General features: G+C 71.8%; 46 protein-coding genes and 1 pseudogene (2 of these 47 cut by a window edge). 19 read left to right on the top strand and 28 right to left on the bottom strand.

What is annotated here, in order from left to right:
* Both P3T29_RS15035 and P3T29_RS15040 read right to left on the bottom strand, forming a co-directional pair.
* Positions 1 to 1178, bottom strand: partial view of a DEAD/DEAH box helicase gene (locus tag P3T29_RS15035; RefSeq protein ID WP_280716933.1) — the 5' portion only. It extends 406 nt beyond the left edge of the window; 1178 of the gene's 1584 nt are visible here — the first part of the coding sequence; it begins with the start codon at positions 1176 to 1178; its stop codon lies beyond the left edge, outside the window.
* Between the two features lie 317 nt (positions 1179 to 1495).
* Positions 1496 to 1699 (bottom strand): cold-shock protein, encoded by a 204-nt coding sequence (locus P3T29_RS15040; RefSeq protein WP_031068443.1) that lies wholly within the window; start codon positions 1697 to 1699, stop codon positions 1496 to 1498.
* Between the two features lie 257 nt (positions 1700 to 1956).
* On the opposite strand from P3T29_RS15040, the gene P3T29_RS15045 reads away from it, so the two are divergent.
* Positions 1957 to 2490 carry a GNAT family N-acetyltransferase gene (locus P3T29_RS15045; RefSeq protein ID WP_280716934.1) on the top strand — a complete coding sequence of 178 codons (534 nt, stop codon included), beginning with the start codon at positions 1957 to 1959 and terminating at the stop codon, positions 2488 to 2490.
* Positions 2491 to 2645: 155 nt separating this feature from the next.
* Here P3T29_RS15045 and P3T29_RS15050 read toward each other — a convergent pair whose 3' ends face one another.
* From P3T29_RS15050 to P3T29_RS15060, 3 genes are all read right to left on the bottom strand, one after another.
* Entirely contained in the window at positions 2646 to 3047 is a 402-nt protein-coding gene (locus tag P3T29_RS15050; RefSeq protein WP_280716935.1) for a transglycosylase family protein, read from the bottom strand.
* 547 nt (positions 3048 to 3594) lie between these two features.
* Positions 3595 to 4146, bottom strand: a complete 552-nt coding sequence (locus P3T29_RS15055; RefSeq protein ID WP_280716936.1) for a YceI family protein — start codon at positions 4144 to 4146, stop codon at positions 3595 to 3597.
* Between the two features lie 191 nt (positions 4147 to 4337).
* On the bottom strand, positions 4338 to 5039 hold the full coding sequence (locus P3T29_RS15060; RefSeq protein WP_280716937.1) for an ABC transporter ATP-binding protein: 702 nt from the start codon (positions 5037 to 5039) through the stop codon (positions 4338 to 4340).
* A gap of 343 nt (positions 5040 to 5382) precedes the next feature.
* On the opposite strand from P3T29_RS15060, the gene P3T29_RS15065 reads away from it, so the two are divergent.
* Both P3T29_RS15065 and P3T29_RS15070 read left to right on the top strand, forming a co-directional pair.
* Positions 5383 to 5517, top strand: coding sequence for a hypothetical protein (locus P3T29_RS15065; RefSeq protein ID WP_280716938.1), 135 nt, complete (start codon positions 5383 to 5385; stop codon positions 5515 to 5517).
* The gene (locus P3T29_RS15070) at positions 5514 to 8309 is read left to right on the top strand and encodes a hypothetical protein (RefSeq protein WP_280716939.1); all 2796 of its coding nucleotides are present in this window, start codon (positions 5514 to 5516) and stop codon (positions 8307 to 8309) included. Before P3T29_RS15065 ends, P3T29_RS15070 begins: the two co-directional genes overlap by 4 nt.
* Before the next feature lie 191 nt (positions 8310 to 8500).
* Here P3T29_RS15070 and P3T29_RS15075 read toward each other — a convergent pair whose 3' ends face one another.
* Positions 8501 to 9202, bottom strand: a complete 702-nt coding sequence (locus tag P3T29_RS15075) for an ABC transporter ATP-binding protein (protein WP_280716940.1) — start codon at positions 9200 to 9202, stop codon at positions 8501 to 8503.
* Positions 9203 to 9460: 258 nt separating this feature from the next.
* On the opposite strand from P3T29_RS15075, the gene P3T29_RS15080 reads away from it, so the two are divergent.
* The 3 genes from P3T29_RS15080 to P3T29_RS15090 all read left to right on the top strand — a co-directional run bounded on the left by P3T29_RS15080 (position 9461) and on the right by P3T29_RS15090 (position 16580).
* Positions 9461 to 12739 (top strand): FtsX-like permease family protein, encoded by a 3279-nt coding sequence (locus P3T29_RS15080; protein ID WP_280716941.1) that lies wholly within the window; start codon positions 9461 to 9463, stop codon positions 12737 to 12739.
* Entirely contained in the window at positions 12736 to 15537 is a 2802-nt protein-coding gene (locus tag P3T29_RS15085) for a hypothetical protein (protein ID WP_280716942.1), read from the top strand. The genes P3T29_RS15080 and P3T29_RS15085 overlap by 4 nt, the downstream gene beginning before the upstream one ends.
* A gap of 119 nt (positions 15538 to 15656) precedes the next feature.
* Positions 15657 to 16580 (top strand): ABC transporter ATP-binding protein, encoded by a 924-nt coding sequence (locus P3T29_RS15090; RefSeq protein ID WP_280717005.1) that lies wholly within the window; start codon positions 15657 to 15659, stop codon positions 16578 to 16580.
* A 77-nt stretch (positions 16581 to 16657) separates the two neighbouring features.
* Here the strand turns inward: P3T29_RS15090 and P3T29_RS15095 are convergent, their stop codons facing one another.
* The 8 genes from P3T29_RS15095 to P3T29_RS15130 form a co-directional block, all read right to left on the bottom strand.
* Complete coding sequence (locus tag P3T29_RS15095; protein WP_280716943.1) at positions 16658 to 18085, bottom strand: saccharopine dehydrogenase C-terminal domain-containing protein; 1428 nt, start codon at positions 18083 to 18085, stop codon at positions 16658 to 16660.
* Between the two features lie 62 nt (positions 18086 to 18147).
* Entirely contained in the window at positions 18148 to 19002 is an 855-nt protein-coding gene (locus P3T29_RS15100; protein WP_280716944.1) for a hypothetical protein, read from the bottom strand.
* A 93-nt stretch (positions 19003 to 19095) separates the two neighbouring features.
* Entirely contained in the window at positions 19096 to 20142 is a 1047-nt protein-coding gene (locus tag P3T29_RS15105; RefSeq protein WP_280716945.1) for an agmatine deiminase family protein, read from the bottom strand.
* Positions 20139 to 21047, bottom strand: a complete 909-nt coding sequence (locus tag P3T29_RS15110; protein WP_280716946.1) for an aminoacyl--tRNA ligase-related protein — start codon at positions 21045 to 21047, stop codon at positions 20139 to 20141. Before P3T29_RS15110 ends, P3T29_RS15105 begins: the two co-directional genes overlap by 4 nt.
* Positions 21040 to 21300: a phosphopantetheine-binding protein gene (locus P3T29_RS15115; RefSeq protein WP_280716947.1), complete on the bottom strand. Its 261-nt coding sequence runs from the start codon at positions 21298 to 21300 to the stop codon at positions 21040 to 21042. The genes P3T29_RS15110 and P3T29_RS15115 overlap by 8 nt, the downstream gene beginning before the upstream one ends.
* A 1-nt stretch (position 21301) precedes the next feature.
* Positions 21302 to 22162, bottom strand: a complete 861-nt coding sequence (locus tag P3T29_RS15120; RefSeq protein ID WP_280716948.1) for a diiron oxygenase — start codon at positions 22160 to 22162, stop codon at positions 21302 to 21304.
* 50 nt (positions 22163 to 22212) lie between these two features.
* Positions 22213 to 23559, bottom strand: coding sequence for a condensation domain-containing protein (locus P3T29_RS15125; RefSeq protein WP_280716949.1), 1347 nt, complete (start codon positions 23557 to 23559; stop codon positions 22213 to 22215).
* The gene (locus P3T29_RS15130; protein WP_280716950.1) at positions 23556 to 24638 is read right to left on the bottom strand and encodes a beta-eliminating lyase-related protein; all 1083 of its coding nucleotides are present in this window, start codon (positions 24636 to 24638) and stop codon (positions 23556 to 23558) included. Before P3T29_RS15130 ends, P3T29_RS15125 begins: the two co-directional genes overlap by 4 nt.
* A 320-nt stretch (positions 24639 to 24958) precedes the next feature.
* Between P3T29_RS15130 and P3T29_RS15135 the strand changes: the two genes are divergently transcribed.
* Positions 24959 to 26161, top strand: coding sequence for an MFS transporter (locus P3T29_RS15135; protein ID WP_280716951.1), 1203 nt, complete (start codon positions 24959 to 24961; stop codon positions 26159 to 26161).
* A gap of 140 nt (positions 26162 to 26301) precedes the next feature.
* Positions 26302 to 27201: an arginase family protein gene (locus P3T29_RS15140; protein ID WP_280716952.1), complete on the top strand. Its 900-nt coding sequence runs from the start codon at positions 26302 to 26304 to the stop codon at positions 27199 to 27201.
* Positions 27202 to 27338: 137 nt separating this feature from the next.
* Here the strand turns inward: P3T29_RS15140 and P3T29_RS15145 are convergent, their stop codons facing one another.
* The 4 genes and pseudogenes from P3T29_RS15145 to P3T29_RS15160 all read right to left on the bottom strand — a co-directional run.
* A complete protein-coding gene (locus P3T29_RS15145; RefSeq protein WP_280716953.1) occupies positions 27339 to 29384 on the bottom strand; it encodes a phospholipase C, phosphocholine-specific in 2046 nt (681 codons plus the stop codon).
* 229 nt (positions 29385 to 29613) lie between these two features.
* Positions 29614 to 30111 (bottom strand): SigE family RNA polymerase sigma factor, encoded by a 498-nt coding sequence (locus P3T29_RS15150; RefSeq protein ID WP_280716954.1) that lies wholly within the window; start codon positions 30109 to 30111, stop codon positions 29614 to 29616.
* A 90-nt stretch (positions 30112 to 30201) separates the two neighbouring features.
* Entirely contained in the window at positions 30202 to 31014 is an 813-nt protein-coding gene (locus P3T29_RS15155; RefSeq protein ID WP_280716955.1) for a hypothetical protein, read from the bottom strand.
* Positions 31015 to 31644: 630 nt separating this feature from the next.
* Positions 31645 to 33585: pseudogene (locus tag P3T29_RS15160) on the bottom strand (APC family permease); the annotation flags it as partial.
* 628 nt (positions 33586 to 34213) lie between these two features.
* On the opposite strand from P3T29_RS15160, the gene P3T29_RS15165 reads away from it, so the two are divergent.
* The gene (locus P3T29_RS15165; protein WP_280716956.1) at positions 34214 to 35893 is read left to right on the top strand and encodes an LCP family protein; all 1680 of its coding nucleotides are present in this window, start codon (positions 34214 to 34216) and stop codon (positions 35891 to 35893) included.
* A gap of 105 nt (positions 35894 to 35998) precedes the next feature.
* On the opposite strand, the gene P3T29_RS15170 is transcribed toward P3T29_RS15165, so the two are convergent.
* The 3 genes from P3T29_RS15170 to P3T29_RS15180 form a co-directional block, all read right to left on the bottom strand.
* Positions 35999 to 36601, bottom strand: a complete 603-nt coding sequence (locus tag P3T29_RS15170) for a hypothetical protein (protein ID WP_280716957.1) — start codon at positions 36599 to 36601, stop codon at positions 35999 to 36001.
* A 208-nt stretch (positions 36602 to 36809) separates the two neighbouring features.
* A complete protein-coding gene (locus P3T29_RS15175) occupies positions 36810 to 37817 on the bottom strand; it encodes a hypothetical protein (RefSeq protein WP_280716958.1) in 1008 nt (335 codons plus the stop codon).
* 348 nt (positions 37818 to 38165) lie between these two features.
* Complete coding sequence (locus tag P3T29_RS15180; RefSeq protein WP_280716959.1) at positions 38166 to 40520, bottom strand: glycosyltransferase family 39 protein; 2355 nt, start codon at positions 40518 to 40520, stop codon at positions 38166 to 38168.
* 229 nt (positions 40521 to 40749) lie between these two features.
* Between P3T29_RS15180 and P3T29_RS15185 the strand changes: the two genes are divergently transcribed.
* A complete protein-coding gene (locus P3T29_RS15185) occupies positions 40750 to 42051 on the top strand; it encodes a DUF4190 domain-containing protein (protein WP_280716960.1) in 1302 nt (433 codons plus the stop codon).
* Between the two features lie 81 nt (positions 42052 to 42132).
* On the top strand, positions 42133 to 43479 hold the full coding sequence (locus P3T29_RS15190; RefSeq protein WP_280716961.1) for a serine hydrolase domain-containing protein: 1347 nt from the start codon (positions 42133 to 42135) through the stop codon (positions 43477 to 43479).
* 96 nt (positions 43480 to 43575) lie between these two features.
* Here P3T29_RS15190 and P3T29_RS15195 read toward each other — a convergent pair whose 3' ends face one another.
* The 4 genes from P3T29_RS15195 to P3T29_RS15210 all read right to left on the bottom strand — a co-directional run bounded on the left by P3T29_RS15195 (position 43576) and on the right by P3T29_RS15210 (position 47572).
* Complete coding sequence (locus tag P3T29_RS15195) at positions 43576 to 44037, bottom strand: hypothetical protein (protein ID WP_280716962.1); 462 nt, start codon at positions 44035 to 44037, stop codon at positions 43576 to 43578.
* 224 nt (positions 44038 to 44261) lie between these two features.
* Complete coding sequence (locus tag P3T29_RS15200; RefSeq protein WP_348532833.1) at positions 44262 to 45578, bottom strand: FAD-dependent monooxygenase; 1317 nt, start codon at positions 45576 to 45578, stop codon at positions 44262 to 44264.
* A gap of 67 nt (positions 45579 to 45645) precedes the next feature.
* On the bottom strand, positions 45646 to 47145 hold the full coding sequence (locus tag P3T29_RS15205) for a glutamate synthase subunit beta (RefSeq protein ID WP_280716963.1): 1500 nt from the start codon (positions 47143 to 47145) through the stop codon (positions 45646 to 45648).
* 214 nt (positions 47146 to 47359) lie between these two features.
* A complete protein-coding gene (locus tag P3T29_RS15210) occupies positions 47360 to 47572 on the bottom strand; it encodes a hypothetical protein (RefSeq protein WP_280716964.1) in 213 nt (70 codons plus the stop codon).
* A 233-nt stretch (positions 47573 to 47805) separates the two neighbouring features.
* On the opposite strand from P3T29_RS15210, the gene P3T29_RS15215 reads away from it, so the two are divergent.
* The 6 genes from P3T29_RS15215 to P3T29_RS15240 all read left to right on the top strand — a co-directional run bounded on the left by P3T29_RS15215 (position 47806) and on the right by P3T29_RS15240 (position 55244).
* The gene (locus P3T29_RS15215) at positions 47806 to 48222 is read left to right on the top strand and encodes a YchJ family metal-binding protein (protein WP_280716965.1); all 417 of its coding nucleotides are present in this window, start codon (positions 47806 to 47808) and stop codon (positions 48220 to 48222) included.
* A 1-nt stretch (position 48223) separates the two neighbouring features.
* Entirely contained in the window at positions 48224 to 48598 is a 375-nt protein-coding gene (locus P3T29_RS15220) for a S4 domain-containing protein (RefSeq protein WP_280716966.1), read from the top strand.
* 108 nt (positions 48599 to 48706) lie between these two features.
* The gene (locus P3T29_RS15225; RefSeq protein ID WP_280716967.1) at positions 48707 to 49171 is read left to right on the top strand and encodes a MarR family transcriptional regulator; all 465 of its coding nucleotides are present in this window, start codon (positions 48707 to 48709) and stop codon (positions 49169 to 49171) included.
* Between the two features lie 26 nt (positions 49172 to 49197).
* Positions 49198 to 50094, top strand: coding sequence for an ATP-binding cassette domain-containing protein (locus tag P3T29_RS15230; RefSeq protein ID WP_280716968.1), 897 nt, complete (start codon positions 49198 to 49200; stop codon positions 50092 to 50094).
* The gene (locus P3T29_RS15235) at positions 50054 to 50929 is read left to right on the top strand and encodes an ABC transporter permease (RefSeq protein WP_280716969.1); all 876 of its coding nucleotides are present in this window, start codon (positions 50054 to 50056) and stop codon (positions 50927 to 50929) included. The genes P3T29_RS15230 and P3T29_RS15235 overlap by 41 nt, the downstream gene beginning before the upstream one ends.
* Positions 50930 to 51170: 241 nt before the next feature.
* The gene (locus tag P3T29_RS15240) at positions 51171 to 55244 is read left to right on the top strand and encodes a Pls/PosA family non-ribosomal peptide synthetase (RefSeq protein WP_280716970.1); all 4074 of its coding nucleotides are present in this window, start codon (positions 51171 to 51173) and stop codon (positions 55242 to 55244) included.
* Between the two features lie 288 nt (positions 55245 to 55532).
* On the opposite strand, the gene P3T29_RS15245 is transcribed toward P3T29_RS15240, so the two are convergent.
* The gene (locus P3T29_RS15245) at positions 55533 to 56102 is read right to left on the bottom strand and encodes an isoprenylcysteine carboxylmethyltransferase family protein (protein WP_280716971.1); all 570 of its coding nucleotides are present in this window, start codon (positions 56100 to 56102) and stop codon (positions 55533 to 55535) included.
* A gap of 79 nt (positions 56103 to 56181) precedes the next feature.
* On the opposite strand from P3T29_RS15245, the gene P3T29_RS15250 reads away from it, so the two are divergent.
* Positions 56182 to 56316: a hypothetical protein gene (locus tag P3T29_RS15250; RefSeq protein WP_280716972.1), complete on the top strand. Its 135-nt coding sequence runs from the start codon at positions 56182 to 56184 to the stop codon at positions 56314 to 56316.
* 158 nt (positions 56317 to 56474) lie between these two features.
* Positions 56475 to 57005 (top strand): YbhB/YbcL family Raf kinase inhibitor-like protein, encoded by a 531-nt coding sequence (locus P3T29_RS15255; RefSeq protein WP_280716973.1) that lies wholly within the window; start codon positions 56475 to 56477, stop codon positions 57003 to 57005.
* Positions 57006 to 57082: 77 nt separating this feature from the next.
* On the opposite strand, the gene P3T29_RS15260 is transcribed toward P3T29_RS15255, so the two are convergent.
* Both P3T29_RS15260 and P3T29_RS15265 read right to left on the bottom strand, forming a co-directional pair.
* Positions 57083 to 57247, bottom strand: a complete 165-nt coding sequence (locus tag P3T29_RS15260; protein WP_280716974.1) for a hypothetical protein — start codon at positions 57245 to 57247, stop codon at positions 57083 to 57085.
* A 191-nt stretch (positions 57248 to 57438) separates the two neighbouring features.
* Positions 57439 to 57671: the end of an NAD(P)-dependent oxidoreductase gene (locus P3T29_RS15265; RefSeq protein WP_280716975.1), read on the bottom strand. Its footprint extends 688 nt past the window's final position; 233 of the gene's 921 nt are visible here — the last part of the coding sequence; the start codon falls outside the window, past its right edge; its stop codon occupies positions 57439 to 57441.

The raw sequence follows: 57671 nt of genomic DNA on the forward strand, positions 1-57671 counted from the left end.
TCGAGACCGTCGATGTGGATGCCACGGGCGGCGACGTTGGTGGCGATCAGCGCGGTGACCTGTCCCTGGCGGAACTGCTCCAGGGTGCGGGTGCGCTGCGGCTGGGACTTGCCGCCGTGCAGCGCGGCCGCCTTGACACCGTTGGCCAGCAGGTCCAGCACCAGGCGGTCGGCGCCGTGCTTGGTGTCGGTGAACATGATCACGCCACCCTCGCGAGAGGCGATGTGGGCGACCACCGAGTTCTTGTCATGGCCCTGCACGTGCAGCAGGTGGTGCTCCATGGTGCTGACGGTCGCGGCCGACGGGTCCACCGAGTGGGTGACCGGGTCCTCGAGGAACCGGCGAACCAGGCGGTCGACGTTACGGTCCAGCGTGGCGGAGAAGAGCATCGTCTGCCCGCCCTCGGCGACCTGCTGGAGCAGCTCGGTGACCTGCGGCATGAAGCCCATGTCGGCCATCTGGTCGGCCTCGTCCAGCACCGTCACGGCCACGCCGTCCAGCTGGCAGTCGCCGCGCTGGATCAGGTCCTTGAGCCGCCCGGGGGTGGCCACCACGACCTCCGCGCCACGGTTCAGCGCCATCGCCTGACGGCCGATCGGCATCCCGCCGACGACGGTCGCCATCCGCAGCCGGACCGCGTGGGCGTACGGGGTGAGCGCCTCGGTGACCTGCTGCGCGAGCTCGCGGGTCGGGACGAGGACCAGGGCCAGCGGGCGGCGCGGCTCCGCGCGCTGACCGGCGGTGCGGGCCAGCAGCGCGAGGCCGAAGGCGATGGTCTTGCCGGAGCCGGTACGACCGCGCCCGAGGACGTCGCGGCCGGCCAGCGAGTTCGGCAGGGTGGCGGCCTGGATCGGGAACGGCGAGGTGACGCCCTGGCGGGTCAGCGTGGCGAGCAGCGCCGCCGGCATCTCCAGCTCCTCGAACGACTCGACGGCCGGCAGCGCGGGGGTGATGCTGACCGGGAGCGCGAACTCGCCCTGCACCGAGCTGCCCTGACGGCCACTCGGGCCGGAGGACGAGCGGCCGCCACCCGAGGGGCGCGAGCCGTAACCACCGCCACCTGCGGGGCGCGCGCCGCCGTAACCGCCGCCACCCCCGGCGGAGCGGCCACCGGCGGCAGCGCCGGAGCGGGAGCGGGAGTTGGCGTTCTGGTAGGACGAACGACTGGAACGAGTCATGCGAGAACCTTCCTCAGGGCGGCACGTCACGAGGAACGCTCCGCGGCACAGGGCAGGGCGGAGATCGCACGAACGAGCCAGAGATGTGAAGCGGTGCGTGGACGGGTGAACCGTGCGGCACGCCACCTACGGTCGGCGCTCACCGAAGGACGGTGGCGGAAACCTCGAACCGTGAACAGTCACAGCGGGCGCTCCCCGGATCGCGGCGCGGTGCGTCTCGCGTGGGGGTTGATCGCCGATGGCTGAGCCAGGGGCCCGCGCCGTGCGGATGGCACGGCGCGGGCTCCTACTGCGGGCAGATGCCGGCGCAGGTGAAACTAGAGCGGACGAATGTTCTCCGCCTGCGGGCCCTTCTGGCCCTGCGTGACGTCGAACTCGACCTTCTGGCCCTCGAGCAGCTCACGGAAGCCGTTGGCGTTGATGTTCGAGTAGTGGGCGAAGACGTCAGGGCCGCCGCCGTCCTGCTCGATGAAGCCGAAGCCCTTTTCCGCGTTGAACCACTTCACAGTGCCATTAGCCATAAAAAAATTCTCCTTCAAGGGGCTGACCGGCCGCCGCGCTGCGCGGGGCCGCGTCGCCGCGATGATGACCCACCCGGGGAAGAGCCGGGGAAACAGAAATGCGCCTGCGGTCACAACCAGCAGGCGCACACACGAGTTCATGGGAACCAAAACTGCAACTTGGACGACTGTAGCAGGGCAGCGGCCTCAGCGGGACCCCCATTTGCCCCCACCTACCGATTACCACTGCGGCCCCCGCGTTCGAGAGGATGGACGACATGACCGAAATCCACACCCCCCGCCTCCTCCTCCGCCGCTGGACCGACTACGACCTCGCCCCCATGGCGGACATCAACGCGGACCCCGAGGTGATGCGCTGGATCGGCGACGGCTCGGTCCGCGACCTGGACCAGACGGCGGAGGCCATCGAGCGCTGGGAGGAGGAGTGGGACGAGGAGGGCTTCGGCTTCTTCGCCATCGAGTTGCTCGCCTCGGGCGAGCTGGCCGGTTTCGCGGGCCTGTCCGTGTCGGAGCCCCTGCCGGGGCTGCCGTCCGAGGTGGAGATCGGCTGGCGGCTCGGCCGGCAGTTCTGGGGCCAGGGCTACGCGTCCGAGGCCGCCCACGCCGCGCTGGAGTTCGCGCTGGAGGATCGCGGCCTCGACCGCGTCATCAGCATCGCCCGGGTGGGCAACGACGCCTCCGAGAACGTGATGCGCAAGCTGGGCATGGTCCCCGTGCACGAGACGACGCACCCGGTGTACGGCTACGCGCTGCGCGTCCACGCCATCGATCTCACCGAGTACCACTCCTGAGCCTCCTCTCTCCCGGCCGACGGCTGCGGGAGAGGGCCGGGCGCAGAAATGCCACCCTCGGCGCCGCCGCGCTGGTTCGACAGCGCGGCTCGGGGCCGGGGGTGGCGCTTGTTCTGGGGCAGGCCGTGGGCCTCAGTGCCTGTGAGCCTCGCCGGTTATCGGGTGAGGCCGGCCTTGACGGAGCAGACCGGCCAGGCGCCGGGGCCCTGGGCGGCGAGGACCTTCTCGCCGACCGCGATCTGCTGGGCCTTGGTGGCCTGGTTGGCCTGCGCGGCGTACTGGGTACCGCCGAAGGCGGCCCAGGTGCTGGGGGTGAACTGCAGGCCGCCGTAGAAACCGTTGCCGGAGTTGACGGCCCAGTTGCCCGTGCTCTCGCACTGGGCGACCTTGTCCCAGGTGGTGACGGGGGCGGCGGAGGAGGCAGTGGCCGTGACGAGACCCGCGACCGGCAGGACGACGAGGGCGCCGCCGAGGATGGCCGTACGCAGGCGGTTGCGCTTGCGGGTGGCGCTGCTGGTGGTGGCGGTGGCGGAGGTGGTCTCGTGACGGAAGGTCATGCGGGTCCTCTCGGATGTGCCGGGTGGGCAGCCGGAACCAGGCCCGTGGGGGCCTTGTTCATGTGGGGTGGGCGGCGGGCTCGTTCGCTCTGTCGTAGCCGTTCGGTGCTCGCTGCTCTGGTTTCGAAGTTACGGGCGGCTCTCGGCGGCTTCAAGGGTTTGCGGGGAAGTCGCAGGTCAGGGCAGCGTTACCGGTGGTAAATCGGGGTTTCGGGCACCGAGAACACCGCGATCCGGGCCGCTCCGGGCACCCGGATGTGGCGCCGGTCACCGCGGGCGGGGCGTGGCGTCGGCCACATTGTCGACACAGGGTGAGCGGGCCCGGACCCGGAGGTCACGTCGGTACGGGCCGCCGGGGGCGCGCGGATGGCCCAGGTCACATCCGCACGGGCGGGCGGGGCGGCCCGAGGAGCAACGGGGCTCGACAAGGGCCGAAGGCGGCCGCAGACAGCGTCGGGCGCGCCGGTCTCCGGCCACGGCCGGAGCAGCGATCGGGGTGAGCGGCTACGGCCGTGGCGGAGAAGAGGGGGAACGGTGGGCGGCGGGCTCAGTCCTGCTTGATCGCCGACACGTCGAATTCGAGCACGACCTTGTCGCCGACCAGCACCCCGCCGCCCTCCAGGGCCGCATTCCAGGTGATGCCGAAGTCCTTGCGGCTGATGGCCACACTGCCCTCGAGGCCGACCCGCAGGTTGCCGTACGGGTCGCGGGCATTGCCCGTGTACTCGACGTCGATGGTCACCGAGCGGGTGGTCTCCTTGATCGTCAAGTCCCCGTGTACCCGGAACTCGCCTTCGCCCCGCTGCTCCACGCCGGTCGAGACGAAGGTGATCAGTGGGTAGTTCGGGGCGTCGAGGAAGTCGTTGGTCCGCAGGTGGCCGTCCCGCTGCTCGTTGCCGGTGTCGATACTGTCCGCCTTGATCGACACGGTGGCCGACGACCGCGCCGGGTCCGCGCCGTCGAGCTGCGCGGTGCCCTCGAACTCCTTGAACGCACCACGGACCTTGGTCACCATCGCGTGGCGGGCCACAAAGCCGATCCGGGTGTGCGCGGGGTCCAGGACGTAAGAGCCGGTCAGCTGGGTGAGTGGCGTCGTCATGATCGTTCTCCTCGACGTGGCGGGCGTGGTCACTGTGGACCTGGTCGCTGTGGACGTGGTCACTGCGGGCGTGGTCACTGCGGGCGTGGTCGCCGCCACGTCACGCTAGACACCGGAACCCCCGTACGGCCGCAGCCGCGCTCTCCGGCTCACCCGTACGGACGACCGGTGGACGGCCCCGATTCGCCCGCCTACTCGGCGATCCGGCCGTCGCGCAGCTCGATCACCCGGTCGGCCAGCTCCATCAGGCTCGGGTCGTGGGTGGCGACCAGAGCGGTGACGCCCTCGCTGCGGACCACCGCGCGCAGCAGTTCCATGACCGAGCGGCCGGTCTCCGAGTCGAGCTGGCCGGTCGGCTCGTCGGCGATGATCAGGCTCGGCTCGTTGGCCAACGCCCGTGCGATGGCGACTCGTTGCTGCTGACCACCGGAGAGTTCGCCCGGCCGCTGCTCGGCGTGGTCGGCCAGGCCGACCAGGGCGAGCAGGGTGCGGGCCCGCTCCTCGCGCTGCTTGGCGGGCACCTTGCGCAACCGCATCGGGACGCCGACGTTCTCGGCGGCGGTCAACACCGGTATCAGGCCGAAGGACTGGAACACGAAGCCGATCCGGTCCCGGCGCAGGGCGAGCCGGCCGTCCTCGCCGAGCCCGGCCAGGTCGGTGCCGTCGACCTCGATCCGGCCGCTGGTGGGCGCGTCCAGTCCGCCCACCAGGTTCAGCAGTGTGGTCTTGCCCGAGCCGGACCGGCCCTTGAGCGCGGTGAGTTCACCGCGCCCGGCCGAGAAGGAGACCCCGCGCAGCGCGTGCACGGCCTGCGGCCCCTGGCCGAAGCTCCGCCGGAGATCCTCGATCACCACCATGGAAGCTGGTGCGGTGGTGGCCTGTTGCTGCGTCATGCTGGTCTCCCCGATCGGCGGGACTGGACTTGGCGGACTGGACTGGACTGGCCGAACTTCGCGGGACTGGACTTGGGTTGCCGACTCCGGGCTTCGGCTGACTGACTCAGCCGACTTGGCACGGATCGTCAAATTTGCTCACTACTTACATGATTCGCACAAGCCCCTTCCGCCCACTGATCGAATCTGACAACATCACCCCGTATCCGGCGACTGATCAGCCGGACCCCGGGGGAGGAATCAGGATGCTCGGCTTCGTCATCCGACGTCTGCGCGGATGACTCCCGCTCGCGTCCGCCATCCTGCTCACGGCGCTGATCACGACAGCCGTGCTCACCGCACTGTGGTCGGCCTGCCACTGGGCCAGGCCGTCGCGCTGGCGGCCGCGACCGCCGCCGTACCCCTGCTGTCGGCCTTCATCAGCGGACGCCGCTCTCGAAACGTGGCCGCGCGGCTGCGGCACGTGGAGGAGATATGACCACCCCGGCCGAACAGAGCGTGGAGCAGCGAGGCGGAGCCCCGCTCCATCCGGCGCCCTGGGTACGGACCCGGCTGCGCGCCGCGCCGCTGGCCGCGCTGCTCACCGCAGCCCTGGCGTTCGGCACCGTCTTCCTGGCCGCCGCACTGCCCCGCGCCCTCGACCGGGGGGCCGACCAGGCGCTGCGCCAGTACCTGAGCCGCAGCGGCCCGGCGTCGACCAGCCTGCTGGCCACCTCGCGCCCGCAGCCCGGCCAGGAGAGCACAGCGCGCCTGCCCGGCGTGCTGACCAAGCTCCGCACCGGGATCGACGGCCCGTGGCGGCTCGCCCCGAGCGGCCCGGTCTACGGCTCACGGGGTCTGCGGCCCCGCACGCTGACCACCCCCGGACTCCACACCCTCGACGTCGAGAACAAGCTCGGTCTGTTGTACCTCGCCGACCTCGCGGCGCACGCCAAGCTGGTGGCCGGGCAGTGGCCGACCGGCGTCGCCCCCGACAGGAGCGCCGACACCGGCGGCGACCCGCCGATCCCGATCGCGCTGGCCAAGAGCGCCGCCGACACCATCGGCGTGCGGCTGGGCTCGGTACTGGACGGCACCGCGAGCAACCCGAACTACGTCATACCCGGCCAGATGCGGGTCCAGGTGGTCGGGCTGTACACGGCCGACGATCCGGCGGACGCGTTCTGGGCCGGTCTCTCCTGCCCCACCAAAGCCTGCCTGGAAGCCGATGGCAGACCACCGGAGTACTACTGGCGGGTGACCGGCATGACCGGGCCCGGGGACCTCAGCAGGGCCGGGTCCTGGGGCCAGGGCATGGAGGACTTCTGGCGGCTGCCGGTGGACACCGGCCGACTCCGCAGCGACCAGCTGTCCACGACCCGGGCGAAGATCGCCTCGTTCACGAGCGGCCCCACTGCCGCCCGGCTCGCCGTGGCCACCAGCCGGCCTGATCTGACTATCAGCTCCGACCTGGCCACCCTCTTCGACCAGGCACTGGCCAGGCAGGCCGCCGCCGCTCCGCTCGGCGCCATCGGCCCGGCCGGGGTGGCCGGGGTCGCCGCCGTGGTCCTGTGTCTGGCCGCCGCACTCGCGGGCGACCGCCGCGCGGAGGAGCTGCGCCTGCTGCTGGCACGCGGCGGGTCGCGGACCGGCATCCTGCGCCGGCTGATCGGCGAAAGCGCGGTGTGCGTGCTGCCGGGCGCCGCGCTCGGCACCCTACTCGCCCTACTACTCCTGCCGACCCCGCGTTGGTCGGCCGCCGTACTCGCCGCCCTGGCCACCGGGCTGCTCGCGCTGCTCGCCTTCCCCGTCCGCGCCGCCGTCCTGCTGGCCCCGCCGCGCGTGGCCGGCGCAAAGCGCCGCCTAGTCGCCGAACTCGCGCTGCTCGCCGTTACCGTGGCAGCGGTGGCCGAGGTCCGCAGACGCGGAGTCGCCCCGGCCGGCGACGGACTGGACCCGCTGCTGGTGGCCGCCCCGCTGCTGCTCGCCCTGACCGGGGCACTGCTGCTGGCCCGGCTGCAACCGCTCCTGGTCGGCGCGCTGGCCCGCGCGGCCGGACGGGGACCTGGACTGATCGGCTTCCTCGGCCTGGCCCGCGCCGCCCGGGGCACCGGCCGGCAGCCCCGCCCGTCCGTACTGCCGATGCTCGCGATGATGCTCGCGGTCACCACCGCCGGATTCGGCAGCACCGTGCTGGACGCGGTGGACACGAGCCGGGCGCAGGCCGCCCGGGAGTCCGTCGGGGGCGACGCCGTGGTGATCGCCCCGTCGGGGAGTTCGCTCCCCGACGGCTTCGCCAAGGCGGCCGCCGCCCTGCCCGGCGTCCGGTCCTCGACCGGTATCTGGTCGTATGGCTCCCAGCCCCTGTACAGCTCCCACACGACCATGACGGTGACCCTGATCGTCGCGGACCCGGTACCGTACGCGGCGCTGGCCCGCACGCTCGGACACGGCCGGTTCGACCCGGCGCTGCTGGCCGGCACCGGCGGACCGGACGCCCCGATCCCCTCGCTGGTCAGCCCGGACGTCGCCAACGGGATCAGCTCCGGGAGTTACACCATCTCGCTCCCCGACGGCGAGCTGCGCGCCACCGTCACCCACGTCGTCGACGCCACGCCCGCACTGCCCGGATACGGCACGGCCACCGTCGTGGTTCCGAGCGGACCGGCGACCGCCCAACTGCCGTCGCTGGGCCACCCCAACTGGTGGCTGGCCCTCGGCCCGGTCGACGACGCGCAGCTGCGGGCCCTGGTCCGCACCAGCACGACACACGCCGGGGCCGGCGGCGCCTCGACCGCCGACAACTACCTGGTACGCACCAGCGCGGCGGCGGCCAAGGCGCTCAGCGACGATCCGCTGCAACGCTCGCCCGAGCGGATCTTCTGGGCCACCGTGGCCGGTGCGGCAGGCTTCGCGCTGCTGGCCGTCCTGCTGACGCTGGTCCGCGCCGCACCCGAACGCGCCGCGCTGCTGGCCAGGCTGCGCACCATGGGCCTGCGGTCCCGGCAAGGGCTGGCCCTGATCCTGGCCGAAACCCTGCCACAGGCCCTGGCGGCGGTGGCGGGCGGCGCCCTGGTCGCGGTGGCGGCCGTCGCACTGCTCGGCCCGGCCATCGACCTGTCCACGCTGGTCGGCGCGCCGGTACCGACCGGGCTGCGGCCCGCCGCGCTGCCCGTACTGATCCAGGCGGCGATCCTCGCAGCGCTGGTTTCGGCGGGCGTGCTGGGCGAGGCGGCAGTCTCCGGCAAGCGACAGATCACCACCGAGTTGAGAGCAGGAGACAGCCGTTGAACAGCACTCCCCAGGGCCCCGAAGTCCACGGCTCGTCCTGGTCGGTCGCGGGACGTCACGTGGAAGCGGGGGGACCGCGGGCGTGGTCGGCCGCCACGCCACGCTAGACACCGAACCCCCCGTACGGCCGCAGCCGCGCTCTCCGGCTCACCCGTCCGGACGACCGCCCGACGACCGCCCGGCCCGCCCGCCTACTCGGCGATCCGACCGTCGCGCAGCTCGATCACCCGGTCGGCCAGCTCCATCAGGCTCGGGTCGTGGGTGGCGACCAGAGCGGTGACGCCCTCGCTGCGGACCACCGCGCGCAGCAGTTCCATGACCGAGCGGCCGGTCTCCGAGTCGAGCTGGCCGGTCGGCTCGTCGGCGATGATCAGGCTCGGCTCGTTGGCCAACGCCCGTGCGATGGCGACTCGTTGCTGCTGACCACCGGAGAGTTCGCCCGGCCGCTGCTCGGCGTGGTCGGCCAGGCCGACCAGGGCGAGCAGGGTGCGGGCCCGCTCCTCGCGCTGCTTGGCGGGCACCTTGCGCAACCGCATCGGGACGCCGACGTTCTCGGCGGCGGTCAACACCGGTATCAGGCCGAAGGACTGGAACACGAAGCCGATCCGGTCCCGGCGCAGCGCGAGCCGGCCGTCCTCGCCGAGCCCGGCCAGGTCAGTGCCGTCGACCTCGATCCGGCCGCCGGTGGGCGCGTCCAGACCGCCCACCAGGTTCAGCAGCGTGGTCTTGCCCGAGCCGGACCGGCCCTTGAGCGCGGTGAGTTCACCGCGCCCGGCCGAGAAGGAGACCCCGCGCAGCGCGTGCACGGCCTGCGGCCCCTGGCCGAAGCTCCGCCGGAGGTCCTCGATCACCACCATGGAAGCTGGTGCGGTGGTGGCCTGTTGCTGCGTCATGCTGGTCTCCCCGATCGGCGGGACTGGACTTGGCGGACTGGACTGGACTGGACTGGACTGGACTGGCCGAACTTCGCGGGACTGGACTTGGGTTGCCGACTCCGGGCTTCGGCTGACTGACTCAGCCGACTTGGCACGGATCGTCAAATTTGCTCACTACTTACATGATTCGCACAAGCCCCTTCCGTCCACTGATCAAATCTGACAACATCACCGGAACCCGGCGACTGGTCAGCCGGCCCCCGGGGGAGGAACAGGATGCTCGGCTTCGTCGTCCGACGACTGCGCGGACGGCTGCCGCTCGCGTCCGCCATCCTGCTCACGGTACTGATCACGACAGCGGTGCTCACCGCGCTGGTGGCGTTCAACGGCAGCGTGGGCGAGGCGGGGCTGCGCCGGGCACTGCAGGGGCCGGACCACGCCAGGACGGCCGTGCTGGTCACCGGCACCCACGACACCGGCGGGCGCGCCAAGGACGACGCCGCCGTACGGACCTTCGCCGGGCAGCTGTTCGGCTCGCTGCCGAGCACCGTCCAGAGCGTCTCGGTCAGCCGCTCGTACGGCCTGCCCGGCCCGCAGCCCCCCGGCAAGGACCCGGATCTCACCCTGCTCGCCGCCTTCGACCACAGTGACGTCAAACTGAGCTCCGGCCACTGGCCGCAGCCGGCCACCGGCCCGGGCTCGCCGGTCGAGACGGCCGTGCCGCAGTCCGAGCTGGCGCGGCTCGGACTCACGCCCGGGGCGCTGCCCGCCCAGGTGCAGCTGGCAGACCGCTTCGGCGGCGGGCCGCTGACCGTCAGGATCACCGGCGTGTACCGGGCGTCGGACCGGTCCGCGCCGTACTGGCGGCTCGACCCGCTCGGCGGCCGGGAGATCCAGGTGGAGGGCTTCACCAGCTACGGGCCGATGCTGGTCGACGACTCCGTATTCACCTCGGGCGGGCTGATCCAGAACGGCCGGAACTGGCTGCTCACCGCCGACTTCAGCGCCGTCCGGACCGCCGAGGCCGACGCGATGCGGGCCCGGGCCGTCCCGCTGATGACCTCCTTCAAGGTTTCCGCCGACCTCCAGGCGCGAAGCGAACTCCCGGTGCTGCTCGGCGAGTTGAGGTCGAGCATGCTGGTCACCCGGTCCACCCTGCTGATCGGCGCACTGCAATTCGCCGTGCTGGCCGCCGCCGCGCTGCTGCTGGTCGTCCAGCTGATGTCGGCCCGGCAGGAGAGCGAGAACAGCCTGCTCACCGCCCGTGGTGCCTCCCGATGGCAGCTCGGGGCGCTCGTAGCCACCGAGGCGGTACTGCTCGCGCTGCCCGCCGCCCTGCTCGCGCCACTGCTCACCCCGCCGCTGATCCGCCTGCTGGGCAGCTACGGACCGCTCTCCCAGGTCACCCTGAACACGTCGATCCCCTCGGTCCTGTGGCCGGTGGCGGCCGGCTGCGCGTTGGCCTGTGTCGCCCTCACCACCCTCCCGGCGCTGCTCCGCCGGGTCGGCGCCGCCGCCCTCGGCAAGGCCGGCCGGCGGCAGGCGATGGTGGCCGGCGCGGCCCGCTCCGGCGCGGACCTCGCGCTGCTCGGTCTCGCCGCACTGGCCTACCGGCAACTCGGCGGGCACACCGGCGGCGGGCTCTCCACCGACGCCGCCGGGCAGCTCGGCATCGACCCGGTGCTGGTCGCCACCCCGACGCTGGCGCTGTGCGCGGGCACCCTGCTCGTGCTGCGGATCCTCCCCTTCGTCGCCCGGCTCGGCAGTCGGCTGGCGGCCCGGGGCCAGGGCCTGTCGGCAGCCCTGGTCGGCTGGCAACTCGCCCGCCGGCCCGGTCGGGCCACCGGTCCCGTCCTGCTGCTCGTACTCGCCGTCTCCACCGGCGTGCTGGCGCTCGGTCAGCACACCGCCTGGTCCGCCTCGCAGCGCGACCAGGCCGACTTCGCCACCGCCGGGGGGTTGCGGATCTCCGGCTCCGAGGTGGCCGCGCTGGGGCAGGGCGGGATGTACGGGTCGCTGCCCGGCGGCGACCACCTGATACCCGTCGTCCGCAACCAGCAGGCACTGCCCGGCGGGCGGACCGGGGAGTTCGCCGCACTGGACGCGGCAGGCGCCGTCGCGCACCTGCCGATCCGGGCGGATCTGCTCGACGGGCGGAGCACCCGGGAGGTGTTCGGCCCGCTGGCGGGGCCGGTGCCGAGCGGCACCGGGGTCGGCTTCCCGCTCCCCGGCCGGCCGACCCGGATCGACCTGGACGTGAGCGTCAGACTGACGAGCCACACTGCGGCCGCCTGGGAAGGCCCCCTGGAACCGCCGTCGAGCCGTCCGGACCTCCGGCTGCTGCTGCGCGACCGCTTCGGGGTCACCTACCGGGTTCCGCTGCCCGCCCTTCCCATCGACGGCGACGCGAAGGTCTCGGCCGACCTGGCCGCACTGACGAACGCGCCGCTCGGGTCCGTCGCCGCCCCGCTGAGCCTGGCGGGGATGGTCGTCGCGTTCACGGAGACCGGCGAGACGGTCACCGGCACGCTGACGGTGCACCGGATCGCGGTCTCCGACACCCCGGACGGCCCGGCCGCCGAGGTCGCTCCGCCCGACGGAGCGACCTGGTCGGTCTCCTCAGCGCAGACCAACGACGCGCAGGGGACCGCAGCCATGGTCGGCGGCCCGGCGGACCAGCAGCGCCTGCTCGAACTCGGCTACCAGGCAGGCCCCATCCCCGCCCAGGCGGTGCAGGTGACACTGACCCCGACCCAGACCACGGCGGTCCCCGCAGCACTGCCCGCCCTCGCCACCCGCGACTACCTGACGGCGGTCGGCGCCAAGGTCGGCGACGTCATCCACGTCCAGTTGAGCGGCAGCACGGTCCCGGTGCGGATCACCGCCGCCGTCGGCGCGCTGCCGGTGCTCGGCAGTACCGCGCTGGTCGTCGATCTCGCCACCACCGAACGGCTGTTGGCGGCGGACAGCCTGGACCCCGCCACCCCGACCGAATGGTGGCTGCCCGCCGCCTCCGCGCAGGACCGGATCCCCGCACAGGCCGCCGCCGTGCTGCGCTCCTCCCCCGGCGTGCAGACCGTGCAGCTGCGCGACGACGTGGCCACCGGGCTGCTCGACGACCCGCTGAGCGCCGCCCCGCAGAGCGCTCTGGCCGCACTGGCCGTGGTCGCGGCGGTGCTGGCCGCCATCGGCTTCGCCGCCGCCTCGGCCGCCTCGGCGGCCGAACGGGCGGGCGAGTTCGCCGTCCTGATCGCCCTGGGCGCACCACGGCGGCGGGTGGCACGGACGGCCGCCGCCGAACAGGCCCTGCTGGTCGCCCTCGGCACCGCCGTCGGGCTGGGGGTGGGTGCACTGATCGTCCAACTGGTCGTCCCGTTGGTGGTGTTGACCCCGGCGGCCCAGCGGCCGGTCCCCCCCGTCCTGGTCGGCCTGCCACTGGGCCAGGCCGTCGCGCTGGCGGCCGCGACCGCCGCCGTACCCCTGCTGTCGGCCTTCATCAGCGGACGCCGCTCTCGAAACGTGGCCGCGCGGCTGCGGCACGTGGAGGAGATATGACCACCCCGGCCGAACAGAGCGTGGAGCAGCGCGGCGGAGCGCCGCTGCGGCCGGCGCCCTGGGTACGGACCCGGCTGCGTGCCGCACCGCTGGCCGCGCTGCTCACCGCAGCCCTGGCGTTCGGCACCGTCTTCCTGGCCGCCGCACTGCCCCGCGCCCTCGACCGGGGGGCCGACCAGGCGCTGCGCCAGTACCTGAGCCGCAAAGGCCCGGCGTCGACCAGCCTGCTGGCCACCTCGCGCCCGCAGCCCGGCCAGGACACCGCAGCAGGCCTGGCCTATGTGCTGACCAAGCTCCGCACCGGGATCGACGGCCCGTGGCGGCTCGCCCCGAGCGGCCCGGTCTACGGCTCGCGGGGTCTGCGGCCCCGCACGCTGACCACCCCCGGACTCCACATCCTCGACGTCGAGGACCAGCTCGGTCTGTTGTACGTCGCCGACCTCGCGGCGCACGCCAAGCTGGTGGCCGGGCAGTGGCCGACCGGCGTCGCCCCCGACAGGAGCGCCGACACCGGCGGCGACCCGCCGATCCCGATCGCGCTGGCCAAGAGCGCCGCCGACACCATCGGCGTGCGGCTGGGCTCGGTACTGGACGGCACTGCGGGCAGCCCGGGCTTCCCCTTGGCCGGCCCGATGCGGGTCGAGGTGGTCGGGCTGTACACGGCCGACGATCCGGCGGACGTGTTCTGGACCGGTCTCGCCTGCCCCACCGAAGCCTGCCTGGAGCACAACGAGGATCATCCGCCGAGGTACTACTGGCAGGTGACCGGCGTGACCGGACCCGAGGTTCTTTCCAACGTCGGGTCCTGGGGCCAGGGCATGGAGGACTTCTGGCGGCTGCCGGTGGACACCGGCCGGCTCCACAGCGACCAGCTGTCCACGACCCGGGCGAAGATCGCCTCGTTCACGAGCGGCCCCACTGCCGCCCGGCTCGCCGTGGCCACCAGCCGGCCTGATCTGTCCATCAGCTCCGACCTGCCCGGCCTCTTCGACCAGGCACTGGCCAGGCAGGCCGCCGCCGCTCCGCTCGGCGCCATCGGCCCGGCCGGGGTGGCCGGGGTCGCCGCCGTGGTCCTGTGCCTGGCCGCCGCACTCGCGGGCGACCGCCGCGCGGAGGAACTGCGCCTGCTGCTGGCACGCGGCGGGTCGCGGACCGGCATCCTGCGCCGGCTGATCGGCGAAAGCGCGGTGTGCGTGCTGCCGGGCGTCGCACTCGGCACCCTACTCGCCCTACTACTCCTGCCGACCCCGCGTTGGTCGGCCGCCGTACTCGCCGCCCTGGCCACCGGGCTGCTCGCGCTGCTCGCCTTCCCCGTCCGCGCCGCCGTCCTGCTGAGCGCGCCGCGCGTGGCCGGCGCAAAGCGCCGACTGGTGGCCGAACTCGCGCTGCTCGCCGTTACCGTGGCAGCGGTGGCCGAGGTCCGCCGACGCGGGGTCGCCCCGGCCGGCGACGGACTGGACCCGCTGCTGGTGGCCGCCCCGCTGCTGCTCGCCCTGGCCGGGGCACTGCTGCTGGCCCGGCTGCAACCGCTCCTGGTCGGCGTGCTGGCCCGCGCGGCCGGACGGGGACCTGGACTGATCGGCTTCCTCGGCCTGGCCCGCGCCGCCCGGGGCACCGGCCGACAGCCCCGCCCGTCCGTACTGCCGATGCTCGCGATGATGCTCGCGGTCACCACCGCCGGATTCGGCAGCACCGTGCTGGACGCGGTGGACACGAGCCGGGCGCAGGCCGCCCGGGAGTCCGTCGGGGGCGACGCCGTGGTGATCGCCCCGTCGGGGAGTTCGCTCCCCGACGGCTTCGCCAAGGCGGCCGCCGCCCTGCCCGGCGTCCGGTCCTCGACCACTATCTGGACAGACAGCGGCGTGAACCTGATCGGCTCCAACAACACGAACATGCAGGTGACCCTGATCGTCGCGGACCCGGTAGCGTACGCGGCGGTGGCCCGCGCGCTCGGACGCGGCCAGTTCGACCCGGCGCTGCTGGCCGGCACCGGCGGACCGGACGCCCCGATCCCCTCCCTGGTCAGCCCCGACCTCGCCGGCGGGCTCACCTCCGGGACGTACACCCTCTCGCTGCCCTACGGCGAGCTGCGCGCCACCGTCACCCACGTCGTCGACAGTTCGCCCGCACTCCCCGGATCCGGCACGGCCACCGTCGTGGTTCCGAGCGGACCGGCGACCGCCCAACTGCCGTCGCTGGGCCACCCCAACTGGTGGCTGGCCCTCGGCCCGGTCGACGACGCGCAGCTGCGGGCCCTGGTCCGCACCAGCACGACACACGCCGGGGCCGGCGGCGCCTCGACCGCCGACAACTACCTGGCACACACCAGCGCGGCGGCGGCCAAGGCGCTCAGCGACGACCCGCTGCAACGCTCGCCCGAGCGGATCTTCTGGGCCACCGTGGCCGGTGCGGCAGGCTTCGCGCTGCTGGCCGTCCTGCTGACGCTGGTCCGCGCCGCACCCGAACGCGCCGCGCTGCTGGCCAGGCTGCGCACCATGGGCCTGCGGTCCCGGCAAGGGCTGGCCCTGATCCTGGCCGAGACCCTGCCACAGGCCCTGGCGGCGGTGGCGGGCGGCGGACTGGTGGCGGTGGCGGCCGTCGCACTGCTCGGCCCGGCCATCGACCTGTCCACGCTGGTCGGCGCGCCGGTACCGACCGGGCTGCGGCCCGCCGCGCTGCCCGTACTGATCCAGGCGTCGGTCCTCGCGGCGCTGGTGTCGGCGGGCGTGCTGGGCGAGGCGGCGGTCTCCGGCAAGCGACAGATCACCACCGAGTTGAGAGCAGGAGACAGCAGTTGAACAGCGCTCCCCAGGGCCCGGAAACGGACCGGACGCCGCCCGTCGAGGCGGCTGACAACACCGAGAACGTCAAGGCGGCGGCCGCCCCGGCCACCCTCGCCGAACTACAGGACCGGGCGCTGGCCGCTGCCTCGCCCCGGGCCTACGGCGCCGACGCGGCGATCGTCTGCGACCGGCTGGTACGGATCTTCAGCGCGGACCGGGTCGAGGTGCAGGCCCTCCAGGGCCTCGACCTGCTGGTCGACAAGGGCGACCTGATCGCGCTCGTCGGTGCCTCCGGCAGTGGCAAGTCGACGCTGCTCAACATCCTGGCGGGCCTTGACGTCCCGTCGGCCGGCCAGGCCCGGGTGGCCGGCTGCGACCTGCTGGGCATGACCGCGAAGGAACGGCTGCGCTACCGCCGGGAGGTGGTCGGCTTCATCTGGCAGCAGACCGCCCGGAACCTGCTGCCGTTTCTGACGGCCAGTCAGAACATAGCGCTGCCCATGCAGTTGCGTGACGAGAGGCGCTCGAGCGGCACGGCGAAGCGGCACGCGGCCCGGGTGGCCGAGCTGCTGGAGGCGCTGGACATCGGCGAACTCGCCCACCGCCGCCCGGCGCAGCTCTCCGGCGGCCAGCAGCAGCGGGTGGCCATCGCCGTGGCCATGGCCAACGACCCGGCGGTACTCCTGGCCGACGAGCCCACCGGCGAGCTGGACTCCGAGACCGGCGCCGGGGTCTTCGAAGCCTTCCGCACGGTCAACCGCGAACTGGGCGCCACCGTCGTCATCGTCACCCATGACCCGATGGTGGCCGGCGAGGTCCGCCGGACGGTGGCCATCCGCGACGGCCGCACCAGCAGCGAGGTGCTGCGCCGCACCGTCACCGACGAGCACGGCGAGGAGTCGGTCAGCGAGCGCGAGTACGTGATGCTCGACCGCACCGGCCGGGTCCAGCTGCCCGCCAACTTCCTGGAGGCGCTCGGCATGGAGCACCGGGTAGCCGTCGACCTCGGCACCGACCACATCGCCGTCAGCCCGGACGACCACCCGACGGCGGACTGAACAGGTTCGGGGACTGGCGCGGTGGCTGATGCTCCGCTTCCAGTCCCCGAACCTACTGCGTGGCAGTGGATCCAGGATCAGCGAACAAGCACGTTTCGGAACTGCCACGGGTCCGACTCGTCGACATCGTCGTGGAAGAGCTTCGATCGACCGGTGAGCGGCGTCCAGTTGGTGAAGTGACCCTCCACAGGACCCAGGTAGGGCCTCTGGATCTCAAGGCAGCGGCGGAAGTCCACCTCGTCGGCCTCCACGATCCCGGCGTCAGGGTTCTCGATGGCCCACACCATGGCAGCGAGGACTGCGGAAGTCACCTGCAGTCCGGTGGCGTTCTGATGAGGAGCCAGTTTGCGGGCTTCGTCATTCGACAGCCTGGATCCGTACCAGTACGCGTTGAGCTCATGCCCGTAGAGCAACACGCCGAGCTCGTCGACACCATCGGCGATTTCGTCGACATCAAGGATGTGGTGCCGCTCGGGCAAGGTGCCCGCGCTGCCCAGCAGTTCATGCCAGGACGCCAACGCCTCGTCGCACGGCTGGTATGCATAGTGACAGGTCGGGCGGTAGCGCACCGAATCCCCGTCGACGACCGAGAAGTAGTCGCTGATCGAAACCGCCTCGTTGTGCGTGACGCACAGGCCGTGCTGCGGTCCGGCGGTCGGGCACCAGGTACGCACGCGCGTTGCTGCGCCCGGCTGGTCGAGGAAGATCGTGGCGGCAAGCGGATCCTGGTGCCGTTGCGCCGACGGCGGAAGCCACTTCTCGTGGGTCCCCCAGCCGATCTCCGAAGGCTGAAGCCCCTCCGCGATGAATCCCTCGACCGACCAGGTGTTGACGAAGGTTCCGAGCGAGCGCGGTTGCCGTGGACGCTGCGTGTCGCGTTCGGCGATGTGGATGCCGCGCACGCCGACCCGCTCCATGAGCCGCGCCCACTCCTGCCTGTCGGACGGCACCGCGCCTCCCAGGCCGACCTTGTCGGCCACGTCGAGCAGCGCCTGCTTCACGAACCAGGACACCATGCCCGGGTTGGCTCCACACGCCGAGACCGCCGTCTTCCCACCGGGACGAGCACGTCGCTCGGCGAGCAGAGTCTCGCGCAAGGCGAGGTTTGTGCGGTCGGCCAGTGGCAGGTCGGGATTGTCGTAGAGGCCGGCCCACGGCTCGATCACCGTATCGACATAGAGCGCGCCCAGTTCGCGGGCGAGACGCAGGATGGCCACAGATGACGTATCGACGGACAGGTTGATACAGAAGGCGGTCCCGGACGTGCTGTCGAGGAGCGGAGTGAGAACCTCGCGGTGGTTCTGCGCGGTGAGCGCGCAGTCGATCCGCTTGACACCGTATTCCTTGAGGATGTGGTCACCGTCATCGTTCGGTGCGACGACAGTGACCTGGGCAGGCGTGATGTCCAGATGGCGCAGTACGAGCGGGAGCACCCCGCGCCCGATCGATCCAAACCCGATCATCACAACCGGGCCGCTCACCTGTGCGTACTTCGGATGGTTCATCAAAGGTTCCGTTTCTTAAGGCTTGCTGCCGAGTGCCGGACTCCACGCGGGACGAGCCGAATTCAGGAGTTGAGCTCCGGCACGGCCGGGGAGTATATGGCGGACATGTCGGGTTGGATTCCGAGCTCGAAGTGCAGCTCCCACTGCGCGATGATGCGCGGCACGTAGAGGCACGGCATCTCGCTGCGGAACGGGCGCTTCATGGTTTCGACGAACGCGGATTCGTCGTGCTGGGCGATGTAGTGCGTGGCGCCGTCCGTCAAGCAGATCGGCGTGAGCACCGCCGGGTCGGTGGCCCGGCCGTAGTTCTCGATCGTGCGCTCGGCCAGCTTCTGGAATTCTCGGAGGGCCGCATCATAGATCTCGTGCCGCTCGGCCTTGTCCAGCGAGTGGAAAGGGCGGTCGGATCGCGCGCCCCGCGCTCTGCGGTCTTCGGCGATCATCGCGAAGCCGTACGCGTCGGAGGTGATGTTCACGCAGACGAAGGGGGCGTACATGGAAGGGTCGTAGAGCGGGTCGCCCTTGTCGACGGCCTGCGGATAGAACGCCACCTGGTCGAAGTCTCCGAAGGCGGTCTCCGCGCCGGTGACCGGGCACCTCAGGTGGTAGGAGAGGTTGTAGGTCACGGCCTCGGCCATCTCGACACGACGGGCCCCGGCCTCCTCCGTACCCGCGAAGTACTTGTCATCGAGGTAGCGGACGAGTTCCGAGATCGGCAGCCCGGGCAGCGCGGCGTTGCCGGGCTCCAGCAGCACGAGGCAGGACAGCACCTCGCCGGTGGCAAGCGCTTCCCCGAACAGTGCTCTGAGTTCGATGAGCTCCGCCCGGCTGTTGACCGCGCCGATGGCGAACCGGTCCTTGGCGTATTCGACGCGGCCGATGAGGCAGCCGACATCGCGGTGCAGCCACGCCTGCACCCTGGCAAGCAGTTCGGCAGGTATCTCAGCGCCTAGCACTACCATCGAGCAGTCGCCCCTCTGGATTGTTGGTTCACCGACCGTGGTGATCGGCTATCGGGCGTGGTCGCGGGCCTTGGGCACCTGCTGGGTGATGCAGTGGATACCACCGTCGGCCAGCGCCAGGGCTCGGGCCTCGACGCCGACGACCTTGTGGTCGGGGAAGGCGAGTTCGGCGGCCGCGAGGGCCACGTCGTCAGTGGCTGTGCCGGCAAGGGGCATGACCACGCCGCCGTTGGCGACGTAGAAGTTCATGTAGTTCACCACGGTGTCCTGGCCGAACACGCGGATCCGCTCCTGCGGGGGCAGTTCGAGGATCTCCAGAAGCCGCCCTGCCGCGTCCGTGCTCGCCTCCAGAACGGCACGGTTGGCCAGGAGACGGGCGTGATCCGCACGCGAGGGGTCGCCCGCCGACTCGACGAGGACTCGTCCGGGGGCGATGAACTGGCAAACGTGGTCGACATGTCCGTCGGTGTCGCCCGCCAGGTGGCCGTAGGGAAGCCAGATGATCTTGACGGCTCCGAGCAGCGCGGCCAGTTCGGCCTCGAGGTCGGCGCGCCCGAGGCGAGGGTTCCGATTCGCGTTCAGGAGGCACTGCTCGGTGGCGATCAGGGTGCCCTCGCCGTCCACGCTGATCGCGCCGCCCTCGAGGACGGTCATGGTGGCGCGGCGGTCGACGCCGAGCGCAAGCAACAGACGCATCGCCAGGCGGTCGTCCTGGTCGTACGGATGGAACCGCTCCCCGAAGGAGTTGTAGCGGAAGTCCACGCCGACCGGACCGCCCGGGCCGTGGACGAAGATCGGGCCCGTCGCCCGGATCCAGGAGTCGTCCAGCGGAAGCTCGACCACCTCGACGGGCACCCCACACAGGTCGCGGACCCGGGCAGCGGCGCCAGGGCGTGCGACGACCGTGACCGGCTCGAAAGCGGCGATCGCCCGTACCACGGAGGCGTACTCGGCTTCGACGGCGTCGAAGTCGAAGGTGTCGCCCCACTGGGACGGACCGGTGGGCCAGGCGATCAGGCAGGCCTGGTGGGGTTCCCACTCGGCCGGCATGAGCAGTTGAGATGCGCCGGCTGCCGGGGCGCGCAGCGCGGTCATCGGGCCGCTCCCGGCGCGGTGGTCCCGGGTCCGGGCCCGCCGTCGGCGCCCGGGTAGCTGCGGATCGCCTTCTCCGCGGCGTCCCAGTCCTGGTCGAAGCGGTCGGCGAGGACGTGCAGCCACCGCTCGATGCCGAAGGCGGCGCACGCGGTGTGCGCGGGTTCGCCGCCGAGGTGGATGTCGGCTCGTTCGCCGAAGAAGTTGCGGTGGTAGTTGACCGAGGCGATGGCGATGCCGCTGTCGGAGACGAACTCCTCCTTCGTCGGGAAGAGGCGCTGCATCACGGCCTTGGCGCCGTCCGGGTCGAAGAAGGGGTCGGTCGCCACCTCGGTGGTGAGCGCGAGGCCGAGGTGGTCGGCGAAGTCCGCGATCAGTTCCTTGTGTTCGGCCAGGTGTGCCTTCACCGTGTCCGGGTCGCCGACGGCGACGATCTCCCGCATGGTGAAGCCGTGCAGCCGCCGCAGTCCCTGGTACTCGCGCTCGCGCCGGAAGCACTGGGCGACGGTGGTGAGCTTCACCGGCGCCTCCAGGCGTGCGCCGCCGAGGGCTAGGTAGGCGTTGTAGCAGGCCGCTGACGGCAGGACGTACTCCGCGCCGTCGAGCTGAGTGCCGGTCAGGCGGCTGTCGGCGGGCACGCCCCGGGTGGGAAGGCCCGCGTCCGGGGCGGTGCTGACTGCGGCGGCGGCGAGGGCCAGGTGGGGGAAGTTCGCGAAGAAGTCGAAGCGGGCCAGGTCGCCCACTCGGATCAGCGGGGGCAGCTGAACCTCGTCGGCGCCCACGCGGGCCGCCCAGCCGGTGAAGACCGCTTCGAGAGCGGCGCGGACGCGCAGGGCGGCGGGGCCGAGGGTGACGAGGCCGTCGCGGACGCCGACGGGGGCGAAGGTCTGCAGGCGGGAGTCAGTCACGTGCGGTGATCCGTTCCGTGAGGGTGGCGCTGATGCCGTTCAGGGTGCGCAGCGTGTTCACGTCGGTGGTGGCAAGGTCCACGGGGGTGCCGGTGACCTCCTCGATGACCAGCAGGAATTCGACGAAGGCCATGGAGTCCAGGATGCGAGCGTCGATCAGGTCCCGCTCCCAGTCGATCGTGTCGACCTCGGCGTTGCACTGCCGCAGGAACTCCAGGACGGTGTCCATGGCGGTGTCGGTGCTGGCGGTCATCTCAGGCCTCCCACGGGGTGGAGAAGATGCCGGCACCGGTGAAGAACCGGTCGACTCGGGCCATCACCTTGGTGTGGAACTCGCGGCGGACGGGATGCGCCATGGCCTTGCGGCGGACCTCGAGAGGGTTGGGAAGTCCGGCGTCCTTGAAGGACTGGGGGTTGTACAGGCTGCGGACCGAGTGGGTCATGTAGTCCTTGATGTACTTCTCCATGTCGTCGCGGCGCTCGGGCGCAGCGGCGCAGGCACGTTCGTGGAGGCGCTTGACGAGCTGCTTGCCGAAGGCGACATGGCGGCTCTCGTCGTGGTGGTGGGCGGCGTGGATCTCGCGCAGGATGTCCGGGATGAGCGGCTCCTTGCCCATCCGGCTGTTGAAGTAGTCGAAGATCTCCTCGAAGATCAGGATGCGGGAGAAGACGACGACGTCGTCCCACTCGTCGCCGAATCCGTCCCGGCGCAGCGGAGAGGCCGCCTCCGGGTAGATACCGCCGGTGTAGCGGTAGCAGAACTCGGCGAAGAACCACATGTGTGCGTTCTCCTCGCCGATGAAGTGGTGCAGGTACTCGTTGTAGTCGGCGTACCCGGGGGTGTGGATCCGCTTGCTGACCTCGATCATCAACTCGCGGATGCCGTTCACGTGGAGGCTGAAGAAGTTGACGGTCTCGCTGCGGGCGAGGGCCTTGAGGGTCTTCTCGTCCTCGACCAGTCCGGTGCCGGCGACGGTGAGGTAGTCGGGGTGCATCCACCACTCGTCCTCGCTGACCTGCTCGGGCCACGAGAACTTGGTGTAGGGGTTGTAGTGCTCGTCGCGTGACTTCTCGGCGAGACGCGCGAGCATCGTGTCGAAGCCGGACTCGTCCATAGCTATGCGTTTCCTTGCTGTCGGGTCTGGTGCTTCGCCGGGCGGCCGGATCAGACGCCGTCGTCGGCGAGTTGGACAATGAGGAGTTCGAGGCCGCGCAGGAACTTCTCGGCCCCGGCCGCCGAGAGGTGGCGGGTGTCGAAGGTCAGCGAGATTTCGAGGGCGTCGCCGTCGTTGTCGACGACGACGTAGAAAGGCTCCTTCTCCGTGACCTGAGGCCAGGTCAGTTCCGAGTGGCGCAGCAGGTCGGCGAGGTGCGCCGCAGGGTCGACCGGGCCGGGGTCGAGGTCCATGCGCTTGTCGTTGAAGCAGTAGTCGCCCACGCGGAGCGGCTGGTCAGGGCCGTTTCCGAGCCGGGCCAGAAGTTCGTCGAAGCCCGCCATGTCGCATCCGGCGTTGTGGTGGGCGGTGACGGCGGAGGACCAGCAGCGGCGGATGACGTCCTCGGGGCGCGCGTCGGCGACGTCCACGCAGAAGTAGCCCTCCAGCACGAGGGTCGCGACCATCGTCCGGGTGGTGCGGGTGAAGCGCTGTGAGCTGGTGAGCTGGAAGTCGACGCGATCGCGGCCGGTCAACTCGCGCAGCAGGACGGCCAGCGTGCCGTGCAGGACGGCCGAGGTGGTGACGCCCAGCGCTGTGGCCAGCCGGCTCGCGCCGGCTTGTGCGGCGGGCGAGGTCAGCCGCGCCTGGAGGTGGAGCGGGCCGTCGCCCGGGCCGTCCGGATCATCGGGCAGTGGCAGCGGGGGCTGTTCACGGTAGAGGTTCTCCAGGTGGGCGAGGGTGCGCGCGTGCCTGATCCGGCCTGCGGGTGAGGCCTGCCAGGCCGCGAGGCCGGCCGGAGTCGCCTCGTCGTCGGGGTCGGGCCCGAGCGGCTCGCCGCGAAGGCGGCAGCGGATCTCGTCGAGGAGGCAGTGCAGGCCGTGCCAGTCCACAGCCAGGTGCGAGAAGACGTAGACGCCCGCGCGCACGTACCCGCCGAAGCTGAACAGGACCAGGCGTACCGGCAGTTCGGTGGCGAAGTCGAAGCGCCGTGCGGCGAAATCGGCGGACCAGGAGGCGGCCGCCTGCGGGAGCCGCGTCGCGGTGTCGAGCGCGACGAGCTGGTACTCCAGGCGGCCCTCACGCAGGACGTGCTGGTAGGGGCCGTCCGGGCCGGTGGCGATCACGGTGCGCAGCGACTCGTGCCGGGAGAGGAAGAAGGAGAGCGTCTCCTCGCACAGTTCCTGGGTGAGCTGCAGATCCTGGGGCACCTCGAACGAGCCGACGATGTTGTAGTCGTTGTCCTCTTCGCCGGCGTTCCGGAGCAGGGCCCAGATCCACTGCTGGCCCCAGGTCAGCGGCGCCTCGGTCTCGCGCCGTCCGCGAAACGGCACCTGGTGCACGGTAGGGCTGGTCACTGCTGTCCTCCCTCGTGGTCGGAGCCCTGGACACCCAGTTCCTCGGCTATGGCACGGACGAAGGTCTCGACGTCGTCGGGGGTGGTGTCGAAGGAGCACATCCATCGGACCTCTCCGGTCCGCTCGTCTCGGGTGTAGAAGTTGAAGCGCTTCTGCAGCCGGGTGGTCACCTCGCGGGGCAGGACGGCGAAAACGGCGTTCGCCTGGACCGGCCGGACGATCTCGACGCCGGGGAGACGGCGGACCCGTTCGGCCAGCAGCCCGGCCATGGCGTTGGCGTGGCGGGCGTTGCGGAGCCACAGGTCGGACCCGAGCAGCTCGATGAACTGCGCCGACACGAAGCGCATCTTGGAGGCGAGTTGGGCCGATGTCTTGCGGACGAAGGCGAGCCCGTCGACGGCGGCCGGGTCGAGGACGACCACCGCTTCACCGAAGAGCATCCCGTTCTTGGTACCGCCGAGGGTGACCACGTCGACGCCCGCATCAGTGGTCAGGGCCCGGAGCGGGACGTCGAGCGCTGCGGCGGCGTTCGCCAGTCGCGCGCCGTCGAGGTGGACGGTCATGCCGTTCGCGTGGGCGGCCGCGCTGACAGCGGCGGTCTCCTGCGGTGTGTACACCGTACCCGGTTCGGTCGCCTGGGTGATCGACACCACACTGGGCTGCGCCCTGTGCTCGTCTCCCAACGCCGAGGCGTGGGCGGCTATGTGTTCGGGCGTCAGTTTGCCGTCCCGGCTGTCCACGACGATCAGCTTGGTACGGGCTGCTGCCTCCGGCGCAACGCCTTCGTCGGTGTGCAGGTGGGAGGTGGCGGCGCACAGCACCGCTCCCCAGCGCGGGGTCATCGCCTGCAGGGCGACGATATTGGCGCCGGTGCCGGTCAGGACGGGGTGGGCCTCGGCCGTGGGGCCGAAGTGGGCGCGCACGACGTCCTGCAGACGTCCGGTGTAGACGTCCTCGCCGTAGGCCGTCTGATGGCCGCCGTTGGCGACGGCGATCGCGGCCAGTAACTCGGGGTGGACGCCGGCGTAGTTGTCGCTGGCGAAGGCGCGCAAGTGGGGGTCGTGCAGTTGGGAGAGCAAGCAGAGCTCCTTCACGTCAACTGTTGCAGTGCTGCCGCGTGGCCCTCGATGGGGTGCGCCGTCTCGGCGCGGGGGTGGGAAACGCTGTTCCCTGCTCGTGGGCAGGCGAACTACGGCGGTGACCGGACCGCCGACCCGGCGAAACTCTGGAGATCATACGCAGAACAGCGATGTTGGCCGCAAGCCTTGCGGGCAAGGTAGTTGATAAAGAAAAGATTCCCTGTGACGTGCAGGTGTGCGACAGTAGCCCCCCGTCCCGTACGACAGTCGCCCTTCGCTTTTGCCCCGTCCTGTGGGCTTTGACAGAGGAAGTTCGTTCCGTGCCCATATCACCGCCGGACGCCCTGCGTCGCGCTCACGTCGGGACCGTCCTGACCTTCGCTCTGATCGGTGTCGTGAACGGCATCCTGGCTTCCCGGCTGCCGGGGCTTGCCGCGAAACTCTCCCTCGGCACGGGCCAGGTGGGGTTGGTGATCCTCTCCTGGGGCACAGCCGCGCTGGCCACCTCCCAGGTGATGCGCTGGTTGGTGACCGCGTTGGGGAGCCGGACGCTGCTGCGCCTCGGTGCGCCGTTGGCGACGGTGGCGGCGTGTCTGATCGGGCTGAGCCCGTCGTTCCCGCTACTGCTGTGCGCGGCGGGCTTGTTCGGTGTCACCTCGGGTATCAGTGAGGCAATGGTCAATGCCCAGGGCAGCCTGGTCGAGCGGCTGTCCGGACGCTCCGTCATGAACGGTCTTCATGCCGGCTGGAGCGCGGGAGCCGTCACGGGTGGCGTGCTGGCCGCAGTCCTGGCGGCGTGTCAAGTGGCCTACACGCCCTCGGTCGTGGGCGTCGCGGGTGCGTGCCTCCCGGTCGTGCTGCTGGCCGGGAGGACGTACCTTCCGGGCGAGTCGGAGCAGGAGGAGTCGGGCGACCGCCGAGGGCTGCCTCGCGTGATCTATCTCATCGGCGTGATCGCGTTCGCCGGCCTGTTGCTGGAGGGGATGGTCGGCGACTGGAGCGGTCTGCTGCTGTCCAGGGACCTGCACGCGGCTCCGGCGATGGCAGCGGCGGCCTACCCCGTCTTCGAACTCGCCACCTTCACGGGCCGGCTCTTCGGCGACCGGCTGAGCGACCGCTTCGGCTGCCGTGGTCCTCTCACGGCCGCCGGGCTGGCAAGTGCGCTGGGAATTCTCGCGGTTGTCCTCGCGCCGTCCGCGATGGCCGCCGTCGCGGCTTTCGGTCTGACCGGCCTCGCGGTCTGTGTCATCGTGCCGATGTCGATGTCGATGGCCGGGGGCCTTGCGCCCGGCCGTGCCGACGCAGCCATTGCACAGGTGTCCGCGATGGGTTACGCGGGGCTCCTGCTCGGCCCGGTCTTCGTCGGTTTCGTCGCCCAGGCCACCAGTCTGCGGAGCAGTCTGGCCTGCACGGCCGTGGCCGCGCTGCTGGTCACCGCAGGTTCACGGGGGCTGCCCGCCAAGGTCCCGTCGACCAAGTCCGGGCAGCCCGACCGGTCAACAGCCGATGCGACCGCTCCGTAGCCGATCCGCCCTCTTCTCCGCCCCCAACTCCGGGCGCCGTGGCCGCCTTCGTTGATGCCCGTCACCGAGGCCACGGCGCCCGGCTCCTCCCCCGCATTGGTTCGTGACAAGCGTCGACGCTGCATGGCAGGCTGACTGCCATGCAGATCGAAGTAATAGGGGTGCCGTTCGACGGAGCCGGATTGACCTCGGGGTGCGCCGGGGCCACAGCGGCCCTGCGCCAGGCCGGGCTGGTCGAGCGGCTCGGCGAGCGCCACGAGGTCGCCGACGGTGGCGACATCAGCGTGGTCATGGCGCAGGGGAGTACCGAGCGCGATCCACGTTCCGGACTGGTCGCACAGGACGCCCTGGTGCGGATGGTCGGCGACGTACGGCAGGCCACCCGGCGGATCCTGACGGCCGGCCGGTTCCCGGTTGTCACGGGTGGGGACTGCACCATGCTGCTCGGGATGCTGGCTGCGGTGCGGGACGTGCACGGCTCGGCCGGGTTGGTGCTTGCCGACGGACACGAGGACGCCTGGCCACCGCTGGAGTCGTTGACAGGTGAGGGCGCGGACTGTGAAATCAGCATCGCTCTGGGGTTGGTAGCGGCGGAGGATCTCCCGCCCGAGCTGGCTGGGATCGTACCGCTCCTGGAGCCCACGGCGACCGCGATCCTCGGCGCTCGCGACCTCGAGGAACTGAGCGAGAACGGCGTCGCGTCGCTGCGCGGCAGGGTGTGGTTCGCGTCCGACGCCGAACTGACCGGGCAGATCGCGGTCCGCGCCGCAGAGGCGGCGGCCGCAGTCGGGGCGGCGAGCCCGGCCTGGTGGTTGCACATCGATCTGGACGTGCTGGCGACCGATCAGATCGACGGCATCGACTGCCCACAGCCAGGCGGCCTGACCTGGGCCGAACTGACTGAACTGAGCGCTGTCGCGGCCGGCTCGCCGGGCTGCGTGGGCATTTCGGTGGCGGACTACAACCCGGACCTCGATCCCGGGCACAAGGATGCCGCGCACATCGTCGACTACCTGGCTGAGGTATTGGCCGCCTGCTGACCGGGCCGGGGCCCGCCCACTGAACCCCGGCCCTTCTCACTGCTCGCGTCCTAACGTCCGGACGTCCCGACCTCTGGACCTCCGGCCGGCCGGTCTCGCGCACGCAGTTCGTCGAGCTGAGCCGCGCGCCGCTCGGCTCAGCTCGTGGCGGTCGCCGGGTCGCTCAGGCCGGGCCGGCCGGTCTCGAGGTGGCCGGCCAGGCGGCGGAGGAAGCCGTTGTCCTGGTCGCAGGAGACCGACAGGTCGTACCAGCCGTGGCTGCCGCGCGGGTGCGCGGCGTGGACGGCCTGCGCACCGGGCCGGAGCTGGTAGTGGGCCGGGCGGTCGTTGCCGTAGGCGTCCTGGACGGTGAGCCTGACCGGCCTGCTGCCCGGGTTGCTGAGGACCAGCCGGAGCGAGCCGCCGCCACCGTCCTGACGAGCCGTCACCTCCGGACCCGGGGCCTGCCCCTTGAACTGCCGCAGGAAGCCGTTCGGCCCGTGCACGGAGAAGTCGTACGCCCCCGCGCTCCAGCTGTCGGACAGCTGCCGCCCGGCCCCGACGGTGTAGGTCCACGGCCCGGCCTGGTCGGTCGCGGACGTCACGTGGAAGTTCGCGCCGGCCCCGCCGTGGTTGGCGAAGTCGAGCCGCAGCCGGCCGTCCGCACCGGCCCGGCCGTCGACCGCCAGGTCGTACGGCAGCGGCCGGGTCGGGCGCAGCCCGGACTCCTGCCGGGGCATCGCCGGGTCGGCCGGGGGCTTCGGGACGTAGTCGGCGTGGCGCAGGCGGTCCGGCGGCAGGTAGCCGCTGGTGTCCGGCAGTTCGGGGACGCAGGAGTCGCTCCGGCCGAAGTCGAAGGCCGCCGTCAGGTCGCCGGACACCGTCCGCCGCCAGGGCGAGATGTTGGGCTCGTGCACGCCGAAGCGCCGCTCGATGAACTGGATGATCGAGGTGTGGTCCAGGGTCTGCGAGCAGACGTAACCGCCCTTGCTCCAGGGCGACACGACGAGCATCGGCACCCGCTGCCCGAGGCCGTACGGACCGGCGACGTTCCCGCCCGTACTCTTCGGCTGGTAGATCTCCTGGGTGGTGTCGGCGGTCGACTGCCCCTGGGCCTTCGAGGACGGCGGGAAGGGCGGCACGACGTGGTCGAAGAAGCCGTCGTTCTCGTCGTAGGTGATGAAGAGCGCGGTCTTCGCCCACACCTCGGGGTCGGCCGTCAGTGCGTCCAGGACCTGCGCGATGTACCAGGCGCCGTAGTTGGCGGGCCAGTTGGGGTGCTCGGTGAACGCCTCGGGCGCCACGATCCAGGAGACCTGCGGCAGCTTGCCCGCCGTCACGTCGGCCTTGAGGAGGTCGAAGTAGCCCTGCCCGGCCTTGGCGTCGGTGCCGGTGCGGGCCTTGTCGTAGAGCGGGTCGCCCGGCTTGGCGTTGCGGTAGTTGTCGAAGTACAGCAGCGAGTTGTCGCCGTAGTTGCCCCGGTAGGCGTCCTGGATCCAGCCCCAGCCGCCGCCTGCGTCGAGGCCGTCGCCGACGTCCTGGTAGATCTTCCAGCTGACGCCGGCCTGCTCCAGCCGCTCGGGGTAGGTCGTCCAGGAGTACCCGGCCTCGGCGTTGGTGATGACCGGGCCGCCGCCGGTGCCGTCGTTGCCGACGTACCCGGTCCACATGTAGTAGCGGTTCGGGTCGGTCGGGCCGAGCAGCGAGCAGTGGTACGCGTCGCAGATGGTGAAGGTGTCGGCCAGCGCGTAGTGGAAGGGGATGTCCTCGCGGGTGAGGTAGGCCATCGTGGTGGCGGTCTTGGCGGGCACCCACTTGTCGTACTTGCCCTGGTTCCAGGCGTGGTGGGTGCCGTTCCAGTCGTGGTTCAGGTCCTCCAGGAACTGCATGCCGAGGTTGTCCGCCTCCGGCCGGAAGGGCAGCACGTCCTTCGTACCGTCGGACTGGTACCAGACCGGCTTCCCGTTCGGCAGGGCGACCGGCCGGGGGTCGCCGAAGCCGCGCACACCGCGCAGCGTGCCGAAGTAGTGGTCGAAGGAACGGTTCTCCTGCATCAGGACGACGATGTGCTCCACGTCCTGCAGGCTGCCGGTCCGACGGTTCGCCGGGATCTCCGCCGCGCGGGCGATGCTGGTCGAGAGCATCGAGATCGCGGCGGTGCCGCCGGCCAGCTGTATGAATCGTCGACGGTTCAGGTCGGTCATGAGAGTGGGTTTCTCCTGGTCATCCGGGTCGGGACGGACGGCTGCCGGGACAGTCTCGTCAGGCGCGCGAGAACTGACCGAGGCGCGCGGGGAACGCGGCGGCGAAGCCTGCGTGAACCCCGTGCGCCCATGACTACCAGTCGGACCCGCCTTTTGACCATGCCCTGCCAGGATGCGGACGGTGTGTCAGTGCGGACGGTGTGTCAGCCACTACCCGGCGGTGGCAAGTTCAACCGAACATCAGCTCGCGGTCCGCGCCGAGGTGGGCGCGGAGCGCGGAGAGCGCGCGCATGCTCTGCATCTTCACCACCGACCTGCTGACGCCGAGGATCTCCGCCGTGGTCTCCACGCTGTGGTCCTCCCAGTAGCGCATCAGCACGATCGCGCGGTCCCGTTCGGGCAGCAGGGCGAGCGCCTCCAGCAGGGTGAGCCGGACGGCCGTGGTGTCCGTCGAGCTCGGCCGGTCCGGCAGCCGGTCGGTCGCGACCTCGCCGGTGCTGCGCAGGCGGCGGTGGTCGACGAGGGAGTTGAGGAGCACCTTGCGGGCGTAGACGAAGGGGTCACCGTCCTTCCGGGCTATCCGGTCCCAGGCGACGTACATCTTGGTGAGCGTCGTCTGGGTCAGATCCTGGGCCAGGTGCCAGTCCCGGCACATCAGGTAGGCGATCTGGCGAAGGCGGATCGCGCCGGCCTCGGCGAAGGCGGTGAAGTCTGCTTCGTCACGCAATTGGGGACCCCGTTCGGTGCTGCGTCGGGTGGGGCGGGTGCGGGCCGCCGACGCCCGGTCCGGGCGTGGGCCACAACACCGCGCCAGGTATCAGGAAACCTCGGAGAGGCCGCGGTAACGATCGTTCGCCTGTTGGACGAAACCTGCGGCCATCTGGTTGCTGATCGAGGGATCTCCGGCGATCGCCACCGCCTGCTCGACCGTCAGCGCCGCGATCCCGGGCTGGTTCTGCCTGCCGTTCCAGGACAGACAGGTGCTCACCAGGAGCGTGACCGCCGTGCCGTCGGGGTGCTCGACGCTCACGTAGGTGCTCTCGACGCAGTTGTCCGCGAGGTGGCTGACCCGTACCTGCTGACCCCGGCTGTCCGTGAAGCACTCGTCGGGGAGGCGGCACGGCACCTGGTCCGTGGCGGTGCCGAGGAAGACCCGCAGCATCCCGGTGCCGCGACCGTCCGTCAGGAAGGTCTGGGCGGCGGGGCTCTCGCCACTGGTGGCGGCGAAATGATCGAAGGTTTCGGTCCGGGGCAGCGCCTTGAGGAGCGCCGCCAGCAGCGCCGGCCCGGTGGTACGGACGCTCGCCTCTGCGGCGGTGACCGTCGGGGCTGGGGCCGACGGTGTCGAGGCCGGGGTGGAGGAGGCGGCCGGGACACGGGTAGTGGGCGCGGCAGGCGCGGCCGCCGCGCCGAGTCGGGTGGGCCGTTGGCCGCCGGCCGGCCCGCCCAGGGTGACGGCCAGCAGCGTGGCGATGGCGGCCACTGCCATGGCCGACCCGCCCACGGTGGCGAGGGTGCGGATCCGGCGGACCCGGCGCCCCTGCCGGACGGCCGTACCGACCAGATCGCCCAGGGGCGGTGGGTCGAGCGCCGACAGTTCTTCGCTCAGACCGGTGCGGAGATCTTTCATCCTGAGGTGTCCTTCGGTGTCGCCGGCACGCCGGACGTCCGAGCCCGCTCCTCGGCGCGCTCCTCCTTTCAGTACGGGTCGGCCCGGCCTTTCGGTCACACCCGGCGGGCACCAGAATTACTGCTCAGGGCACGTCACCGGTCGGTGACGTGCCCTGAGCGGGTGGGGGGTGAGCAGGGGTCAGTCGGTCTCGGAACCCTGGGTCTTCGGGAAGAGGTAGTAGGTCGGGTTGGCGATCGTCAGGTAGCCGTCGGTGTTGCCGACCATCCCCTCGGCGCGCACCCGGGCGCCGGGCTGGATGCCGGTGACCGCGCGGCGTCCGTAGAAGACCAGCGTGATGCCACCGGTCTCGTCGAAGACCTCACACTCCAGGCGCGGCGTCCCGGAGACGGGGGTCACGTTGACCGACCGCACCAGGCCCTCCACGCTGGCCCGCTCGCGCCAGACCAGGTCGGCCACCGCCGTGGTGCCGTCACCGCGCGGTGCGGCCTCGATCCGGCGCGCGTCCACGGCGGCCGACGGCGCGGTCGCCCGTCGGCGCGCGGCGCCCGTACGGCGCCCTGCGGTGCGGTCGGCGCCGGCGCCGGCAACCGCCGGAACGGCCGTGGAGGTGCCGCCCCCGAGGTCCTCGATGGCCTGGCCGACGTCGAACGGCACGATGGTCGCGGCGACGTGCGGCAGGCGGCTGGCCGCCTGGGCGATCGCGTCGCCGACCCGGGCGTGCAGCAGCCGGCCGAGCAGCGGACCGTAGGCCCGCCGTGGGATGAGCAGCGTCACCTCGGCGCGGCCGTTGGCCGTCGCGCGCGCGGCGAGATCGGCCACGGCGCTGTGGATCCGGCGGTCGGGGCAGTCGATGACCTCCAGCGGTACGTCGGCGGCGCGGCTGGCCTCCCAGGTGTGCTGCAGCTGTTCGGCCTGGCGGTCGTCGATCGCGAAGTGGATGGCCCGGAGTTCGTGCGGGTGCAGGTTGCGGGCGTGGTGCAGCGCCTTGATGACGGCCAGGTCGAGGCGGTCGACCAGGACGAAGACCACGCTGCGGGTGCGGGCGGCGACGGACGAGGCGGAGGCCGGCGCGGCGCGCAGCGCGGCGCTCTCGGCGCGGTAGCGGGAGTTGGTGCGGATCAGTGCCCAGACGCCGAGCGGGAAGATCACGACGACGATCCAGGCGCCCTCGGTGAACTTCGTGACGGCGAAGATCACCACGACGGCGGCCGACGCGACGGCGGCGGCGGCGTTGACGACGACCTTCCCCGTGCGGTGCTTCTCCTGGCGGGTCCAGTGGTACTTCACCAGTCCGGCGGCGGCCATCACGAAGCCGGTGAAGACGCCGATCGCGTACAGCGACACCAGGCGGGTGAGGTCGCCGCCGGTCGCGATGAGCAGGATCAGCGAGACGACGGTCAGCACCACGATGCCGTTGGAGAACGCCAGCCGGTGGCCGCGCAGGGTGAGCTGGCGCGGGAGGAAGGAGTCCTCCGCGACGAAGCTGGCCAGGAACGGGAAGCCGTTGAACGAGGTGTTGCCGCCGGTGTAGAGGATCAACGCGGTGGCGATCTGGACGAAGGCGAACATCACGTTGCCGAAGCCGCTCTGCCCGAACACCAGATGCGCTTCCTGGGCGAGCACGGTGGGGCTGCCGGAGGCGAACGGCACCGCGTGGGTCTTCCAGGCCAGCGTGGACACGCCGAGCACCAGCACACCGAGGGTGCAGCTCATGATCACCAGCGTGCGGCGGGCGTTGGCGCCCTGCGGCTCGCGGAAGGCGCTGACGCCGTTGGAGATGGCCTCCAGCCCGGTGAGGGAGGAGCCGCCGTTGGCGAAGGCCCGCGCCATGATGAAGAGCGAGGCGCCCATCATGAGGCCGCTGCCGGGGTGGCCGATCGGGATCACGCCAGGGGCGTGCAGGTCCGCGTCACTGAGGTGCGGCAGGCCGCCGACGAAGAGCCGGAAGACGCCGACGACGACCGTCAGCCCGGTGGCCGCGATGAACAGGTAGGTCGGCAGCGAGAACGCCCGGCCGGCCTCCCGGATGCCCCGCAGGTTGCCGTAGCAGAGCAGGATGACGACGCCGACGGTTATCCACAGTTTCTCGTGGTCGATGCTCGTGTGCAGCAGCAGCTGGAGCAGCGAGGCCACCGCGTCGGTACCGGCGGCGGTCTGGACCGCCACCGTGACGATGTAGTCGATGAGCAGCGCGACCGCCGCGATCTGGGCCACCCTCGGGCCGAAGTTCTCCCGCGCCACCACGTACGAGCCGCCCGCTTTGGTGTACGTCATGACGACGTCGCGGTACGAGAGCGTGAGCAGCAGGAGCAGGGCGAGGATCACACCGGTGACGGGCATCACCAGTGCGAAGCCGGCCACACCGACCGCCGGGATCAGCTGGATCAGCATCTGCTCGGTGCCGTACGCGCTGGAGCTGATGCAGTCCGGCGCCAGCACGCCGAGCGCGATCGGCTTGGAGAGCTTCTCGTTGTGCAGCTCCGAGGTCACCAACGGCGGCCCCAACAGCGCCTTCTTCAGCCGGTACCCGAAACTCTCGGGAATCTCGACAGCCCCCGGGAGCGCTATCGGCTCCGTGGTCGCACTACCGGGGCGATCCGGCGCCGCACTCATACTTCGTCCCTTCGGTGTCGACGAGGACGCCCTCGTTGACCTGCGAGGTGATGTTCACCACCTCGCGTTGGCGACATGGTTATTTACGCCGCCTTAATGCACATGATCTGCTTAGCGCACGCGGCCGAGCGAGAGAACGGATCCGGCCCTTCAGCCCCTCATTCTTAACGGGAAATTGTCGTCTCCGAGACCCGGACGCCCCGCCACCGCCCCGCGCGAAGGCCGCGCCTGCTGATGCGTCAGACTTGTCACTCCGCCGTCGCCCGTCGGCCTCCGCCATGGGGGTCCCCCGGCCGGAGGCTGGGGGAGGGCGTACCGGGCGACGCGCGCGGACCATCGGGACCCGGCCGACCAGCCGGCGGACTCGCGGGCGCCGGCTCCCGGTGGGGGACGTGCGCCACAGTGCTTCTCAGGGAACCTTGCTAGGTTGCCCGACTGGTGCAACCGATGACGGGCCGCGCGGCGTCCCTGGCACCGGAACGGCGTAGCCCGAATTCGGACTGCCGGGCCGATACCAGCGGGGCACCGGGCCGCTGAAGGGGCGGGGCATGTTGGACCGGTCGAGGAATGAGGAAGTACGGGCATGACCGAGATACAGGCGGGCGACTCCCAGTCCAGGCGTCGTGGCCCCGGCGGTGCGAACGTCCCCCTACCGACAGGTGGGCGGGCCGCGGGCCGCACGGGCCGTAAGAAGCCGCGCAGGCGGGCCCTGCGGATCGTCGCCATCTCCACGGCAGGCCTCGTGCTGGTGACGGCCGGTGGCGCCGCGTACTTCTACAACAAGCTCTCCGGCAACATCCACAGCAGCGCGCTGTTCGCCGGTGCCACCGGCGACGCCGGGCACGAGAAGCCCGACGCGTTCGGCCGCACCCCGATCAACATCCTGGTCATCGGCTCCGACACCCGGGACAACCCCGAGGACTGCGCGATCGGCGGGGACTGCGGAGCCGGCGCGAACGCGGACGTGGAGATGGTCCTGCACGTCTCGGCGGACCGCTCCAATGCGACCGTGATGAGCGTCCCCCGCGACACCATGGCCGAGCTGCCGGCCTGCAACGACACCAAGGACAAGACGTCGATGAAGGCCCAGCGGGGCCAGATCAACAGCACCCTCGACTACGGACCCGGCTGCACCGTCGCCGCCGTGCACCAGCTCACGGGCATACCCATCGACCACTTCGTCACCGTCGACTTCAGCGGCGTGATCAAGATGTCCGACGCGGTCGGCGGTGTCCCGGTCTGTGTGAGCGACGACGTCTACGACCCGTACTCGCACCTCAAGCTCAAGAAGGGCACCCACACCCTCAAGGGCATGGCCGCCCTGCAGTTCGTCCGCTCCCGGCACGGCTTCGGCGACGGCAGCGACCTCGGGCGCACGGTGGCCCAGCACTCGTTCATCGGCTCGATGGTCCGTCAGCTCAAGAGCGCCGGCACCCTCACCAACCCCGGCGCCGTACTCTCCCTCGCCGACGCCGCCACCAAGGCGCTCACCGTCGACAACGGGCTCAACGGCATCCCGCAGCTGATCGGGCTCGCGGACGACCTCAACAAGGTGCCGGCCAGCCGCATCACCTTCACCACGATGCAGAACGTCCCCGACACCGTCAGGGGTGAGGACGGCCGGGTGCTGGCCGCCCCCACCGCGCACAACCTCTTCGACGCGATCACCAACGACCAGTCGCTGACCAACAGCAACGGGGACAAGACCGCGGCGGCGGCCCAGGCCACCGCCGCGCCCTCCAGCGCCCCCGCCACCGTGCCGTCGGCTCCGACGCAGCCGTCGGGCGCCCCCGCCGGGCAGATCGCGGTCCACGTGAAGAACGGCAGCGAGGTGACCGGGCGCGCGAAGGAGATCGCCGACGCGCTGATCGCCAAGGGCTACAGCTCCAAGACCACCGGGGTCAGCACCACCAAGACCTCGAAGACCGTCGTCACCTACGTGGCCGGCCGGGAGGCGGACGCCCTCGAGGTGGCCGCCTCGGTGGGCCTGCCCGCGTCCGCCGTCCAGCCCGGCGAGGGCCCGGGGGTCTCCCTGGTCATCGGCACCGACTGGACCAGCGGGACCAACGTCGGCGGCGCGCCCGCCGCGCCCACCCAGGTCGACACCAAGGCGGCGCTGAGCGACGCGAGCGCGCAGACCGCCGACGACTCCAGCTCCTGCACCCAGGTCAGCCACGAGGACACCGTGGCGATCAACGGCGTCGGGATGACCCCGGTCAAGGCCTACAGCAAGAGCCCCGACGTGCAGGACTCCGCTCCCTGACCTCCGGTCGGGCCGAGTAACCCAGAGGGGCGCGAGGCTCTGCTCATCGAGCAGAGCCTCGCGCCCCTGTTCTGTGGCTGATCAAGTGCCCGCTGGCGGACGCCCTCAGTGGGCGACGACCACGACGGTGACGGCGAAGTTCGCCAGGGCCGGGGTGCAGGCCATGGCCTCGCCGCAGCTGGTCCGCATGGAGGTGAGCTGGGCGGTCCCGGCCGAGCGGGCCAGGAAGCCCGCCGTGACGGTGCCGCAGCCGGACCCGGGGTGACACCCGGTACCGGAACCGGCCGCTCTCGCGGGGGTGCCGGCGGCTGAGAGGAGCTTGGGCGCGGAACTCGTCGGCCCGGCCCAGAAGGTGCTGTGCAGGACGAGCTGGACGGTGCTGCCCACCGGGACGGTGACCGTGCGCCCCGAGTCGTGCTCGGTCAGCGCGACGGTCGTCCCGGCCGGCGCCCCGGGCGTCGTCCCGGCCGGCGTCGGCGTCCCCGTCGCCCCGGCCACCGGCGTCCCGGTCGGCGTCCCACTCGGCGTCCCGACCGCCACCGCCGCCGATGGTGCTGTGGTGGGGCCCTTCGCCGGCCCGGGCTGCCCCGTCCCGGAGGCGCAGCCCGCCATCGACAGAGCGGCGGCGACGCCCAGCGCGACGGTGACGGCGAGGCGGGGCCGGCGGCGGCGTCCTGCGGTGAGGCTGCGGCTGGTCTGCGAGATCATGGTCTGCCTTTCGAACGGTACGGGTCCCCCGGCGCCGGATTCGGACTCCGGCCCGGGGGGACGAGCACCGATGTGACGCGGCCGGGCCAATACCGGTTCCCTCGTCCGGCAGACCGATTAGCGGACAGGTCGACGGACGGGCAGCTTGACGGACAGACGGGAGGGTCCCGCCGCTGCAGCGACGGGACCCTCCTGCTGTCCGGGTGCGTCAGCTGGACATCGCGCAGCCGCCGGCGTTGTTGCTCCAGGTCGGCTGCATGGCGAACGAACCGGTCGGCAGGCTGATCGCGCCGAGGTTCTGCCAGGCGCAGAGGTCGCCGTTCTCCTCGCCGTCGGAGGCCACCCAGCCGCTGGAGGGCTGGGGGTCCGTCATCGTCTCGGCGTACTCGTGGCCCTCGACGATGCTGAAGCCGTCGAGCTGGCTCTGCACCGAGCCGGCGCCGCAGCCCGAGCCGGCGTCGAGCACGTACGGCATGTTGGTGTAGGGCACGTTGCCGTTGTAGTCGTGCCAGGCGCAGAAGCCGGAGTTGGGGAAGCCGTCCGGGGAGGTGCCGCTCGGGCTCATCACGACGATCTGGACGTCGTTGCCGGAGACCCCGAAGTGGTCGGCGCCGACGTTCGCCTCGGCCGCGATGTCGGCCTGGGCCGCCGAACTGGGAGCGGCCGACCCGTCGTCCACCCAACTCCCGCCGAGCACAGCGCCGTTGAAGGACGGACCGGCGCCGCTGCTGTCGGTGTACTGGGAGGTGACGGTGGACCAGGAGTCCTGCGAGGTACCCAGCCCGCCGAAGAGGCCCTGCTCGTACTGCTGGACACCGTTGGAGTCGCTGTCCCACTGGTTACCCCAGAACACCAGGTAGACGGTGACCTGGTGCTGGACCGGGCCGCCACCGTAGACCAGGCCGCCGGAGGCGGCCGGCCGGGCTGCGGTGCGGGCCGTGGCGTGGCCTGCGGTCTGCGGCGTGGCGCCCGCGTGCCGCATGGGGACGACACCGTGCCGCCCGTTGGTCTGGACGTGCATCACCTGACCGTGCGTACGCACGGTGTGCAGGCCGGCGACGGAGCCGCCCTGCGCGGCGAGTGGCGCGGCGCTGCTGCTGGTGGCCGTGCCGATCAGCGTCCCGAGGGCGACGGCCGCCACGGCGGCGGTGTGCCGGAGCCGCCGGGAGCGGCTGGTGCCGGTGGTGGGGGTACGGTCTTCGCGCATGCTGCGCATCCTGAGCTCCTTTTGGTGCTGTGGGGGGAACAAAAGGGGCTTGCCGTCCGGAAGTTGGGCAGCCGACATCGTCAGCCACCGGAACGGGCCGGACGTGGTGCTTGGGGGTTGGCCAGAACTGCGGGCCGTCGTACGACGGCAGGAAGGTGCACTCTCCCGGCCGGAACTTGACCCGCGCTCATCAAAGCGCACGCCCAGGGTCGGCAACAATACTGGGAACACTCACAGCCAAGAGATTTGACCGGGCATTGACCCGGGCCGCCCCACCGGCCCGGGTGACGATCGCGCTGGGCCGCCGGGGGTGTCCGCCCGCCCGGGAGCTGGGCGGACACCCCTATGGCCACTGCCTCAGGCGGCGTTCCCGCAGCTGTAGAGCTGCTGAGTACCGACGCCCCCACGGCCGTTGGCCGCAGGCACTACGGGCGTCGCGCCCGCATAGTCGGCGGGCGGCACGACGGTGCACGTCGACTGGACCCAGGACACGATCCCTGCGGTCGGCGTACCGGTCGAGCTGCCGCCACCGAAGCCGGCGGCACCTCCGCCACCACCACCGAAGCCACCACCGAAGCCGCCGAAGCCACGGCCTTCGCCGAGCAGGACGTAGTGCAGCTCGCCCGAGCTGACGAACTGCTGGAACTCGTGAAGGGTGGGTGAAGGAACCTGCCCGGTGAAGCCGCCCATCGGCAGCACCTCCGCGCCCGTGGCCAGGATGAACGGCGAGGCGCTGCTCCAGCTGGAGGTCGCGAAGAGGTAGCGGGCGCCGTTCTGACGCGCCTTCAGGTAGTCGAACAGCGCCTGCTGCGACGCACTGAGGTGCTGCGAACCGTCACCGGCACCACCCTGGCCGCCCTGGCCGCCCTTGGCCATACCGGCCCAGGCGCTCCGGGCACCCGCCGGGGCGGAGGCGGACCGACCGCCGCGTCCGCCGGCGGGGAGACCACCGGGGGCCCCGCCAGGGAAACCACCGGGGAAGCCGCCACCGCGCCCGGACCCGGCGGCGGGGCCGACCGTGCCCATCCCGGAGTTGCCGTACTGGGAGTCCAGCACCGACGCCGCCCACGCACCCGGCGCGACCAGCATCGCGGCCAGGCCCGCCAGCAGACCCGCCACTGCCAGCCGCCGACCCGCGAACCGTCCCTTGTGGGAGGCGGCCAGCAGCGCGAGCGCCAGCGCGCCCAGACCGATCGCGGCGGGTGCCAGCCACGGCAGGAAGGTCGGGAACCGCCAGGCGAGCGCCGAGCACCACGCGACGGTGCCCACGATCGCCACCGGCAGCGCCCACGCCCGGCGGCCACCGGCCCGGAAGGCCCGCCAGAGCGTCACGGTGCCGGCGCCGCTCAGTGCCGCGAGCGGCGCGGCGATCACGCCCATGTAGTAGCTGTGGCCGCCGACGCTGCCCGCGCTGAAGACCAGGAAGAACACCACCAGCCACGTGCCCCACAGCACGTAACCGCCGCGCAGCGCGTCGGTACGGGGCTCGCGCCGCCGCCAGAGCAGGCCGAGCACCCCGCCGATCACGGCCAGCGGGTAGAGCCAGCCGGTCTGCGAGGCGAACTGCGAGGCGAACATCTTCGACCAGCCGCCGTCACCGCCCGCACCGCCGTACCCGCCACCGCCACCGCCACCGCCGCCACCCGTTCGGGTAGGAGCGGCGGCCTGCGGCGCCGAGCCGTTCAGCGCCGCTCCGGTCCGTACGTGGGTCTGGCCGTTGCCGAAGTTGCCGCCGTTGCCGCCCGTGCCGCCACCGGCCGGCCGGCCGGTGTGGCCGCCGCCGGGAGCGCCCCCGCCGCCCGGGCCGCCGCGCACCGCGCTCACGCTCCCGGTGTCGGAGGCGCTCAGCCCCACCGACGAGAAGCGGTTCAGGAAGTTGTAGCCCACCACCATGCTGTACGCGGAGTTGTCCGTCGTACCGTCCACGTACGGCCGGTCCGCCGCCGGGGTCAGCGTCACCAGCAGGATCCAGGACGCCGACACCGCGACGGTCACCAGGCCCGCCAGCGCGACGTGCCCGAAGCGGCGTCGCAACGTGGCCGGCGCCGAGACCAGGTAGACGGCCGCGAGCGCGGGCAGCACCGCCCAGGACTCCAGCATCTTGGTCTGGAAGGCCAGCCCGACCCAGACGCCCGCGAGCAGCAGCGAACGCGGCCGCGCTGTACGGGCGGCCCGCTGCGCGGCGTCCGCCGCCAGCAGCAGCAGCAGGGTGAAGGCCGGGTCCTCGACCGCCGTACGGAACAGCCCGGCGGCCACCGGGGTCAGCGTGAACGCCAGCGCCGCGAGCAGCCCGGCGTTGGCGCCCGCCCAGCGGCGCACCACCCGGTACATCACCAGGACGGCGAACACGCCCTCGATCGCCTGGGGCAGCGTCAGCGCCCACGGGTGAAAGCCGAAGATCCTGGCGGACAGCGCCTGCGGCCAGAGGAATCCGGGCAGCTTGTCGAGCGTGATGGTGTTCGCGGGGTCGTACGAACCGTAGACGAACGCCTTCCAGCTCTCGGTCATGCTCCGTACCGAGTCGGCATAGAACGAGTGGTACTGGCTCTGATCGATGTTCCAGAAGTACAGCACCGCCGCCAGCGCGGCGATGCCCAGAAGCACAGGTCGGGCGTGCTGCGGCTGGTCGGCCGGGGATCTCCACGGCGGCCGCCGGGAGTTCGGTGGATCGGTCGTGAACGCCGGAGACGCGGGGATGACAGTCGTAGTCATGGCTGTCACTCTCTGGCGCTCCCATGAGAATCCGATCTGAAACGACGCCTGCTGGGAAATCTCATACCGAAATTGTGCAGATTCTTTGCCGGAACGTCAGATCGTGGATGCCCGGCGGACGAGTGCGGTGGCCGGGTAACTCTGCGGCGCGGCGGGGCCGTGATCGGTTAGAGTCCGTCGTCCACCGAACACACATCCGAGGTGGGCCCAGCGGGGAGGAATCACACGCATGTCGTCGGTCGATGACGCGAGCGAGCACGAGGAAGCGGCCACGCCGACGGTCAGCCCGGACAAGGCACCCACCCCGGACGCCGGGACACCCGAGCCGGTGGATGCGATACCCGAACCGCCGAAGGACCCCTGGGCGCCGCCCACGTCCGACGCCACGCCGGGGCCGGCTCCGGCCCCGGCCCCCGGTCCGATGCCGTACCAGCAGCCGTACCAAGAGAGCCCGTACCCGGGCGGCCCCTACCCCGGTGGCCCGTATCCCGGACCGTACGGCTGGCAGCCGCCCTTCGCCCCCAAGCAGGGCTACAACGGCTTCGCCATCGCGTCCGCCGTGCTGGGCATCGGCGGCTTCATCTGCTGCGCCTGGTTGGCGGCCGTCCCGTTCGGCATCGCCGCGCTGCGGCAGATCCGGCGCACCAAGGAGAAGGGTCGGGGCCTGGCCATCACCGGTCTGGTGATGTCCGGCGTCTGGCTGGTCCTCACCGTCGTCTTCCTCAGCCTCGGGATCAGTGCCGGGGCCTACCGGGATGCACCGGCCCGGGACGTGGGATTCGGGGCTCTCAACCCGGTCGCCTGGTACGAGTTGGCCCCCGGCGACTGCTTCAACGAGTTCGGCACCAGCACGAGCAAGGTGAGCCCGACCACCTGCGACGGCCCGCACGACGGTGAGACCATCGGAACGGCCGTGCTGTCCGACACGACGTACCCCGGCGAAGCGGCCCTCAGGCGCGAGAGCCGCGAAGGCTGCGACAAGATGCTCAACACGTACGCCATGGACACCTGGTCAATGCCGTCCTCGGTCATCGTCAACTACTACTACCCGACGGAGACTTCCTGGTACACGACCCAGCAGAGCGCCACCTGCTTCCTGGCCTCGGCAAAGCACGAGAGGTTGACCGGCTCCCTGCGCAGCGACCGGACGACCCTGACCACCGACCAGTTCGCCTACCTCGCCGCCGTGGACGCGGACACCACCAACTCCCCCGACGCCGACCCGGCGGAGGACCCCACGGCCAACCGGCTCTGGGCGGGCCAGGAGGCGGACACCGTGACGAAGGAGATCGCGGCCCTCGAAGGCCACAACTGGAACTCCCAGACCGCCCAGCCGGTCGCCGCGTTCGTTGCGGAGCTGAAGAAGATACTGCCCCACCTGCGAGCCGCCGAGCAGTCCACCGACACCGACACCCTGTCAAACGAACTGCAGCAGGCCGAAGAGGACCTCACCCCCCAGGCCAAGGCCGTCCGAGCCGCCCTCGGCCTTGCCACCAGCCGGGCCGGCGCCCCGGCGGCCCAGTCGGTCTAAAGCTCCAGGGCGCCTCCAACCGACAGGAGGCACCCGCATATCCTCACTCCTGACCGTATGTAAGTTCGGGAAGGGGTCGGCATGCTGGACGAACTGGGCGGGCTGGGCGCCCACTGTGCCGAGGTGCTGGAGACGCACGGCTGTGCGTCGGCCTCGGTCGCGGTTGTCGAGCGGGGCGAGGTGGTTCTCGCCGAGGCGTACGGGCTGGCCGACGTGGAGAGCGACCGTCGGGCCACCACCGGCACCGCCTACCTGCTGGCCTCCGCCACCAAGTCGATCACCGCCACGGCGGTCTGCCTCGCGGCCGACGAGGGCCTGCTGGACCTGGACGGGACCGTGCCGGGCGACTACGCGTGGTCGGCGCCGACGATACGTCAACTGCTGCAGCACCGGGGCGGGTTCAGCGCGCACCTCGACTTCCACTACGGCGACGGCGAGCTGCCCGTCGACGCGGACCGCTACGCCAGGCTCTACCGGCAGCCGGGTACCGGGTTCGAGTACGCCAACCTCGGGTACCGGATCGTGAGCCGGATGCTGGAGACGGCCTCCGGCCAGGATCTCGGCACGTTCGTACGGCAGCGGGTGTTCGAGCCGCTCGGGCTGGCCGGCTGCCACCTCGGCGCCACCCACCCCGGCCCGGCGCCGACGGCCTCGCGGTACACGACCGACGGCCGTGCGTACCCGGTCTGCGACACCAGTCTCCCCGGGGCAGCCCTGGGTTGGGCGACCGCCACCGAGTTGGCGCTCTTCGCGCACTCGCACACCCGCCTGCTGAAGCCGGACACGGCCACCGCGATGCACACCGCCCTGCCGATCAGCGCCCACCTCGGCTACGGGCTCGGCTGGTGCGTCTCACGCGGCGACGGCGACGGCCCGGCGATCCACAGTCACGGCGGCGGCATGGGCGGGGTGGCCGCGATGATGATCACCGTACCCGAACGGGAACTCTCGGTGGCGGTGTTGTGCAACAGCACCAACAAGGCCGCCCGCGACTCGATCGTCGAGTACGTGATGACCAGGCTGGTCCCAGAGTTCACTCTCGACCAGGTGATCGTGGCGGGGACCGATCCGGTGCGCCCGCTCGAGCTGACGGAGGGCGACTGGGCGGGCTCGATCGACACGTACGAAGGCCAAGTCCCGCTGACAGTACGTATCCTGACTGGCCGTCAGGTCGAGGTCGGGCTGGGTGCGGACGGGGGCGCCACCGTTACCGCCCCGGCCGCCGCTTCGCGCAGGTGGGACCTTCAGGCCGTGTTGCCGCTGCAACTGCCCACCGCCGACGCCCGGATCAACAGCCCGAGCCTCCTCCTGTCGCTCCGCCTCGAGCAGGACCGACTCGCCGGGGTGGCCTGGGCCTTCAAGGACGGCGACACCGAAGGCCTGCTGGGAAACTTCCTCAGCCACCCGTGCGAACTGGAGCCGCGCTGACGGCCGAATCGCCAACTGCGTACCGCCGGACATGCCCTGCACTCCAACCGACCCGATCGACCCGCCCCACCGCCGGACCCGGGGCCGACCTTCCCATCAGTAGGGCGCGGTACAGGTCGTCACCCGCAGGGAGAAGTCCAGCGCGGGGCCGCCCGTGGCGCAGACGACGGCCCGCTGGGTGGTGACGACCCTGGGAGTCGTCACGCTGATCGAGCCCGGGCCCACGCTGGTCGCGGAGGCGACTGTCTCCCAGGGGCCGCCCCAGACACCCTGGAGCTCGACCTCGACGCGAGCGAAGGTCAACTGGTCCTGGTCGGCCGAGATCTGGGCACGGCCGACGATCCCCTCACCGTCACGGTCCTGCCAGACGCACGGACGACCGGCCACCGCCATACAGGCGGGCGGCGACACCGCCGCCGGCGCGGCCAGTACAGGGGCAGCCAGGGCACGGGTGGCCAGGGCAGGGGCGGCCGGGGCCGGCGCAGCCACGGCAGGTGCGGCCGTCGAGACTGCGATTCCCGCTGCAGCGAGTACGACAGCTGCGATCCGAGCGCGCATTTCATCATCTCCCTTGAAAACGAAGGCTTTTGGCCCGATGGGGAGAGTCTCGCACATCGTATTCGAATCATCACTGTGCGCTGCGTCACACCATGAGTGACAATATGGACACTGAAGGTGACTGTCGCTCGAATGGCTCCGCACCGCATGGGTTGGGCCGCGAGTGGGACGTGCCCGCCGGAATGCTCTCCCGGCGGGCACGTCCCACTCGCCAACGGACGCGGTCAGCGGGGCTTCGGCTCCGCCACCAGCGCGTGACCGCCGAAACCGGCGGCGCCGCCCACCTGTTGCTCCCACCACGATTCCAGCTGCCGGCTGTCCATCGACGCCCAGTCCGGGGTCTGCTCGACCTGGGCCCGCCCGAGATTGCGGCCGAGCGTGACCAGGGCCTGCCCGACCTGCCCGCGATCACGCTCGTACGCGGCGAGCAGCTCCCGCCACGAACCCGCCTCCCGCCAGGCCGATTCGAAGGCGAACGCGTCCTGCAGCGCCTTGGCCGCACCGCTGGTGTTGTGCGGACGGACGACCGTGGCCGCATCGCCGGCGAGCAGCAGCCGGCCGGCGGTGCGGTTCGGGGTTCCGAGGTCGTAGATGGGCTGCACGAAGGTGTGTTCCGGTGAGGTCAGCGCGATCACGTCGGCCCAGTAGGGCGGGAAGTGACGCTCCGTCAGAAGACCGAGGTAGCTGAGTAGTTCATCGGCCAAAGCACCCGGCGGGATGCTGGTCGGGTCGTCGAGCCGCAGCCCGGTGGCGGGGGGCTCGGCGTAGAGCACCCAGTTCACCATCGCACTGCCGGGCTCGACGCCGGGGATCCGGTAGATCACGCAACTCCCGCCGGGGAAGCAGACGGTGGCGACATGAGCCGAGGGGTAGTGCGACTCGACCGGACCGGCGCCCGGGCGCAGCACCGCCAGCCGCTCGGCGGGAAAGCTGCCGCGCCAGCAGACGTACCCGGCGTACTGAGGCCGCGCTCCGGGGCAGACCGCCTCGCGTACCACCGAGCGGTAGCCGTCGGCACCGACGACCAGGTCGAAGTCCTCCTCCACGCCGGACTCCAGCCGCACCCGGGCCCGGGAGTCCGCCGAGCCGTCAGCTACGCCACCTACCAGGCCGCCTGCCGGGCTGTCCGCCGGGCCGACGCCCGCCACCGCGTGGCCGAGCCGGTAGCTGACCGTGGCGGGAGTCAGCTCGCGCAGCCCGCGCCAGAGCAGCCCCCAGTGGTACGAGCGGAACGGGAAGGGCTGATCCCACATCAGCCGCCCGCGATCGGAGCCGTCCTGCACCAGCCAGTGCCGCCGCGTCAGCCGGTGCCAGGCGATGCCCTCGTCCAGATAACCGGCCGCCGCCAACTCCTCGTACCGGTCGTCGTGGACGCACAGCCCCACCCCACGGTCCGCCAGCCGTCCCGGCGTCCGCTCGAACACCACGACCTCGTCCGCCCCCGACCGCGCCGCAGCCGACGCGAACGCACAGCCCGCGATGCTGCCGCCGACGACGGCAACCCTTCCCCCACGCATGGCCACTCCCGTTCTCAGCTCCACCGACGCTCCTGACCTTACGGCGCCCACCCGGGATCCGGCCGTCCTTCCGAAGATCCGGAAGCCGGGATCAGACGGTCAGCGGCCGGTCCGTCGGAGCGATCGGAGCCGGGAGGGCGGTGGAGCCGGTGAGGTAGCGGTCCACGGCCGCAGCCACCGACCGGCCCTCCGCGATGGCCCAGACGATCAGCGACTGCCCCCGCCCGGCGTCGCCGGCCACGAAGACGCCGTCGGTGGTGGTGGCGAAGTCCCCGCCACGGGTGAGGTTTCCGGCCGGGTCGAAGGCCAGGCCCAGCGGGCCGGTCAGGCCGCTGGGCTGCTCCGGTCCGGTGAACCCCAGGGCCAGCAGGACCAGTTCGGCGCGGAGGGTGCGTTCGGTCCCGGGGCGGGGGTGGCGTTCGGTGGGCTCGACCTCGGTGAGGTGCAGGCCGGTGACCTTGCCCTGCCCGTCGCCCTCGAAGCGCAGCGTGGCGGCGGAGAACAGCCGGGGGTCGGCCCCGGGTTCCTCCGTGGAGGCACTCGGACAGCCGAGCGCGCGGGCTTCCTCGTGCGCGGCGGTGATCCGGTAGAGCTTGGGGTGGACGGGCCACGGCTCCCCGGCCGTACGGGTGTCGCCCGGCCGTGGGTTGATGTCGAGCTGGGTCACCCCCGCCGCGTGCTGGCGCAGCGCCGTACCCAGGCAGTCGGCGGCGGTGTCACCGCCGCCGATGATGACGACGTGCTTGCCCCGGGCGGAGACCGGCGGCTCGGCGAAATCGCCCTCCAGCACCCGGTTGGCCAGCGGCAGGTAGTCCATCGCCTGGTGGATGCCGTGCAGCTCCCGGCCCGGCACCGGCAGCTCGCGCCTCGCCGTGGCGCCCACGGCCAGCACCACCGCGTCGTAGCGCGCGCGGAGTTCACCGGCGGGCAGGTCGGTGCCGACCTCGACCCCCGTGCGGAACCGGGTGCCCTCGGCCCGCAACTGGTCGATTCTGCGGTCGAGATGGCGCTTCTCCAGCCGGAAGCCGGGAATTCCGTAGCGCAGCAGCCCACCCGGGCGGTCGGCCCGCTCGAACACCGTGGTCGCGTGCCCGGCCCGGGTCAGTTGCTGGGCCGCCGCCAACCCCGCCGGTCCCGAGCCGACGACGGCGACGCTCCGACCGGAGAGGCGGTCCGGCGGGTGCGGCGCCTCCAGGCCGAGCTGCCAGGCCTGGTCGGCGACGGTGACCTCGATGTTCTTGATGGTCACGGCATCGCTGTTGATGGCGAGCACGCAGGCGCTCTCGCACGGCGCCGGGCAGAGCCGCCCGGTGAACTCGGGGAAGTTGTCGGTCGCGAGCAGGTGCGCGCCGGCGCTCACCCAGTCCTCGCGGGTCACCAGGAAGTTCCACTCCGGGATGAGGTTCCCCAGCGGGCACGCGTTGTGGCAGAACGGGATGCCGCAGTCCATACAGCGCCCCGCCTGACCGCTGACGATCGGCAGCAACCCCCGGCGGGCGTGGACCTCGCTCCAGTCCCGCACCCGTTCCTCGGGGGTCCTGCGCTCGCCGAGCTTCCGGGGAGTGGTGAGAAAGCCCATCGGACCGGCCATCGGCCGCCTCCGTCAGTCGCACGGGAGATCCCGGCTCCACGCGGAGCGTGGTTTTTGCTACCCTACGTCCCTTTTGTTCGATTATCGATACCGGCCGACCCCCGTCAACAGCGGCCGTGATCGACATCGCCGTGATCAATACCGGTCGACCGCCGGCAACACCGGCCGGCCGCGCACAGCCCAGCCACAACTGGTCCGCCCGAGCCGTGGGTGCTCAGCCCTGTCGCTCGGGGGCGGAGAAGTTCGGGCCCCCCACGGCCTGGGTCAGCCGGCCACGGCCCTGGACGGGCAGCTCGGCGTCGGACACCGGCGGCTGCTGGAAGATCGCCTGGTCGGCGGACGGGAGCCGGTGGCCCTCGGTCTGCACGGGCTGGTCGACCGGAGGTTCGGAGAAGTGCAGCCCGAAGGGGCGGCGGTCAGAGCTCATAGCGCCAGTGTCGCAGCCCCTCCCACCCCATGGATACCAACCAGCCCGGTGGATCCCACATCTTGGTTGATCCCATCGCCCCGACGAAGCTCCCGATGGTCCCGATGACCCGATGACCCCGATGATCCCCGGACGTACGACCCGCTCGGCAGGCCGGGCCCAGGCTCCGGTGCCGCGCCCTGGTGCCGGGCCCTGGTGCCGGGCCGCGCCCGGCGAACGGCCACAATGGGTCCATGCCCCGACGTAGTGCGAAGCCGCGCCTCTCCCCCGCCTCCCCCTGCCCCTGCGGGCTGACCGCCTCGTACGCCGCCTGCTGCGGCCGGCTGCACCAGGGGCAGGCCACCGCCGCCACCGCCGAGCAGCTGATGCGCTCGCGTTACAGCGCGTTCGCCGCCCGCGACGAGGCGTACCTCCTGCGCAGCTGGCACCCGGACACCAGGCCGTCCCAGCTGGACTTCGACCCGGGACTCGCCTGGGTGCGGCTGGAGATCCTCGCCGCCACCGACGGCGGCCCGTTCCACACCGAGGGAACAGTGACCTTCCGGGCCCACTACGCCGACGGCGGCCGGGCGGGCGCGATGGAGGAGCAGAGCCGCTTCGTGCGACACGAGGGCGCCTGGGTGTACCGCGACGCGCTGACGGTGAGCTGACATGGCCGCCGACGACGGAACGGTGCGGGTCGAGAGCTGGATCTGGTCCGTCCGGCTCACCAAGACCCGCGCGCTGGCCGCCACCGCCTGCCGGGCGGGCCACGTCCGGGTCAACGGCGAACGCGTGAAGCCCGCCCAGCCGCTGCGCGCCGGGGACGAGGTGCGCGTCCAGCAGGCCGGGCGCGAGCGGATCGTGGTGGTCTCGCAGCTCGTCCGCAAGCGGGTCGGGCCCGGTCCGGCCGCCGAGTGCTTCGTCGACAACAGCCCGCCGCCACCGGCGCCCGAGGAGATCGCAGCGCTCGGCGTGCGCGACCGTGGCACGGGCCGCCCGACCAAGCGCGACCGGCGCGAGGTGGAGCGCCTGCGCCCGCGCTGACCGCCGGAGCCCGCACGGCCGACCGCGCCCCGGGTCCGACCAGGCCCGCAAGACCGACCGTGTCCGGGGTCTGGACAAATAGCTCTTACTAAGAGCTAAAATTATAAGGTGACCGGATCTGAACTCACCGACGAGCTGCCCGGACTACTGGCGGGCGTCCAGCGACTCGTCCGCCGACGGCTGCGCCAGGACCTGACCGCGCCGCGCCTGCGCGGGGCCCAGGTCGAGCTGCTGCGCCTGGTCGAGGCCAATCCCGGCCTCCGGGTCTCGGCGGCGGCCAAGGAACTCTGCCTGGCCGGGAACTCCGTGTCGACCCTGGTCAACCAGCTGGTCAAAGCCGGGCTGCTGCGCCGCCAGGAGGACCCGGAGGACCGGCGGGCCGCGCTGCTGCTCACCACCCCGGAGGCCACCGAGCGGCTGGCGGCCTGGGAGTCCAGGCGCAACACGCTGATCGCCGAGCAGGTGGCGGCACTCCCTGAGGAGGACCGCGCGGCGTTGGCAGCCGCACTGCCCGCCCTGCGACGGCTCGCCGACGGGGTGCGGGACGGGCTGCGGGACGGGAACAGGTCATGACGGACCCGACGGACCGAGGAGATGCCATGAGCACCGACGGCGAAACCCTGCCCGACCCGGCGGCGACTGCGTCTGCGACGGCAGCGGCGGTGTACTGCACCGGCCTGCAGTACGCCTTCGGCCGGACCAAGGCGGTCGACGGGGTGGACCTCTCGGTCCGGGCCGGCGAGGTCTTCGGGTTGCTGGGGCCCAACGGCGCGGGCAAGACCACCACGATCCGCGCCATCACCACCCTGCTGCCCGTCCCGTCCGGCATGGTGCAGGTGTTCGGCCACGACGCCGCCCGGCAGAAGATGGCCGTGCGGCGCCTGCTCGGCTACGTCCCGCAACAGCTCTCCGCCGACGGCGGCCTGACGGGCCGTGAGAACGTCTCGCTGTTCGCCCGGGTCTTCGACGTGCCCCGCCGCGAACGCGCCGCCCGGGTGGAACAGGCCCTGGCGGCCGTCGATCTGACAGAGGCGGCGGACCGGATGGCCGGGACGTACTCGGGCGGGATGGTCCGCCGGCTCGAACTCGCCCAGGCGCTGGTCAGCGCACCCCGGCTGCTGGTCCTGGACGAGCCGACCATCGGGCTCGACCCGATCGCCCGGACCAGCGTCTGGGAGCGGATAGCCGAGGTCCGGGCAGCGACCGGGATGACCGTCCTGGTGACCACCCACTACATGGACGAGGCCGACCAGTACTGCGATCGGGTGGCGCTGATGCACCAGGGCACGATCCGCGCCCTCGGCACGCCCGGGGAACTCAAGGCGGAGGTCCGCGCCCAGCGGTCCGACCCCGCCGACGGCCTGCCGTCCCTGGACGACGTCTTCCGGCACTACGCCGGGAGCACCCTGTCCGCCTCCACCGGAAACTCCACCGGAAAGGAAGGTGAGTTCGGCGATGTCCGTCGTACCCGCCGCACCGCTTCCCGCGTCGGCTGAACCCGACGAGTCGGCCGCCGCCACCGGCAGCCGCTTCGGCCTGCTGCTCGTGCCGCCACCGGCGCGTACGGGCTGGCGGCTGGTACCCGCCCGGGTGCTGGCGCTGTGCGTCGTCGAGCTCCAGAAGCTGCGCCACGACCGTACCGAGATCTACACCCGGGCCGTCCAGCCGGCCCTCTGGTTGCTGATCTTCGGCGAGACCTTCACCCGGCTGAAGGCGATCCCGACCAACGGCATCCCCTACCTCGACTACCTGGCCCCCGGGATCATCGCCCAGTCCGCGATGTTCATCGCGATCTTCTACGGCATCCTGATCATCTGGGAGCGCGACTCCGGGGTGCTCACCAAGCTGCTGGTCACGCCCACCCCACGAGCCGCGCTGGTCACCGGCAAGGCCTTCGCGGCCGGGGTGAAGGCCGTGCTCCAGGCCGCCGTGGTGATCGTCATCGCCGCACTGCTCGGGGTCTCGCTCACCTGGAACCCGCTGAAGCTGCTCGGGGTCGTGGTGGTGGTGCTGCTCGGCTCCGCGTTCTTCTCCTGCCTCTCCATGACGATCGCCGGCATCGTGCTCACCCGGGACCGGCTGATGGGCATCGGCCAGGCCATCACCATGCCGCTCTTCTTCGGCTCCAACGCCCTCTACCCGGTCGCCCTGATGCCGGGCTGGCTCCAGGTCGTCAGCCGGGTCAACCCCCTCAGCTACCAGGTCGACGCCCTGCGCGGCCTGCTCATCGGCACCCACTCCCACCTGGGCACCGACTTCGCCGTCCTCGCCTTCGCCACCGTCCTCGGCATCACCTCCGCGTCCGCCCTCCTCGGCCGCCTGGCCCGCTGACCACCAGCCGCGCGCGGCGGCGTTCGGCGCCGCGCAGAGCCGTTCAGATCAGGTATACCCGCAGGTCACATGCCATTGTCACGCACCGCACCCGGAGCCGCTCGAACAGTGAGATATCCACCACACTCCACCGGTGGAACCGAAACGGCGGGTCCGTCAGAACCACTGTGAGAGAAGGGGCCTGACGGGCTCAAGGGGGTTCTGTGGCCAGTGGGACCCCGATTCTCCTTACAGTTTTCTCATGTTTAGTGCCGATGATGTCGGGATGGACAAGAGCGCCCAAATCCCACCATCGAGCGGTTACCCCCTCTTGGACAACCAGTACATATCGAACACTGCGGGCAACGCTGCGGACCCGTTCGGCTGGCAGACCCCCGGCACGGGCGCCGGCGCGATCTGGCCGGTCGAGGCCGCCGCCCCGGTGCGGACGCTGGTGGACGTCTTCGAGGCGGCGGTGGCCCACTGCCCCGACGCCGCCGCGCTCGACGCGGCCGGGACCGTCCTCAGCTACCGCGACCTGCACCGGACGGTCGGCAACCTCGCGTCCACGCTGGCCGGCTACGGCATCGGACCCGGCGACCGGGTCGGCGTCCGGGTCCCGTCCGGCACCGCCGACCTGTACGTCGCGATCCTCGCCGTGCTCTGCGCCGGAGCCGCCTACGTCCCGGTGGACGTGGACGACCCGGACGAGCGGGCCGAGATGATCTGGACCGACGCCGCCGTCTGCGCGGTGATCACCGCAGGCTGCACCGTCACCGGCACGCCGCACGCGATGCCCGGCGGACGCCCCGGGCGGCCCGGCCCGCAGGACGACGCCTGGATCATCTTCACCTCCGGCACCACCGGCCGCCCCAAGGGCGTCGCCGTCTCGCACCGCTCCGCCGCCGCGTTCATCGACGCCGAGGCGCGGATCTTCCTGCCGGAGAACCCGCTCGGCCCCGGCGACCGGGTGCTCGCCGGGCTCTCGGTGGCGTTCGACGCCTCCTGCGAGGAGATGTGGCTGGCCTGGCGGCACGCCGCCTGCCTCGTCCCGGCCCCCCGCTCGCTGGTCCGGGCCGGTACCGACCTCGGCCCGTGGCTGGTGGAGCGCGGCATCACCGTGGTCTCCACCGTGCCGACCCTGGTCGCGCTCTGGCCGCCGCAGGCGCTGGACCGGGTCCGGCTGCTGATCGTCGGCGGCGAGGCGTGCCCGGCCGAGCTGGTCGACCGCCTCGACACGCCCGGCCGCGAGTTCTGGAACACCTACGGCCCCACCGAGACCACCGTCGTCGCCTGCGCCTCGCGGATGCGCGCCGGGCAGCCGGTGCGGATCGGCGCGCCGCTGGCCGGCTGGGAGCTGGCCGTCGTCAACAGCGAGGGCAAGCCCGTCGCCTGGGGCGAGACCGGCGAGCTGCTGATCGGCGGGGTGGGCACCGCCCGCTACCTCGACCCGGCCAAGGACGCCGAGAAGTTCCCGCCCCACCCCGCCCTGCGCACCCCCCGCGTCTACCGCAGCGGTGACATGGTCCGCGCCGAGCCCGAGGGCCTGGTCTTCGTCGGCCGCATCGACGAGCAGATCAAGCTCGGCGGCCGCCGGATCGAACTCGGCGAGGTCGACGCCGCCCTACAGGCCCTGCCCGGCGTCCGCGCTGCGGCCGCCGCTGTCCAGAACACCCAGGCGGGCGGCCAGCTGCTGGTCGGCTACCTGGTACTGGAGCCCGGCGCACACTTTGACCAGGCCGAGGCCCGCCGGCTGCTGCTGGAGCGGCTGCCGCAGTCCCTGGTCCCGGTCCTCGGCGTGGTCGACGACCTGCCCACCCGTACGTCCGGCAAGGTCGACCGCAAGGCCCTGCCGTGGCCGCTGCCCGGTCTGGGCGGCGACGACGCGGACAGCGGCCCGCCGCTGACCGGCACCGCCGGGTGGCTGGCCGAGCAGTGGCAGAAGCTGCTCGGCCTTCCGGTGCGCGCCGACAGCGACTTCTTCGCGCTCGGCGGCACCAGCCTGGCCGCCGCCACCCTGGTCTCGCTGCTGCGCGAGCGGTACCCCGAGGTGTCGGTCGCCGACCTCTACCACCACCCCGGCCTGCAGGCCCTGGCCGAGCGCCTGGACAGCATGGGCGGCCGCCAGGAGAGCAGACGCGAGGTACGGCCCACACCGCGCCGCGCCGGATTCGTCCAGCTGATCGTGATGGCCGTCCTGTTCACCGTCACCGGCGCCCGCTGGCTGATCGGCCTGGCCACCGTGGACAACCTGATGGGCCCACTGCCCTGGACCCCGCACACCTCCTGGTGGCTGATCGGCGGCGCCTGGCTGGTGCTGTCCAGCTCGCTCGGCCGGATGCTGATCGGCGCGGCCGGCGCCCGGCTGCTCACCGCCGGGATGCGGCCCGGCAGCTACCCGCGCGGCGGCGCGACCCACCTGCGGCTGTGGACGGCCGAACGGCTGGTCGCGGTCTTCAACGTGGCCGCCGTGACCGGCACGCCGCTGGCCCGGCGCTACGCGCGTCTACTGGGCAACAAGGTCGGCACGGACGTCGACCTGCACACCATGCCGCCCGTGACGGGCATGGCGACGTTCGGCGACGGCTGCAGCGTCGAGGCCGAGGTCGACGTCGCCGGTTGGTGGCTGGACGGCGACATCCTGCACCTGGGTGCGGTCCGGATAGGCGCGGGTGCCCGGGTGGGGACCCGCAGCATGATGATGCCCGGCGCCGAGGTGGGCGTCGGCGCCGAGGTCGCCCCCGGCAGCTGCGTCACCGGTCACGTCCCGGCCTGGCAGTACTGGCACGGCTCGCCCGCACGCGCCGAGCCCGGCAACGACATCGCCGGCCAGGGCTGGCCCGAGCCCGAGCAGCACCGCTCCCGATTCTGGGACCTGATGTACACGGTCGCGCTGCCCGGCCTCCAGCTGGTGCCGCTGCTCTCCGCGCTGCCCGCGCTGGTGGTGCTGTACTCGCTGGTGGGCAAGGACCGTTCGTATACAAGCGCCTTCATGCACGTGCTGCTCGCCGCCGGACCGCTCGCCGTGGTCACCCTGCTCTCCTACGCGACGCTGCTCGCGATCGTGATCCGGCTGTTCGGCCGGGCCCTCAAGCCCGGTGTGCACCCGGCACACGGCCGGGTCGCCTGGTGCGCCTGGCTGGTGCACCGGCTGATGGACACCTCGCGCTCGACCCTCTTCCCGTTCTACGCCTCGCTCTTCACCCCCGTCTGGCTGCGGATCCTGGGCGCGAAGATCGGCCGCCGGGTGGAGGCCTCCACCGTGATCGGGCTGCCGGGCCTGATGAACGTGGCCGACGGCGCCTTCCTCGCCGACGACACCATGGTCGCGCCATTCGAGGTGCGCGGCGGCTGGCTCTGGCTCGGGCGCTCGTACGTCGGCCGCCGGACCTTCGTCGGCAACTCGGGCATCGTCGGCCCGGAGCGCAGGCTGCCGGACAACACGCTGGTCGGCGTGCTCTCCGACGCACCGCCGGAGGCCCAGGAGGGCTCCTCCTGGCTGGGCCGCCCCGGCTTCGCGATCGCCCGCGCCGCCGAGCAGGGCAACAGCGCCCGCACCTACGACCCGCCGAAGCGGCTGGTCTGGGCCCGGGCTGCGGTCGAGGTATGCAGAATCGTTCCTGTCCTGATCGCGGTGATCCTCGGCGACCTGACCGTGGCCGCGCTCCAGGAGATGCTGGACATCGACGGCCTGTGGCTCACCGTGGCCTGTGCCGGGCTGGTGCTGTTCGCCATCGGCGTGCTCGCCTGCGTGATCACCACCGCCGCCAAGTGGCTGCTGGTCGGACGCTTCAGGGAGAGCGAACACCCGCTCTGGAGCTCCTTCGTCTGGCGCAACGAGCTCTACGACGTCTTCGTCGAGGAGCTGGCGATGCCCGCGCTCGGCACGGCCGCGACCGGCACGCCGCTGCTCAACATGTGGCTGCGCAGCGTGGGCGCGAAGATCGGGCGTGGCGTGTGGTGCGAGTCGCACTGGCTGCCGGAGACCGACCTCGTGACGCTGGAGGCCGGGGTGAGCATCAACCGGGGTGTGGTGGTGCAGACGCACCTCTTCCACGACCGGCTGATGCGGCTCGGCTCGATCCACCTGGACGAGGGTGCCACCGTCGGACCGCACTCCATCGTGCTGCTGGACTCGACGATGGGCGAGGGCGCCGTCGCCGGCCCCTCCTCGCTGGTCATGCGCGGCGAGTCGGTACCGGGCGGCACCCGTTGGCTGGGCAACCCCGTCGCCGCCTGGCCCGCCGACCCGCCGGCCACCGCCGGCCAGCGCCCGCCGGGCCACCGCCGCGCCGGGCGGCAGCTCCGGCGCGACGAGGTCGGGCAGGCGGTCTGACCCGGCCGGGGGCTGACCCGCGAGTGCGACCGAAGTCGCAGTCGCGGGTCAGCCCCCGGTCTGACGCGCGGTCCGTTCACCGGCCGTAGGCTGCCTCGTGGGGATGCGGGAAGAGCGGCCGGGGCGACATCCACCGGGTGTCGACCGGCGTGCGACGGACGTCGCCCCGGCCCTCGGGCTCGCTCGGGCCCGCCAGGGTCAGGGGCTCGTGCCCGCCAGGGTCAGGGGCTCGTGCCCGCCAGGGTCAGGGGCTCGTGCCCGGAGGCCGGGGCGCCCGGGTGAGCGCACTCAGTAGACGAACGGCAGCAGACGCTTGGTGCCTCGGCGGTAGTCGGCGTACTGGCCGCCGAAGGCGGTGAGCAGGAGCCTCTCCTCGGCGTCGATCCGCCAGGTGTAGGCCGACAGGAGCAGCGCGGCGACCGCGACGGTGGCGATCCAGTTGCCGAGGCCGAGGGAGTAGCCCGTCCAGACCAGCAGGCTGCCGCAGTAGCCGGGGTGCCGGATCAGGCGGTACGGGCCCGACCGGACCACGCTCTGGCCGTCGGTGGTGCGCAGCGTGCGGGTGTAGAAGCTGCCGAGGGTCTGCATGCCCCAGGCCCGTAGGGCGAGGCCGGCGACGATCGCCGCCACCCCGGCCCAGCTCCAGCCGGCCGGGACCCGGCCGGTGGTGGTCGTGGACAGGACGATGTTGAGCAGTACGGCGGCGGCATAGGAGCCGAGCAGCAGCCGGGTGCTGCCCCGGTCGCCGCTGTCGCCGTGCCAACTGGCTGCGTCGGAGTCCGCCCGGCGGCGCAGGATCACCTCGTAACCCACCCACAGCAGGATTCCGAGGATGGAGAGCAGCTTCGGCAATGCCATCGAGCACCTCTTGCGTTCGGTCCGGTCGCTGTGCCCAGCGTGACGCGGGCGCGGCGCCGGAGCCAGCTCCCCCGGGTGGGTGTCGGCTCTCCACCCGGGGGTGGAGCAGGAACAGCGGGCGCACCGGCGGTGGTACTTCTGGCTGCGCGAGGACTCCGGACGCAAGGTCAGCAAGCGCTACACCGCCGAGGATCTGCGGGCCCGCTGCCCCTGACCGCCCCCAACCCGCCACACCTTCGGACGCGACCGGCGACGGCGCACTACGCTCACTCCAGGACCCCGATCAGGACCCCGATCAGCGCCACGGTCAGATCCGACCAGATCCCGCGCCGCGACATCACCGATGTCCGTACTCCAGGAGGCTCGCCCAGCATGTCCAAGCACCACCGGCCGCCACTCCCCCACGACTTCCTGAGGCCCGTACCGTCCTTCTCGCTGACCAGCGAGGACGTACCGGACGGCGGGACGCTCTCCCAGGCGCAGGTACTGGAGGGCGGCAACGTCTCCCCGCAGCTGCGGTGGGCGGGCTTTCCGGCCGAGACGAAGAGCTTCGCCGTCACCTGCTTCGACCCGGACGCGCCCACCGGCAGCGGCTGGTGGCACTGGGTGCTGTTCGACCTCCCGGCCGACGTCACCGAGCTTCCGGCCGGCCTCGGCAGCGGCGACTCGGCCGACCTGCCGGCGGGCGCGATCCACGCCCGCAACGACTACGGGACGAAGAACTTCGGCGGCGCGGCCCCGCCCGCCGGCCACGGCCCGCACCGCTACGTCTTCACCGTGCACGCCTTGGGTGTTGAGAAGCTCGGCCTGGACGAGGACACCTCGGCGGCGGCCGTCAGCGGCACGCTGGGCTTCCTGGCCCTGGCCCGCGCGAGCGTGATCGCGGAGTACGAGAACAGCTGACGGATCGTCAACTGTGCTGCGGCCCCGGGCGGGAGACCACCCGGGGCCGAGACGTCCGGAGCCGGGGCCGGCCTGCCTCACGCCAGGGTGCGGGATCCGGCGGCGCGGACGGCGTGCCGTCCGCCGGCCCGGCTATGTCGGCGCCGCACGGTCGACCTGGTCCTGCGATGGCCGGATCCGCCGCCGGTCAGCAGGACGGCGAGCAGCGGCGGCGCGATGAGCAGTAGCAGAGTGAGTGCCATGACGAACCCTCCGTGGACGGACCAACTGCTAGCCAGTCTCGCCGGATCGGTGGCGGAGAAACCTCGGCCACGGCTGTTCGCAGGCACAGTCACCCGTAGGGCTTAGCTGACGTTGGGTCAGTCGGACGCCTGCGAAACCGCGTTCGGGTGAGCGTTCCGGAACGGGCGTGCCCAGGCAGCGGGCCGGGGGTTCAGGCGGGCAGACCCGCGTGACGGCGGGCCGTGGCGGCGACGGCGGACCAGTCGCGCTCGGCGTCGCCGTGGGCGACCGCCTCGAGGAAGGCGTCCCGCAGGATGCTGCCGAAGGGCAGCGGCACGTGGGTCTCGGCTCCGGCGGCGAGGGCGAGGTTGACGTCCTTGAGGCCGAGGGCGAGGCGGAAGCCCGTGGGCTCGTAGCGGCGTTCGGCGACCATCGCGCCGTAAC

Source organism: Kitasatospora sp. MAP5-34 (assembly GCF_029894335.1).
GTDB lineage: Bacteria > Actinomycetota > Actinomycetes > Streptomycetales > Streptomycetaceae > Kitasatospora.

Excerpts from the sequence above, each read along its gene's own strand:
- P3T29_RS15220 (WP_280716966.1), top strand. The coding sequence starts at position 48,224 with ATGGCCGCCGACGACGGAACGGTGCGGGTCGAGAGCTGGATCTGGTCC.
- P3T29_RS15075 (WP_280716940.1), bottom strand. The coding sequence starts at position 9,202 with ATGACGCAGCAACAGGCCACCACCGCACCAGCTTCCATGGTGGTGATC.
- P3T29_RS15240 (WP_280716970.1), top strand. The coding sequence starts at position 51,171 with ATGTTTAGTGCCGATGATGTCGGGATGGACAAGAGCGCCCAAATCCCA.
- P3T29_RS15105 (WP_280716945.1), bottom strand. The coding sequence starts at position 20,142 with ATGACCGCGCTGCGCGCCCCGGCAGCCGGCGCATCTCAACTGCTCATG.
- P3T29_RS15245 (WP_280716971.1), bottom strand. The coding sequence starts at position 56,102 with ATGGCATTGCCGAAGCTGCTCTCCATCCTCGGAATCCTGCTGTGGGTG.
- P3T29_RS15145 (WP_280716953.1), bottom strand. The coding sequence starts at position 29,384 with ATGACCGACCTGAACCGTCGACGATTCATACAGCTGGCCGGCGGCACC.
- P3T29_RS15060 (WP_280716937.1), bottom strand. The coding sequence starts at position 5,039 with ATGACGCAGCAACAGGCCACCACCGCACCAGCTTCCATGGTGGTGATC.
- P3T29_RS15115 (WP_280716947.1), bottom strand. The coding sequence starts at position 21,300 with ATGACCGCCAGCACCGACACCGCCATGGACACCGTCCTGGAGTTCCTG.
- P3T29_RS15070 (WP_280716939.1), top strand. The coding sequence starts at position 5,514 with ATGACCACCCCGGCCGAACAGAGCGTGGAGCAGCGAGGCGGAGCCCCG.
- P3T29_RS15170 (WP_280716957.1), bottom strand. The coding sequence starts at position 36,601 with ATGATCTCGCAGACCAGCCGCAGCCTCACCGCAGGACGCCGCCGCCGG.
- P3T29_RS15255 (WP_280716973.1), top strand. The coding sequence starts at position 56,475 with ATGTCCAAGCACCACCGGCCGCCACTCCCCCACGACTTCCTGAGGCCC.
- P3T29_RS15120 (WP_280716948.1), bottom strand. The coding sequence starts at position 22,162 with ATGGACGAGTCCGGCTTCGACACGATGCTCGCGCGTCTCGCCGAGAAG.
- P3T29_RS15175 (WP_280716958.1), bottom strand. The coding sequence starts at position 37,817 with ATGCGCAGCATGCGCGAAGACCGTACCCCCACCACCGGCACCAGCCGC.
- P3T29_RS15055 (WP_280716936.1), bottom strand. The coding sequence starts at position 4,146 with ATGACGACGCCACTCACCCAGCTGACCGGCTCTTACGTCCTGGACCCC.
- P3T29_RS15180 (WP_280716959.1), bottom strand. The coding sequence starts at position 40,520 with ATGACTACGACTGTCATCCCCGCGTCTCCGGCGTTCACGACCGATCCA.
- P3T29_RS15040 (WP_031068443.1), bottom strand. The coding sequence starts at position 1,699 with ATGGCTAATGGCACTGTGAAGTGGTTCAACGCGGAAAAGGGCTTCGGC.
- P3T29_RS15080 (WP_280716941.1), top strand. The coding sequence starts at position 9,461 with ATGCTCGGCTTCGTCGTCCGACGACTGCGCGGACGGCTGCCGCTCGCG.
- P3T29_RS15165 (WP_280716956.1), top strand. The coding sequence starts at position 34,214 with ATGACCGAGATACAGGCGGGCGACTCCCAGTCCAGGCGTCGTGGCCCC.
- P3T29_RS15095 (WP_280716943.1), bottom strand. The coding sequence starts at position 18,085 with ATGAACCATCCGAAGTACGCACAGGTGAGCGGCCCGGTTGTGATGATC.
- P3T29_RS15190 (WP_280716961.1), top strand. The coding sequence starts at position 42,133 with ATGCTGGACGAACTGGGCGGGCTGGGCGCCCACTGTGCCGAGGTGCTG.
- P3T29_RS15045 (WP_280716934.1), top strand. The coding sequence starts at position 1,957 with ATGACCGAAATCCACACCCCCCGCCTCCTCCTCCGCCGCTGGACCGAC.
- P3T29_RS15205 (WP_280716963.1), bottom strand. The coding sequence starts at position 47,145 with ATGGCCGGTCCGATGGGCTTTCTCACCACTCCCCGGAAGCTCGGCGAG.
- P3T29_RS15050 (WP_280716935.1), bottom strand. The coding sequence starts at position 3,047 with ATGACCTTCCGTCACGAGACCACCTCCGCCACCGCCACCACCAGCAGC.
- P3T29_RS15230 (WP_280716968.1), top strand. The coding sequence starts at position 49,198 with ATGAGCACCGACGGCGAAACCCTGCCCGACCCGGCGGCGACTGCGTCT.
- P3T29_RS15155 (WP_280716955.1), bottom strand. The coding sequence starts at position 31,014 with ATGAAAGATCTCCGCACCGGTCTGAGCGAAGAACTGTCGGCGCTCGAC.
- P3T29_RS15140 (WP_280716952.1), top strand. The coding sequence starts at position 26,302 with ATGCAGATCGAAGTAATAGGGGTGCCGTTCGACGGAGCCGGATTGACC.
- P3T29_RS15235 (WP_280716969.1), top strand. The coding sequence starts at position 50,054 with ATGTCCGTCGTACCCGCCGCACCGCTTCCCGCGTCGGCTGAACCCGAC.
- P3T29_RS15185 (WP_280716960.1), top strand. The coding sequence starts at position 40,750 with ATGTCGTCGGTCGATGACGCGAGCGAGCACGAGGAAGCGGCCACGCCG.
- P3T29_RS15085 (WP_280716942.1), top strand. The coding sequence starts at position 12,736 with ATGACCACCCCGGCCGAACAGAGCGTGGAGCAGCGCGGCGGAGCGCCG.
- P3T29_RS15195 (WP_280716962.1), bottom strand. The coding sequence starts at position 44,037 with ATGCGCGCTCGGATCGCAGCTGTCGTACTCGCTGCAGCGGGAATCGCA.
- P3T29_RS15215 (WP_280716965.1), top strand. The coding sequence starts at position 47,806 with ATGCCCCGACGTAGTGCGAAGCCGCGCCTCTCCCCCGCCTCCCCCTGC.
- P3T29_RS15210 (WP_280716964.1), bottom strand. The coding sequence starts at position 47,572 with ATGAGCTCTGACCGCCGCCCCTTCGGGCTGCACTTCTCCGAACCTCCG.
- P3T29_RS15260 (WP_280716974.1), bottom strand. The coding sequence starts at position 57,247 with ATGGCACTCACTCTGCTACTGCTCATCGCGCCGCCGCTGCTCGCCGTC.